Below are 53,340 nucleotides of genomic sequence, written 5' to 3' on the forward strand. Positions count from 1 at the left end.
GCGGGTGCTTTGGGAGCACTAGGTCGCAGGTTCGAATCCTGTCGCCCCGATTGACTTCTCACGATTCTTAAATAGTCCTTGGGCGATCCCTGGGCGATCATTTGCTATACCTTGCATAGCTTTGCATACTGCATCGCCCGCTAAAACAACTAAATAAGCAATATTAAACAGACCATTGCTCCAATACTAAAAATTAAGATCTACCCTTGCGAGTTAATAGTCTTTCAAAATAATCATTTTTTCATTTTAAATAGGTTTTTATTTATTAAATTTAAAACCCGAACCACAAGAACTTTTTGTCGCGCCTTTTGGAGTACTAATCAAGAATCCTCCTCCGGATAAATCCTGATAATGATCAAGTGATAGTTCATCTAGTAAACTTTTTTGAGATTCTGGAGCGTAGACAGTTAAGCCATCAGTTCTTGCAAACGGAATTCCTGATTTTTCCCAGATATTAACTCTCAGAAACATCCATCCATCATCAAGAATATCAGGTTGCAAATATAGGAATATTTCTCCAGGTGTACCACGATAAATTGATTGCCTGAGCAATTCATTTGAAGCAGCCTTGGTAATAGTTAAAGAACTCAATTTTCAAATACACTTAGTACATAGATTAATTATTTTTTAATTCAATAACAAGCATTCCATAATGTTCTCACTTTATTAGCTGCGTAATTTCTCTGAATTTTTTATTTCCTCTCATAAGAAATATCTAAAAACAAAAACAAAAATGATATTCATTTTCATTTTGGTGTAAATTTTATACATCAAGTAGTTTTTTATGAGTCAAACTTGGATAATATCAGGGCCTCCAGGATGCGGTAAGACAAGCTGGATACTAAATACTTTTAAGAATCACTCTGGAAATTGTGGTTATGTACGTCTTGGCGGATATTCAGAAATTAATTTAGAGCAAGCAATAAATTCAAAAATTGATTTTGCTTTTTTGAAAGATCAAATTCCTAATTTATTAGATTTGTCAAGTTCGAAATTGCCCTTAGAGGTAGAGAAAGAGAATATTTTGATTATTATTGAATTTCCTCAATTTTTCATACCTAAATTTCAGGGTATTAGTGGTATTGATTTGAGAGTTATAAAAGAGCTTGAAATATATAATCTTCAACCAAATAAATATTTGCATTTTGGCAGAGATCTAGAATTACCAATAAAGGATACTTTAGATTTTAAAGCAATTGAATCATGTAGTATTGACCTCAAAAAAAATATTTGGGATCCTGCAAGTTTAAATACTTTTTGGTTCGAATTAGTGAACGGTGCTTATGGAGACGTATATAGAGCAAAAGCATTAATGAACTTACCAGATGGTCGTTATATCTTGTTTAACTGGATATTGACTCAGAAAGGTTCTCAGTATCAAACCTTAAATCAAGTTGCTCCTCTTAATGGAAGACCAGAAAGACACTCTGAAATTGTCATACAAGGGAAAAACTTAAACTTCCAATTAATAAAATCAACTATCAATAATTGCCTTCTTAGTGATGCTGTTCTAGAGCATCATCAAGCCACACTTAGAAATTCACAATTACAAACTTCTCGAAATTAATTAAAAATGAATCAAGCTGTTATTTCATGTTTACATGCAAATCTACCTGCAGTAGAAGCCGTATTAAAAGATATTGAATTACAAGGGATTACGAATATTACCTGCCTTGGAGATTTAGTAGGTTATGGTCCTCAACCTAATGAGGTTATTGAGTTAATCAAAGAGAAAAAAATTGCCACTTGTCAGGGTTGTTGGGACGAAGATGTAGTTGATGGATTAGATGCCTGCGATTGTAGTTACCCTTCTCAGATCGCTGAAAGGAGAGGTCATTTCGCTCATCAATGGACTACGGAAAAATTAACAAAAGAAAATAAGGATTTTTTAGCTAATTTACCCTACTCAATTCGTAAAGATAAATGTCTTTTTGTTCATGGTAGTCCTAATAGTCAACATGAATATCTGCTGCCCGATATGGATGCATTCGCAGCTCTTGAGAGAGTTGAAAATGCCAAAGCTGAGATTCTATTTTGTGGACATACTCATCAACCTTATATACGTGAACTAGCAAATGGTTCAATTGCCGTAAAGGTCAAAAACAGTGGTTCGAAAGATATTCAAAAGAAAGAAATGAATTTGCCGATGCGAAAAATAGTAAATGCAGGTTCAGTGGGAGAGCCACGGCATGGAGGAACTAAAGCTACTTATGTGGTTTATAACGACATCACTAATGACGTAAAAATTAGAGAAGTTGAATATGATATCGAACTTACCTGCAAAGCAATAATAAATGCTGGTCTTCCTCCGATTTTTGCATGGCGTTTAAAAAACGGATTTGAATTTGCCGAACGAGCTGAAGATGCTTCTCATGTTTGTGAAAGATGATAGAACGCTGGGCACTTATAAGTGGGTTAAAAGGGGATCTAGATACTTATGAACTTATTCAAAAAGATTTAAAAAAAACTCCTGGGAACATAACCCTCTTTGTTTTGGGGGATATGATAGGTCCTGAAAAAAACTGTAATAAACTTCTACACAGATTAATTAATCCAAAAAGTAATGATTTACAACCATGGTGCATATATGGTTGGTGGGAAGAACAAATCCTCTTAGAAAGTGGTTACCGTGGCAATCAAAGAGCTGAAGCTTTGAGAATAAATAAAGGTGAAGAAGTGGTCAAATCTCTAATAAATGCTGTTGATAAATCATTTCTTGATTGGATAGCAGCACTTCAATTTGGATTTGTTGAACTTGATTGTGGTTTAATTCACGGGAGCTCAAAAGATGTTGGCGACGATTTAACATTAGATACCCCGCCATTAACACTCCTGGATAGACTTACACGTCTTCAAGTAAACAGATTATTTACTGCGAGAAGTACACAACAATTTCATTTGGAATTAACAGAGGGGATTCTTAATTCGGAAGTACACGATTTAACCGGAAATCATAAGAAGGAGCAGAAGGTTCCTCAAAAAGCTGTCATTGGTGTTGGAGCAGGCAAAAATTATACTCTCTATGATGTAGGGACTGATAATACTCAATTCGTAAGGGCTGGATATCAATCAGAAAAGAAAAAAAATGGATTTGGATTACATTTTTAAACACTAGGTCGCAAGCGGGCGATCCTCGGGCGATCAAATGCTTAACTTTGCAACACTTTGCTGCATATAAGACAATTCTTGAGACTCATTTTGATAACAAATATTTCAAACTAAAGTCATAGCCTCACTTCGTTCTCAAGGGTACTGTCGCAATTTGCTGATCGAGTGCTTTGGGAGCACTAGGTCGCAGGTTCGAATCCTGTCGCCCCGACCCTTTAAAAACCAAGTCATAATAGCGAGTTACCCAGACTCGCTTTTTTATTGCATTTACTTTTTGGCTCATAGTGGCCAACAAATGGCCAACAAATTTAAATAAGGATATCTTTTTGTAATTAAAAATAAATATTGATTTACTTATTAAATATTTGCAACTATAAGTAATTACATTAAATATTTTTATTGAGTGAAATTATTTAAAGCTTTATCTTTAATTCCAATTGCTTTTGGATCACTTCTTTCTGTCTCAGCTAATGAATACAAATTTGAAGATATCAAATTTGATCAAGTTAAAATCAAGCAAGATACATATGAGCCAAAAGACAAATTAGATGAATACATTATTAAGGGAGTAACTTATTCAACCAAATTTGTTCCATTAATGAATAATGGCGCAGAAGGCAGCGAATATAGCCGCATCATGACTAATGATTTTAAAAAATTATTAGCTGACGCAGGATTTGACTTGGCAAATTCAACAGCTAATAGTCAAATTCAAAAAATACCATTTTTCGCTCAAACCACTTTCAATATTTCTGGAGGAACAGAATCAGATACAAGTTTCTCGATAAATAGTTTGATGAAGCTTGGCGAACTTGCAAAAGATGAAGAAGGCGATTTAAAAACTCTGGCATTTTCTCAGGCAAGATTCGCTACTGCCACTAATGCAGATGGTTCCACTATTAACCTTGGCTTGGGAATCAGAAATCGTCCTAACGATGTATCTATGGTTGGAGCTAATGCGTTCTGGGATTACAGAATGACCAATTATAGTGATGCTCACAGCAGACTTGGATTAGGTGGAGAATATTTCTGGAAAGATTTTGAGTTTAGAAATAACTGGTATGTTTCTATAACTAATGAGAAAGATGTAACTGTAAAGGGCACATCATATAAAGAAAGAGTTGTTCCAGGATGGGATTTGGAAGTAGGTTACAGACTTCCAAATAATCCAGAACTTGCTTTCTTTGTAAGAGGATTTAATTGGGACTACAAAAATACCCAAGATAATTCTGGTTTAGAAGGAGCAATTAGTTGGCAAGCTACACCATACGTTGGTCTTGAGGCATGGGTTTCTAATGAAATTTCTGCAGCTTCTACTACAGTTAATACTTCACTGCCTGGAACGGATGAGACTTTCTTTGGTTTAAGGATGAATATCACTGGTAGCCCTGTCAAGTTTGAGAAATCTAATTACAAGAAGAACATGATTACTCAAATGACTCAACCAGTTAAACGTAAATATGATGTTCTTTTAGAGCGCTCTTCAGGAAGTTTTACTAACAGAGCTAAAGGTTCTTAATTTTATTTCTATCTTTTTTTTATTAACACTAAAAATGAAACTTTTTTCTAAATTCTCTTTGAAAGCAACAGCAGGTTTTAGCTTCTGTTTGGTAGCATCAATCATTTCATCCAATGAGAAGGCTTTTGCAAACGATTGTGAAACTCTTTTTGGAGATAATCCATCAAGTATAAATAATGCCTGTTATATAACTCCTAATACTTACAAAATAAGAGTCTACGAAATGGGTTTATGCACAGCTGATCCTCTTGCTGGAACAACCATAAATAGTAGTGATGAGGTTGTTACAGACAATACTATTACGGATTCTTCATGTACGCCTACTTTCCAATCATCAACAGGAAGTTTAGTTAATTTAGGTGGGAATGCCACTCAAACATTGACAGGGACCAATATAAGGCCTCCAGCAGGATCTTATCCTTATGCATATATAAAAATCAAAAATACTTTTGGCTTAAAAGGCACATATCAAATTAATGATCAAACATTTTATAGTTCTAATGATGGATCTCCAGTTGCAGAAGGATCTTATGATGAATTTGATGAAGATTTAATGGACTTCAGTAATGGAAAAACATGTTCAGGAAGTCCAGAGTTAGCTGGAGCAGAAGTTTTCACATCAGCGCCTACTGGAACCATGAAGGCGGTTTTAGCTCAAGTAAGTGGTGGTAACTTAGGAACTTATACTGCCGACTCTTCATGTGGAAGTTCAACTCATTTATATGGGTCTTTTGCGCCTACTAATCCAGTTGTTATTACAAATGCGACACAAGGCTTAGAAGTTACTTTCAGTATTACAAAAAGAGGAATGACTGTCTTCCCCGATGGAAGTGGAGGAATGAGTGGCTTTGGAGGTGGGCCCTTTAGTCCTAGTTTTTCAACCTATTAAATTTATTTATAGAGATACTTTCCTTGGTTTGAGTATGATTTATCTTAATTTTTTGCCAACAAATATATCCTAGTTTGTCATTTCAAATTAAGCATTAGCCAGCAACTATTTAGTCATAGTCTATAGACATAGTGTCCAACTGGGCTTGTTAAATGCTTTGGGAGCACTATGTCGCAGGTTCGAATCCTGTCGCCCCGACTCTATAAAACCAAGTCATACTAGAGAGTTTCCCAGACTCTCTTTTTATTGCTTGCTTTTAGAATAATGAGACTGAGCGAGATTTGAGCGAGATTCTGCTATACCTTGCATAACCTTGCCGAGTGATATCTTTCAAAATGATTATGACATCCACAAAATAATCCGAATAATTCTTATGATTTTTAAAAACAATAAAAATGAAATCGCTCATCTCAAGTAAAAGATCAAAAGCAATATTAGGTATTGGTTTATTAGCTATTGGTATAGGTACTATTTCAAAAAAGGTAATCAGCTACCCAACTGGAGGATGTATGAAAGGTACTCAGGAATTGACTCTAAATAAAGGGATAAACAATTTATTTATTTAATAAGTAAGCGTTTCAATTTTTATTGTTAACTAATCCATAAATACATAAAAGAGGATTCATTATTAAAATAATCCAAAAAGGAGGAGGAGGTCCTCCATCAACAATTATCCCAGCATTAAAAGTATTAAAAAGAGCTACTGCTAAAAAACAAAACATCAACGCTAATTCACCTGATAAAACTTTTCTTAAAGAGGCTTTATCTTTTATGGAACTACAAATAATCAATAAACAACCAATTCCCAAATTACTTGCTGCTACAACATCAGCAGTACCTCTAACAAGAAGCAATGTTTCACTTGAAGCATTCCCTGCAATAGTTTCCACTGAAAAAATGAGTAGGGTAATAATTAACAACCCCAATAGGATATGAAGAGCTCCAGTAGTTTTTAAAATATTTTTTAACTTCATAAAAAAAGTAGCTTATTGCCCATTATTTTAGATCGACTATCAAATTCTCACCAATATTTACTTGCTAATTCCATAATGACAAATCTGAATCTCCTGATGATCTTTGCATCCAATGGATTTTCCAAATCCCATCAATCTTTTTGAAGATGGAGGTGACAGTTGGCAAATCATCATTAGGAGTTCCTTTATAAGAAAATTTTGCCCCAAGTGTAAAAACACACATTGCTACATCGGAAGAGAGAAATTCAAACTTATGAATTTTTGTAATTTCTGCTTTTTCCTGAACCACATCGCCTGAACTCATCATTTCCTCGAATCCCTTTGCACTTATTGGATTCCCACTAGGCCTAATGAGTAGAAAATCTGAAGTGGCATTATTCACAAAAAATGAGCCCATTTTCTGAGGTGTTGCTAGCTCATACAACATTGATTCAATTGTTTCTCGATCTGTCATAAAAAAAAGGGTTTTATCCCTCTATGTTAGATCGACTGTCAATCAATATTTACCAGAATTGAACGATCTAGCGCTCATAGGGCACTAGGTCGCAAATGAGTGTGATTTGAGCAAGATTTTGATTATGCACCACATTGCTATATCTTTGTACTTTTTGGGACTCATAAATTTTCCTGTAATACCAACTTATAAGCTATAGCAATACTTCTTTCTATTAGGGACTGTCGCATTTTTCGTAGCGAGTGCTTGGGGAACACTAGATCGCAGGTTCGAATCCGTTGAGCCAGAATAGCTTTTCAGCAATTGTCTAATTTTACTTATGGAAAATCAGGGAAAATGCTCTCCTTTTTAAGCGGTTTTCTTATGGTTTTCCTTGATACATGTAGAATATTTTTTAATTTTTTAAGATATAAGCTTACAACATATAAATAATAGAGTTGGTTTCTATCCTCATTGAGCAATGGCTATTAAGTATTGAAGGAATTTTTACTGGAACTTTGGCATAACCATCACGACCCATATCATGCAATTTATGGCATTGGTGGAGTAATAGTATTATTGATAATTTATAACTTATTACTTAATAAATATCATTAACAAGAAACCCTTCCAGAAATTCCAACTAATGAAAGGGTTATTAAATCAACTCGCAACTATATAGGATCAATTTATGTCTTGCAGCAAACGTAGAGTTTGCTGACGAGGTTTGGCCTCAATTAATCTATAGCAAAAATATTTAAACTCCCGCTATTTTTCTTTCAGCTTGTCGTTTTTTTAGAATTGAATAAGCTTGTGAAGCCCATTTTCGAGAAATATCAAATTCAGCATCTAACTTCTCTCTAAGTAATTTGCCAATTTTAAATACTTCTATGAAGCCTAGATAAATTATTACCAGCACCTTAGTTATGTTTACTGCAACAGCTGCTATCTTTTCAATTCTTTGATCTTTCATTTGAACTTATCCAAGTCCACTAAAATTACCATTTGTAAGAAATTATGCAAATGTTTTTCAAATTAAAAATAACTTCTAAAAATACTGGTTTTCTTCCTAGCTGCGACACCCATCATTTAGACCAACTATTAAAACCTTGTGGTACACTAGGTCAACTTTGGGGGAAATTCCATTAAGTTTCAAAAATCTTATAAAGTTTTAGAAGATAAAAGGGATTATAACTCCAGTTACAGCTTCAAATCGTAGATATATGGTCTTCTGACTTATTGACTTAGAGTACTAGGTGAATTTGTTCCTATCCAATTAAATGAAAAAGATAAAAAATATTTGATTGATACAATACCTTTTTAACCTATTTAGCCTTTTTATTTTTTAAGATATGTAAGAGTTAAATTCCTAATAAAATGAGTAAATTTAAAGATAACTTTTCGAGCGAAAGCTTTTACCCAGATAGTAATTATTATCTTGACCAGGAGAATACTCCTGAAGAGGACCTAATTAAAAAAGATCAAAAATCCAATATGGGGGTAAATTTTGAATGGCCAAATACATATTGGTTTATTGCTGAAAGAACAAATGGAAGGCTAGCAATGATTGGTTTCATGGCTGTCATTATTAACTACACCTTATTTGGATGGATAGCTTATCCAATCCTATAAATGAGTAATTCTAATTTTGACAAAAATGGTATAGATAAGTCTGGGACACATTGGCTTCAATATGCTGCGTTTGTTATAACTGCATTTGTTATTTATTTTGGGTGGGCATTTTTCAATGATGCGAATTTTAACCATTTCGCTGTAAAAATATTCAAGTTCTGGAATTGTAATGGATATAATCCATTAAGTTATTGTGTGATGCGCTGGAGAGTAGATTTTTATCCTTAAAAAATTAATTGCTAGGTCTTACTGCTTGGTTAATTCAAATAGAACAAGGTTAAAAAAGTTTATCGGAAATGCAAATAAAGAAGATCAATTTTTTAAATATATGTTTATTGATTCTATGGAGGGTAAATCCTATATGGGCAAAAACCCTCCTATCATGACAACTAGAAAAGAATAAAAAAGATGCAACTAGAGAAGAATGAGAAAAATTAATTACTCAGAATTGGAGAAGAACCGAGTAAGATTAAACAAAGAAAGAGAGCTTAGGCTGCTAATCCTTAAAAAGTGATCAAATAATCCTCGATTACTAACTAGTAGCGCTTAGCGTAGTAAGTGTTTCATACTATTCAAGTTATTTCTACCAAAGTCGAAAAGTATAAATCTTACATTTTTGCTAACCAATTTACTACAACTTCCAAATTACTCTTATTGGTTTTTGATTAGTCATATGTTTTTGAGGAGTTTTCAAGTAATCCATTTAATTCTAAGAGTTCTTCTTTACTAAGTTCTCTATATTCTCCTATTGGCACGTCTAACTTAATATTCATAATTCTCACACGCTTTAATGATCGTACTCTATATCCTAAAGCCTCACACATTCTTCTAATCTGGCGGTTAAGTCCCTGTGTGAGAATTATTTTAAAAATTCTTGGACCCAATTGTTTTACGTAACAATTTTTAGTTATTGTGTCTAGTATTTCAACTCCATTACTCATGCTTTGAATAAAGTCGCTATTAATCGGGCGATTAACTTTTACAATATATTCCTTTTCATGATTATTTCTTGCTCTAAGTATTTTATTTACGATATCTCCATCATTAGTTAAAAAAATCAATCCCTCGCTGAGCTTATCTAATCTTCCGATAGGGAAAATTCTTTTAGGATATTTGATGAAATCTATTACGTTATTGGGTTCTACTTTTCTATCTGTTGTGCATACAATTCCTACAGGTTTATTAAAGGCTAAATATATGTTTTTTTGTCTCTTTGATTTTTCTATTCTTTGACCTTTAACTTCTACTTGATCACTTTCTTCAACTTTGTCGCCAATATTTGGAATTCTGCCATTAATTGTAACCTTTCCTTCTAAGATTAATCTATCTGCTTCTCTTCTAGAACAATAACCGACTTCACTTAAATATTTATTTATTCTGGTAGCCATTTTGGATATTTCATTTTTATCTGCACTAAATTAAATAATTTACTAATCTCCTCATATTCTAAATCAGCTGTCAATTTTAGTTAATATTCTCATTATTAAATTTCAAATTATTTTCATCAATAATTTCTACCACACAGATCTAGATCTCTTTTTAATTCCAATTTTTTTCAATTTTTCTCCATCCCTTAGAAAGTAATCTTTCATAAATTTCTCTAGCTAAATCTATTTCAACAGAAACTGTATTTGTCATTACTGGTGGTTTATTTCCTGATCCCCCCACTATTTTTCCAGTATCTATGAACATATACTCAAAAACTCCATCAATACTCTTATCATTTTTCATAAATCTTTTAACTTCTGAACTATTTGAATTAATCAACCAATAAGATTTAGCCATTAATCTAACCTTGGGATTAGTAAACGTTCCATTTAAAACAAACTCATTTGATCAGCTTCTTTTTTCTTTAAATCCTCTACTAACCAACCATCAGGGGACCAACCCATCATAATTGCAAATAATCCTTTTAATTCATCTGCATCTTTAACTTGCTCTGTCCATTGTTCCTCATATCCATTAGGAACGATCACAGGCATGCGGTGATGTAAAGGTTTAACTAAATTATTTGGATGAGTAGTTAAAACGCAGCAACTTTCAAGTTCTGCTCCATCTGGTGAGGTCCACTTACTCCAAATTCCTCCCAACCAAAAAGTCTCATAATTCGCTTTTCGAACACGATATTTTTTTTCAAAAAAACCGCTCGCAGGTATTAGGCACCTCTTATGTTTCCAACTTCCATAAAATAATTTTTTTTCTTCTACGGTTTCTGATCTTGCATTAAATGGTCTTGGTCGGTCCTTATCAAATGGGTCTCTCGCCCAAGGGGAAATAAAGCCCCAAGTCATAAAAGTAGTTTTAATTCTTCCTTCGTTTTTAATTACAAGAACAGGATCATTAGGTCTTATTAGTCTTTGAGTTTCATATTTAGAATCAAGTCCACTTGGATAGTCTTGTTTCAAAACCTTTGGCAACTTCTCAAATTTAGTTTTCAACTCAAATCTTCCGCACATTGATTTTTAAAATATTTTTAAAACTCACTTTAAAAAAAACAGTAAATTTACCTTATTTTAGATCTACTTTCAGTTTTCTCAAATAAAAAACAATTTTTTGATCGTAGAAATTTTTTTATCCAAATAATTAAAAGAAAATATAGATATTGAAAAGCTTCCTCAAATTTAATTTGAATGATTCAAACTTGAGTTATGACAGACCCTATTCTTTATTTATCTATGTTATTGGGACTTGGAGGAGTTTATGTATTAATCTCTTCTTTCCATGATGATGACGATGGTGATGATGATGGAGAAAAATATATTTATAATCTCGAACAAACTAACTTAGCGAGATAGTTGATTTGTTTATAGAAACATTACTTAAAACAGTTTCTTTCAAAAACAGGCTACCACTGAAAATAGTTTAAAGAAGTAATGGAAATATTGTCTTTTTTTTACCAAAACCACCTGCTCATTATATTAATTTTTAAATTAGGTTGTTGGTCCTCTATCCGTATATGTTTGTGCCTTAAACCGTACATTTTTATTAGTCGATTGATAAGCATGCCTAGTTAGAACTTAATGGTAACGGAGATAAAATCAAATGCCTTCAACGCCAATAAAATCTTGTAATAAATATGTGTTGAGTTACAAAGATTCAACAAATAAGACACATGAAGTTGGCTTCTACGCTCGCGATGCATACGATTGCCTAATGCTTGCGAGAGAATTCAACTCTTACGTACATGACAATCCCGGATCTGTAATCAGAATCCAACAAAAATTTTGAGTAATTTAATTATGAATTTAAAAAGATCACCATTCGCAATTCAAGATAAAAATGCAAGAGATCTTGATAATGCAAAAGATTATCCAACAATTGCAGATTTAATTAGAGAACAGACAGAACCACAAGATTACGCTAATACAGTTCACCATCGGAGAGATTTAGACTCTCTCGGTTAGTTTACGAGAATGGCTATTTACTAATTTTTAAAAATTAACGATTATGATTAATGTGATTTGTGATTCATTCATAAGATAATATTTTCTTCTTCAAGTTTTTTTTTAAGCTCTATAGGCATATATGCAATATCTTTTTTTATTGCATTAATGGCATCTCTATACTTTTCGGGTTCAGCTAAAAGCATTTTTATTAAATTGTATTGACTTTCAATTTCTTCAGAAGAGAATTTTCCCATAAAAAATATGCACTACACTTTCATATTAAATCAACAGTCAAACACTAAAAAGATTATTTATTAGTTAGAGGCTGCTGCAATTTCTTTATGGACGTAGAGAAATTCTTTATCTGTTAGAACTGGTGTAACTTCAATTTCTACGCCAAAATTATCGACCCAGATACTACTCCATTTCCAAATATTCTGATGGTTTGAAGATTCAACTATTGCCCAACCATTAGCTCCCTCAGGATTTACTACTCGATTAAGAACTTTAAACCCATCAAATTCATCACCTTCGCATCCTCCTTCCACAAAACCCGCAAAAGCTTCGGCCCCTTGCATATGACTTTCTTGATCTGGAAATTGCCAGTGTACGATGTAAGTTTGCATGAATAAAATAATTTATTTAATTATTAATTATCGAATCTTAAAATTAAATAAAAAGTCTTTAAACACTAATTAAAAACTCATAAGCCTAAAAGGCAAACAAATAAAAAAAAAGACTCTTACGAGCCTAGGTGATGGGGACTCCTATAATGACAAATTAAACAGAAACAAACAACCCCATCAATAGGTAATTTTAAATACTTACAAACACTATATGTAGTGCTAAGATTTTGAAAAGGCTGGGTGATGGGGATTATCCCGCTTTTTGATTGGGGCGAAGCAAACGCCCTTTTTTTATGGAAAAATTTACTTTAATCAATAAAGCCAGATCGAGAATTAAAGTATTTGAACCATTTGATGATAGTTCTAAGAACCCTTCTCTGATTAATGCAATTTTAATCTCTTATGTTTTGTGCTTAAGCGATCAAGTAAGGCAGTTATGAAAGGCTCTAGGGTTGAATCTATCGAAGAGGCGAGAAAAGAATATAAAAAACTTTTAGAGGAAGGGAGGAAAAAAACTTTTCGATTCAACAGTTTTTTTTAAAAAATGGTGAATAGGTACTTTACCTAACATTTGACATTATTAAAAATTAATTGCTAGATAAGCTTCAGGATGGAAGATTAAAAATGAAAAATGAAATTTATTCAAATATTAAAGATTCAGATGCTTTGGAAAGTTTTTTTGAATGTATAACTTCTTGTAGCATCAATAGTGAGGGAGTAGATTGCACAACAGCATGTTATGTGAAACATTTAGAACCAAACAATATTGATTATCCTTTAAAATTTTCATAAGCAAAGCTTATTAACAATTTTAAATTTCATTGATGTTATTACCTCCTCCTCAAGTTATTTTTGGTCTATTGCTTTTATCTATAGCAGTAGTTCTTATCTGGGATATTAGATACAATCCTTTTGGAGAAGACGAAGACGGAATTTAATCTTCAACTAGGAAGCTGATTTGTAGGTGGTGCGTGGAATTGCCGTTTCTTTCTTTTGAGTCTTTTATAAGCGACTAAAGAGCCTAATAATAATAATGTAAAAGCTATTGAGTTAATCATATCAAGTAGTTTTATATATATAAAAACAAATATGTTCTAAATATCAATGACTAAAGTTATTTTTTCAAAAAGTGATTAATTAAGGACTAATTTTTAATATTTAGCTTTTTATATTAGGTATCTAAAACAACTAAAAGAAAATGCTTATCTGACCAAAAGTAATTGCTATGTAATAAGAATCACTTTTTCTTATTTCTCATTTGATATTGCAGAACGGCTTTAAGATGTTGTACTTCTTTTTCTAAAGTTTCGATTCTTTTTTCTAGTTCTTCATTAGTTGCCATATTTTTTTGAGATTAATTCCCTAATATTTATAATATTAAAAAAGCGATTTATTACGCATGGTAAATGTCTAATAAGTAATAGAACCTATTGATGTGCATAATCTCTATAGATAAATTATGCAGAGTATAAATTTAGGGGTGATTTATGAGTGGAGATTATGAGACACTAGAAATCAATCAACCTAAAATTACATATTTTCATAAAAGATCCGAAAGTAATACAGAATGGTTAGATGAATTAATCAACCAAATTGAAGATATGAAAAACAATATCTCCAAATCTGCTTAATGACAGAAAAAGAGTTGAAGGAATTAGAGAAATTTGCAAAAGAAAATGGATACAATGACGAGCTAAAAGATATATATTTAAGAGAAGTTATTGACAGAAATAAAGAATACGAATGAGATCAAATTTTCGACCAAATATTCGACTAGCTACAAACATTCTTTTAGTTATTGGTACTTTTGCTATTGCTTTAAAGATCGCTCCAATAGCACTGGTATATCAAGAAAAAAATTTATGTATTAAATATTTAAAACATCAAATAGATCGAGACGAACTTATCAAAAGACTAAAAATAGTTAAACAAGCAAATCCATCTAGTATTTGTGACTCTATCCTCAAAAGTTAAAAATGCGTATTATTCTTAGAAATTTTAAATTTTTTATTTTTTTATTGCTCTTATCTCTAAATTTCAATAATTATTCTCTTTCACATATGAGGGGTACATTTCTTTCTGAGGAGGAAGCTGAAAAAAGAGCTTTAGAACTTGGTTGCGAAGGAATACATAAGAACCAGGATAAATGGATGCCATGCAAAAACGAGAAAGAATTACATATTTATTTGAGGAAATAGATGGAAAGATTAAAAACCAATAAAAGAAAAATTCACAGAAAAATAACCGCAATTTCAGCAATTCCCTTACTAATTACTATAGTATCTGGGACTATTTATAGTATTCTTCAACCATTAGGAGTAGATGCTTTTTGGTTAATAAAATGGCATACGGGTAATTTTGGCATTATTAATTTACAACCTTTTTACTCTATATTTCTTGGTATAGCTTCAATAATCTCAATAATATCTGGCGTTAAACTATTACAAAAAGAATCTTAGATATATTCTAAGCCAAGCCAAAATTTAACTAATTAATACTATTTGCGCCACCACTTACTAAGAAAATTATCGCTCCTAATGCCATTGTTGCTACACCCATATAAGGATATTTCTTAATTCTTGATTTAGTAATTGGAAGCCATGAAAGGTATCTATCAGATTTATTTAATTCATTTTTTTGTCTAGGTGGCAATCCTAATTCTTCTCTTCTTTTAGCTTCGCCCATAATCTTAAATTTGTTTATGTATCAATATTAAAAATTATGTTCCAAGCCTGCGAGTTAACTTTATTAAAAACAGAGGTCATTTATAAATAAACAAATTATTTAAAATTTATTTAGCCTTCTTTAAATATAGATTCTTTGTATTTGCCTGATCTGATGTAAATAACAAAATTAAGATAGTTCCAACTAGAAATGAAAAAATCATTGTCAAACCAACAACTTCAACCATTTCGCTAGGCAGATAATTTAGAAACATTAATGAATAGATCTCTTATCTTAAACTTAGCAATTGTATTTTTTATGTAAAGTAAGTATTCCTCATTAAATTTCAAAAAGAACTTTCTGAGACTTTTTAATCTTTATTTATTTTTATTTGCGGGATAAATCTACTTCTCGCCGATCACAATTTTCTTACTTAGCTATTCCTATTTTCTTAAGCAATTTCAGGTAAGGCAAGGCCCAATTACCAAAGGTAAAAGAGATTGTCGTATTTTTTGTTGTTGGTAATAATGTTTTAGAACGTGTAGAAGCTAATTTAGAAAATATCTTAATAGTCTCTGCTTCTAGATTATCCATATCCAATTTTTTTTGAACACCTTGATCTTTCTTTTGGGGCAAATAATTTTCTATAAACCATAAAACTTGATCTAAATTTGATTTATTGGGTGAGATTTTAATTTGTTTATTTTTCTTTTTAAACATATTTATTTACCTCTTAATTACTGAATTAAATTTGCCATTTATATAATTTTAATCAATAGTAAAAGCATCAAAATTATGTTCTTTTTAACAATAGATAATCGAAAAAATAAATTAATAATTACATAATTTTTATAAAAATAAAAAAGAGGGATAAAATCCCCCTTTATAGATCAGTTTCAAAAAAGAATTTAATTTTTTGAGTCTTTCAATTTCATTTCTTTTTGTGTTTTCCTGATTCTTTCTTCAAAGACGGATCTTCTGTATGGAGTAACTTCTCCACTTTTAGTTGCCAAAAGTTGGGCTTCATATAGCCTATTGGCTCTTTTGATTTTTTCTCTTATTTGTAAGAGGTTATTCATGGTCTTTTGCAGTTAATGAGAATCCCGTTCCCTACTCCCATATCATGCGTCCAGAGATATAAACTTGGATGAACGTTAATGAACGATAACATCTCCAAAAAAATTACGCGAGAGTAATTTTTACTAATTTTTCTCAAAAAAATAAAAATTGCATAAATAGCATAAATAAGCTTTTAAGAATAAGTAAATTAAGATAAAAAAATTGTTTGCGACCCATCATTATTATCATGAATCATTATTTTTTTATTTGGGAAAATATCTGATAATATTCTTTTCAAATTTGAATTATCTGAAGAAATTATATTACTCATATTTTTTGAATTAATTTTACAATTTTCATCTACAAAAAGTTCATTATTATCACCTTTTTTATTCTCCAGTGATGTCTTATTTAGAATCTTAAGTAATAGTTCTGAATCATAATCTTTAAATTCTTCAGGGTTCTCTTTTAAATTTTCAATCATTATTTAGATATCTAATGTTTCTAAATCTTGCATGAGAAATTTGAAGAATACAAGGTATTAATTACCTAAAAATTTCTCTCAAGATAAAAAATCCGGATTTTTTATAGTAATTTTCTTTAGAAAATTTAATTCCAAATTAACCAAAGAATGATATTTAAAAAGATTAATTAATCATTTACACCATTTATTTACTTGTTAAGTTGCAATTAAGGGATTCAGAAAAGATGCCAAGAGTAATTAACAAAAAAATTAGACTTTTAAGATGGTTAAACTCAGGCATGATACTACCATTTATTATTATGGCTGCATCCTCATCAATCATTCTTTATGGTGTTTTATTTATACTAATAAAATAGTTTTCTAACTTAAGCAGCTAAGTTTTCCTCAGATTTAGACATTATCATTGCAGCTTTTTTTAATAAACTAACTACTTCTTTTCTTCCAACTGCATTATCAGCTTGACGCATTATTTCAGCATATTTTTTATTTATTTTTTTCATAAATAGTTTTAATTTAATCTAAAATTACAGCACCTAAAGATGGTGTCAATCGTAAATAATTATCATCTATTATTTTTTCATCATTCATTACACATTTATTTTTAATAATTTAAAATCTTTAAAAGTTTTTTAGGCAATGGTTACAAAGATTCATCAATATCAAAATTCACAATCCTCATAATTAAGCAATATTAAAGGATTTGAAAACATAAAATAAACCTCCGATTAGGATAACTATGGCAGCTCCATAAAAAAGAAAAGGGATAATTGGATATTTATATAGTGTGGACCTAACTTTTTGCTGTATGGCTTTTTTATCGAGTTGAGGCAACTTTATGTCTTCATTTTTTTCTCTAGGCGGAATACCTAAATTTTTTCTTCTCTTTGCCTCGCCCATGATTAATACTGAGGTATGCCCATACATTTTAAATAATTGTTATCAGCTAAATCTAAAATTTGATTCCATTCTTCATGAGATGTTTCCAAATGATTTTTGAAATCTTTTTCAAATTTAAGAATACATCTTTTTTCTATATTTTCTTGAGAATTATAATTTCTTAAAAAAGTAATGCTCAAATAAGATAATGATGAAAAAACTATAATTACTTTAGCAATTCTAAAACGATTCATATCCAAGATGATTCTTCCATACTTGAGAAATCAACTTTGTGACTTTTTATCCATTCACTATTTGCTTGAACAAACTTTTGAATATTTCCCTCTGGAGCCTGATGAATACAAATTACTTTTTTAGGATCATCTTTACTGAATCCTCTAAATAGTGGTTTAATATCAAATTCAGAATGTCTTAGATCTGCTTCTTTACTATCAAAAATTTTTACCCATTCTTCAAATGTACTTTCAATTTTAAAAGAAATTACAGTTGTTATTTTCCTAGACATTAAAGAATAAGATTTTTTTTATATTAAAAGGTATTTCAAACATTTTTCAATTATTTAAACTATCTAATTTTGAAAACAAAATAAATCTAATATAAGAAATCTTATCTTAATCTTCTAAGTAATTTTCAATAGAACTTTAAAAGAAAAATAATATAATTTTAGTTATCCTAAAAATTAAAGATTTAATCTTAGAAATACTTAATTAAAAGGTGTAGTGTTATTAGTAGGGGCTATTAATAGGATTTCAAAAACTATACCAGTTATGGCAATTGGTAAAACCCAAATACCAATAAATCTATGATCAAAAAATCTCAAATGGTCTTCACCCTTAAAAACATTCCTCAAAGCAGTAAACAGTGTTTCTGGTTGTTTATATGATGGACCATTTTCAGAGGGAGAATATGGTTTAACAAAAGCGGATGAAGAAGAAAACTTTGCAAACTTTCTAATGAAATAAATTGGCAAAACCCATATAGCAACAAATCTTCCTCCTAACCATTGCCTAGCATTAGGAAGGGCATACTCTTTTATAGATTTATTCTCTGGCATCCCAGATTCTAAATCACTATAAATATTTTCTAAAGTATCTTTTTTATTTAATTCATTAATCATTAAATTCACCTATAGATGAGATAAATTCTCTAAAATTTTAATATTTAATAAAAATATTCCTAACTACTAAAATAACTAAAACGTAGTTAAGAATATTTTTGTTGGCTAGGTTCATAAAGACGGATTGTAAACCGTTGCAGATGCGCCAAATATCTACATACTCTTTATAAATAAAAAACTATTTTTTTAAAAGTAAATAATATACAAAGGCATAGATATTTTTTAATTGAAAGAGTTTATTTTTGATACTGAACTTTAACCTTATATTATTTTCTTTTCTAAAAATATTTAAACCTCATTTTCTAAGATTGCGAAAAAGAAAATGAGGTTAAAGGGAGGTTCTCATTACAAACCGTACTTATCAAAGCTAGCGGCTAGTAGATTGCCCTAATATCTACTTCTATATTTATATAATGATTTACTAAATTTAGAAAGATTAATTTTATACAAATAAGTGTTTAATATTTTATATAATTATCAATTAGGAAAAGCTTATTAATGCAGTTACTAATGTTATTGAAAGATGGAAAAAAGCGTAAAGAGAAACTGCAAAAAATAAATACTGTTCTATTGGAATCATGATGATTTAATAAATAAAAATAGATAAATTTAAATTAATTTTTTGTTAAAAAAATATTTTCTAAAATATAATTTTGCTCTATTGATTCATTTTTTTGAGTCATTTTTTTTGACATATTATTTGTTGAACTAAAAGCTCCCCATTTTCTCAACCAATATAAGGCATAGAAAAAAGCAATAATGAAAGGTGCACCTACAACTAAGTATCTTAAATCCATCAAAATACCTAATTAATAAGATTTAAATTGCATTGCCAAAATAGCACCTAAAAAGAAAACAGTAGGAATGCCTAAAGCATTTACAGCTGCAGTTCTAACAGTAAAAACAGGATAGCCTTCTGGAGGTCTGCCAGTAGCAGGAACTAGTGCAGTATCATCCCATACTTGATAGTTTTTGAAAGGTGCAACTCCCTTCTTCGGTAGTCCAAGTGGTGTCAATCTAAATACATCCCATCTACCCAACCAAAAAACTGTAAATATCCATGAAAATACTATTGGTGTAATAACAAGTAAAACTCTAAAATCCATTTCTATAAAGTAATAATTAATTTGGTATTTATTTTGACCTTTTAAAATTATTAATTGATTAAATCATTAACTTATATTTATACAAAAACACTTAATAACATTATTTTTAATCATTAATCACAACTAATTATGATTAATTGATTTTCGTTAAGTATATTTTTTAAATAAAAATATTTGAATATTTAGTTTGGTGTAGATTTAATTTAATAAAAATTAAAAAATATGGAAAATTTTAGATTTTTACTTTTTGGAATCGCAGGTGTAAGCGTTATTTTTTGGGTTGCAGTAATAGCATTGTGGCATACTTATATGTTCCCAAAATTCTTTAATGAAGATAAAGGTCTAAATTCAGTTATCAATCAAGAAGTAAATATCTCTACTGAACCCATTTTAGGAAGCTTAGTTAATAGTGAAAATTTTAAAAGTAGAGATAAATATTCAATGAAAAATTTAGTTGTGGCCGATTTTTCAACAAGTAATAATTTCACTCTAAATAAACTTTATACAACAGTAATGATTGGGGTAACTTTTGCAAGTTTTATATTTATCACATATGGGTTAAGTAGCTCTATTACAACAAATAGTTAAATGGAATCTATATATGCAATTGTTTTCTTAATTTGCTTCTTCTATTTAATTTTCGACTCTTTTAAAAATACACGTATCAAATAAATTGCTAATGCTTTTCGCCTTTCAATAAAATTTTTCTCCTTATATAAAAGAAAACTAATGTAGTTATTATCATCACCGGGGGATGAAATGAGATTGAATTAAGATATTCATAATAACTAAAGTTTTCCAATTACTTAAAAACAAACTCTAAAAACTATATCCTTTTTTCAAATCTCAAATTGATATATATAAACCATTCTCATGTATAAAATGTTTATATAATTTCTATATTTATTTGAAGTTATTAGTAATTAATGATTTTCAAATAGGATGATCATATAATTCTTCACTAAAAATTAATCAAAGTAAGTAAAAACCAATTAGTAAATAACTCTCTATCGAGGTTTATAATTTTCAAATCTATTGTTTACAACAAAGAATGATTAGTTCTGTTAATTTAAAAGATTTGCCTATTCAGGATTTGGTTATCTCAGGGTTAATAATATTTATTATGTCGACAATTATTGCCAATATTTATGACCCATTATTAGGAATAACTTATGCATTTGGTAATATACTCACTCTTACTTTTTTGAGTTGGCTATACAAAGAGACCTGGAGTGATCCAAGGAAATAAATCTAATTAAGACAAAAAATAAATAAAAAACTACTTCTGTATTTTTAATTTTGCAGAATACTTTAAATTAACAATGTAAGTTGCAAGAAGAGAAAGTATCAAAAAAAATAATAAGCTTTCCAAGGTAGATTGGGGCATAACCATGAGTAGTACCAAAAATGATATATCTTTAAAGAAACGAATTCTGAAAAAAAATCAACCCTTTCATTATTTTTTATTCTCAAAATTATAAATTTAATTTGTCTTATAGGATATCAGTGAATTAGTTTTAATTTAAATTAAAAAATATTTTTCTGCCCTCCTAAAGGCTTTTATTGCGCCTTTATAATCAAGATTTTTTAATTTTTCCTTACTTTTTTGTTCCAGCATTTTTACTATTTCATTTCTCTTTATTTCATCAATTTTCAGCTTATGATCAAATATAAGATCAAATTTTGAGGAATACAATCTAGACAATTCTTCTCTATATTTTTCAATAATTTTTTCATCACAAGATTTGGATTTCAATATTGCATTAGCCTTCATTTTGTCATCAATTGCCCCTTTAAAGTTTCCAAGTTTAAATTTCTTTTCACTTGATCTAGTTAGCTTAATAATATTTCCTAATATCAATTCATTAGAATCTTTCATTTATTAATCTTACCCTAGGTTAATGCTATCAGAATAAAGAAAAAACAACTTATTTTTTTAATACTCAAATAATTAAATAATTAACCATTAACAAGTCCTTTTTCAAGAAGTAAATCGAAAATCTCCACACTTTTCGTTTTCCCAAATTTGGGGGGCTTATGTAAATCTAATATTTCAGCAAGGCACAAAATCCAATAAGTATCTTTTTTTAAATTTAGACCTTCGCAAATATGAGTGGGAGCCGATTTAAAACAGCCAAAATCTATTGATATATTAATGTTCATGATTTGAGTTTCAAGTTCCAGACTTAAAAGTTCTATTTCTTGCTCAGAAAGGGATGTCCCAAAAGAATATGATTCAATTAAAAGTTGATAATTCATAAAAGATTTATTTTTCAAGAAATCCATCGAGTTATTTTTGTACCCGCATAAATATGCCCTGAAGCTTCAACAATAGGTTTTGTTTCAGGATTCATAAAAATATCGTATAGAACATTTTCTGGTCCTTGAAAAATTACAGTTGCCCTTTGAGGATCTTCTAATGATTTACCAATATAAAATGTTTTAACTCCCATTTCTTTAAACATCGACTGCTGTTCCTCAGCATTCATATAAGATTCATATTGCTCGAACGTATTACTTAGTTGAAAATCTAAAATAGTCGTTTCAATGGTCATAGCAGTAATAAGATGTTTTTTAGATTTTAAATCTTTTTGCAAAAAAAATAATTCAATAAAGATTAGTTTTTATTAAGCAATGTATTAACTAATTTTTATTTATGGGTTATAAATCAACTATAAAAAACAGATTTTAATTTTGGACTCAAAAATTTCTCCAAGAGAACAATGGACTAGTAAGTTGGGATTCATTCTTGCAGCTGCTGGTAGCGCAGTAGGTCTTGGTAACCTTTGGGGTTTCGCCTACAGAGCCTCTCAAGGTGGAGGTGCTGCTTTTGTACTTTTATACATACTAATCGTTTTAATTGTATGCCTTCCAGTATTTGTTGCTGAAATGGCTTTAGGAAGAAACGCTACTGCCAGCACATTACTTGCACCAGTAAAGTTAGCTGGGAAAAATTGGTATCCATTAGGAATTCTTTTCTTTATAGCTCCCTTGGGAATAGCATCATATTATTCAGTCATAATGGGGTGGACCGCAGATACCTTGTTCCATTCATTATTTTTTGGATTACCAAAAAATTTAAGTGAAGCAGAAGCTTTCTTTGGCTCAATTAGTAGTGGAAGCAGTGTTTTATTGGGGCACCTATTAAGTCTTGTTCTTACAGCCATAATAGTTTCATCAGGGATAAAAAAAGGAATCGAGAAGGTGACACGATTCTTTATGCCTATACTTTTTATAATTCTTCTATCGCTAGCAATATGGGCCATTTCACTTTCAGGAGCATGGGAAGGATACAAAACATTTTTGTTTAAGTTTGACTTTGATGAATTGAGGAACCCTCAAACAATAAGAAATGCTTTTACACAAGCTTTCTTTTCTTTAAGTTTAGGAATTGGAGTTATGGTGACTTATGCTTCCTATTTGAATAAAAAGAGTAATCTTCCAAAACTAAGTGTTGGAGTTGCATCATTGGATACTTTGGTAGGTCTTATGGCAGGACTTATTACCTTTCCTATTGTTTTAACATTTGGTTTAAGTGATGCTATTTCTGAATCAACAGTTGGTGCATTATTTATATCAATACCTACGGGCCTTGGTTCATATGGAGCGGTTGGAAGAATTGTAGCTGTTGCATTTTTTGCACTAGCTTATATTGCAGCAATAACTTCCTCTGTTTCATTATTGGAAGTTCCAGTTTCCTCATTAATGGATAAATTTGGTTTTAAAAGAGAAAAATCTGTTTGGCTTATAACTCTTTTCCTATTCTTAGCAGGTATTCCTTCTGCATTGAATTTAAACATTCTAGGAACCATTGACTCGATTTTTGGAGGGGTATTACTTATCTTTGGTGGATTCTTGGTTACTTTCTTTATGGGATGGGTAGTACCTGGAAAGTTTAATGAAGAACTTAGTGATTCAAAAGTAGGAATCAAAACGACACGTTATTTGAAATTCATGACAAGATGGGTTGCGCCCCCAATTATTGGTTTTGGACTATTTATTAGTGTGTTTGATTTGCTCAAAGGCTGGGTAAGTTAGAAAAATTTCACAAGTAATATAGTGCGGAAATGAGGGGGGTGGGATAAGTCGATCAACAAATTAAATCGTGAAACTTTTTGCGCATTATTTGAAAGCAAGCCTAAAAAACTTGTCAATATATTAGTATTTGCAGTCGTTCTTGTTTAAAAAGTTGATGTGTTGGAGAAGTTCTTTTTTATTTTTTAAAATCCAAAAAAATTTTTCCAAAAAAATGTCTTACCGCGGATCCTTTTTTTAATTAAGTATTAACTTTTAACTTAAATTTAATTTTAAACGTATCGCCAAAAACCATCCCTAATAGAATCTATATAAGATACATTTAGGTGTTTAATTTAAAGAAATTAGAGCGCCTAAAAGAATAGATAACAAATTTGATGTCAACAAAATCTGATTCATTAAAAGGAAAGCTTACAGAAAATTTTTCTGAATTTTCTCAACTATCTGACTATTCTTTTATGAATTCTCTTAAAGCAGATCCTCAATCAACAAAAGATGGAAATGATCACAAGCCGCGTTCAATATATTCAGGTCATTATGTACCAGTTGTGCCAACTGCTATTCCAGAACCAGAATATATTTCCCATAGCAACAAACTTTTTAAAGAACTAAGGCTAAGCTCAGATCTTACTAAAGACGAGAATTTTTGTCGTTTTTTCTCAGGTGATATTTCTGTTGCTAATTATCCAATGAGTCCTGTTGGTTGGGCAACAGGTTATGCATTATCAATTTACGGAACTGAATATACCCAACAATGTCCCTTTGGCACCGGCAATGGTTATGGCGATGGCAGAGCAATTTCTGTTTTTGAAGGTTTATTCAATGGGAAAAGAATGGAAATGCAACTTAAAGGAGGAGGTCCAACTCCCTACTGTCGTGGAGCAGATGGCAGAGCTGTCTTAAGGTCTAGCGTACGAGAATTTCTCGCACAGGAATTAATGGATGCATTGGGAATCCCTACCTCAAGATCTTTAACACTTTATGTCTCACGTTCAGAAATAGTCAGAAGACCGTGGTATTCCAAAGGGTCCAGATATTTTGAACCTGATATCATGATTGATAATCAAGCGGCAATTACTACGAGAGTCGCTCCATCTTTTTTACGTGTAGGCCAGATTGAACTTTTTGCAAGACGAGTTCGTAATAATGCGCATGATGAGGCGCTCAATGAACTAAAGATGATAGTTCAACATCTAATTGATAGAAATTATAAAGATGAAATTGAATATGAGATTTCAATTGAAAGTAAAGTAATAAAACTGGCTTCTTTATACAGATCAAGACTCATATCACTTATAGCCAACTGGATGAGAGTTGGTTATTGCCAGGGTAATTTCAATAGTGATAATTGTGCTGCTGGTGGATATACCTTGGATTATGGCCCCTTTGGATTCTGTGAATTATTTGATCCAAGATTTCAACCATGGACAGGTGGAGGTGAACATTTCTCATTTTTTAACCAGCCTTCTGCAGCGGCAATCAACTTTAAAACATTCTGTTCATCTCTTAGTCCGTTACTTTCACGAAGCAAACAAGATCAAGAAAAGTTAGATCAAATCGAAAAGGATTTTTCTGAATTAATGAATAAGGAATTGATGAAAATGTGGGCAAACAAGCTTGGTTTAGAACATTACAACGAAGCTCTAATAAATGATTTTTTTAATCTCATGGTCATTTCAAAAGCAGACTATACAATTTTGTTCCGCAAACTCTCTAAAATCCCTGATAACTTAGATTCTTTAAAAGACTGTTTCTATCTACCAATTAATGACGAGCTCAATAATAGGTGGGAAGTATGGCTTCAAAACTGGCAATCAATCTTGAAGAAAGAGGGGAATATTAAAGCGAAATCAGCATCAATGAAATCCCTTAATCCAGTCTATACTTGGCGCGAATGGATGGTCGTTCCCGCATATGAAGAAGCTGAAAAAGGAAATTACAAAAAAATAAAAGAGTTACAGGATGTCTTTAGCAATCCATATATAGAACAATCCTCAGAAATAGATCAAAAATATAATCGACTAAAGCCAAGCCAGTATTTTAACTATGGAGGAGTATCTCACTACAGCTGTTCTTCATAAAAGTTTAATCCTCATACTGATAGAACAACTTTGAGAAAAATCTTATTTATTTATGGCCGTAGGCATTCCAACAACTGATACAACTCCCACGTGAAGTATGGCCGGCTTCTTCCCAACACTTTTCACATAGTGGGGGCCCCCATTATTACTCTCTATAAATGCATCACCTGCTTTAAAGAAATTAATTTCTTCACCCCTCACATGCTTTAATCTTCCTCTGGTGACATGAATCAACATTGGGGAAGGATGAGTATGAATTGGAGTTTTCAAGCCAACTGGAATTTTTACTTTTAAGAGTCTTAATTCAGGCTTACCCTCGAGATAATTAAAATTTTTACCACTTAGTCCTTTTGAACTTTGAATAATAGGTATAACTTCAATCTTTTCTTCTGCAAGAGAAGGTTTTGGTAAAGCTAAAGTCCCAATAAAAAGGAAGCAAACTGGAATAAATTTTTTTAATTTCATTAGATATTTGAGTTTCACTAATAATAGGTAGTTTGCAAAAATAATAAACTAATTTATTTTTTATATAACTTTTCTAATTGCTTAATTTCCTCTCTTAAATCCTTACCTCTATTATTTAATTTATTATTCTTAATAACTATTGGGATAATCCACCAGGCTTGAAGACCTAAAAAGATAAATACTAGGATCAATAATTCAAAAGTACCAGGCTGCATTTGATAAATAACCCTTCTTTGTTAATAACATTATTCTAAAAGTTATTAAACATTCATGAGATATTAAATATTTCTAGGCTGCCTCTAATTCAATGTTAAGTTCAATTCCCTTTGAAATGATTGCTTCTTTAAATTCAATAAGTTTGGAAATTATTCTTTGCTTCTCAGGTTCAGTTTTATGGATATCATCTACAACTTCCTGCATTGCAAGTGTTACTTTTTGTAGTTTGATTTCTAGATCTTCCCTGTAATTCATAAACTTAAAGAAATTATCTTATTTATTAAAAAACAAAATAATTATTAGTAAATAAGTACTTAACCTTAAAAGGATTGACAGCAAAACAAGAAGGATATAATTTATAGTACAAACGTATCAATAATTAGCCAGCCGATTAAAGGTAAAGTATGGATCCTAAGTACTCATTTGGTTGTAGCACTAGCAAACCTAAAGGATGCCTACTAAATCCCGAAGGCAGCAGAATTATCTTTTTCGAAGAATGCAAAAATTCTCCTAAACCTAATTTAAAAATTCATACTCATCTTTTCTACACAAATCACCTTGGAGAACCTGGAGGGTACAAATCCTCTGAAAAACTCAACATAGATTCAGCCTGGGAAAAGTGGCACGAACTGCACCAAAAAGGGTGGACAGAAGTATCTCATAATTACGGATAAATGATCCGGCCAAGAAAAAGCCTTTATGTTTTTATGAGCTTAAGAGTTTCCTAAAATATGGAATTCGATGTTAAAAATAAATAATCAATATTTATTGACATTTGTATATGAAGAAACATTAAATTGTCTAAAATCTCATAAGAATAAAAGAATAAAAATTAATATGCAATATTATTTAAATGATAAAAAATTAAATAAGATTGAAAAGCAAAAGGCGGAGAAAGATGGTCTGAAAATTTTTGAAGAGTTAGATGATTACGCTCTTAAAGGGTGGGAAGAGATGGATGAAGTAGATTTGCAAATGCGCTTAAAGTGGTATGGCCTTTTTTGGAGACCAAAAACTCCTGGAAGATTTATGATGAGGCTTAGAGTTCCCAATGGAATTCTGAACTCTAATCAGTTGAAAGTAATCGCGTCAATAGTCGCTAGATATGGAGAAGACGGTTCTGCAGATATAACAACTAGGCAAAATATTCAATTAAGGGGGGTTTTGATAAATGATCTACCAGATATTATTAAAAGACTTAAAGAGGTTGATATTACATCCGTTCAGTCTGGAATGGATAATCCAAGGAATGTTACTGGAAATCCACTAGCGGGAATTGATCCTGAAGAAATTATAGATACAAGAAAATATACTTCTGAATTAGAAAATTACTTAACAAATTCTGGTAATGGCAACCCCGAATTCTCGAATTTACCAAGGAAGTGGAATACTGCAGTAGCAGGAGCAAAAGATAATTTTCTTCTACATAATGATCTTATCTTTCATCCTGTTTTTAAAAATGGAATTTTAGGCTTTGGTGTCTGGGTAGGAGGAATTTTATCAGCAACTTTGAATGCTTATGCTATACCTCTAGATGTCTGGGTAGAAGAAAAAGATATATGCAAAATAACTGGAATTATTTGTTCCCTTTGGCGAGATAATGGAGATAGATTTCTAAGAAATAAAGGAAGATTTAGATATTATTTGAACTCTATAGGTATCGAAAAATTTAGAGAACTTGTAGAAGAAAAATTTGGAACTTTACCCAACGATCCAGGCTCAATTTTCAACGAAAAACAAAGAAGTTTATTTGGGATTAATAAACAAAAACAGAATAATCTTTACTTTGCTGGATTACACATTCCGGTAGGAAGATTATGTGTAGAAGACATACAAGAAATTGCAAGATTAAGTGAAAAATATGGACAGAGTGAAGTAAGACTAACCGAAGATCAAAATCTAATTATTGTTGGCCTGAAAGATAATATTTTAGAAGAATTTGGTAATGAAGAAATTATGAATAAATTCAAATTAAATCCCTCCCATTTTTCAGCAAGTACTGTTTCATGTACAGGGAGTAGTTATTGTAGCTTTGCTCTTGCAAATACCAAAGATGTCGCAAGGAATATTTCTGAAAAATTAGATCGAGAACTTGAATTATCAGAGGAAGTTAAAATCCATTGGACAGGATGTCCAAATAATTGTGGACAAGCTCATATGGGTGGTATAGGCATGACTGGTACAAAGGTAAAAAAAGAGGGCGGTGGAACTGAGGATGGATATAATGTAAGTATTGGAGGAAGACAAGATCACCTGCAAACTTTAGGTGAAACCGAATTTAAAAAAGTTAGTAAACATGAAATTTATAATTTAATCAAAGAAATTTTAATCAACAAGTTTAATGCAAAGTTAAAAACCTAAAATATATTAATGAGCAAAAATGAATCTGAAATATTAGAAGTTTTAAATGGATTAGGTTCAAAAAAATTAGATCTTGATATTCTTTTTTCCTACTATTCATTGAAATTATCTTTTGAGATTCGTAAAGTTATTGCGGAAAAGATAGGTATGCAAGAAAGGAAAGGCTATTTTTTACTTGAAAAGATGATAAAAAAATTTGGCCTTAAAGTTGAATTTATTGAGGCCCTTAAATTAACAAATGAAAAAGATGCAAAAGATCTTTTACTAAAAAATCTTTATCAAAATAATAAGTTAAATATTCATATAATTAATGCTTTAGAGCCATGGGGAGGAGAAATTGAACTTAAATTAATCAGAGAAATATTCGATATTTGCGAAATAGATTTTTGGATTGCAGGTCTTAATATTCTTCATTTCAAAGCTCATCAATTAACTGATGAAATATTATTATCTTTTATTGATCAAATAAAAATTTACGATGATTTCAAAATCAACTACAAGATAATCTCTATTTTAAAAAGAAGAGAAAGCGAAATAGTTTGTAAATTGCTCTATAAATATTCTTTAAATAAAGAATTAGAAATCGCTAAATACGCAATTTTTTCTTTAGGGAGCATTTGGAATGATAATAGTTTTGAAAAATTATCAAAATTAGAACATGAGATAAAAGATCCTTCTCTACTTAAATGCATAAAAAATCAAAAATTGATCTCAAATCAATTTCTAATCAATAAATAAACTAGAGAATTATTTTTTTAACTTATCAATGAGATTTATTAAATTACAAGGTTTTGTATTTTGATTAAGTTGATAAGAAATTATATCGTGCCAACCTGTCATCACAGCATCCTTAGATCCCGGCAAAACGAATAAAAACTTACCATTTGCAGACCCCGCAATACACCTACTTTGTAAAGTACTAGTTCCTATCTTTTTAAATGATAAAAATCTAAAAGTCTCCCCAAAACCATCAATCTCTTTATCTAATAAAGGTCTAATAGCCTCAGGAGTAACGTCCCTAGCTGTAATTCCTGTACCACCTGTAGTAATAATCACATCAATATTTGGATCTGAGATCCAATCGCTTGTATATTTTCTAATTAGATAAATATCATCTTTGCAAATTATCTTATCAACGACATTATGTCCTGATCTCTCAGCCTCTTGAAGGAGATAATTTCCACTCTCATCATTTTTTGTGTTACGAGTATCAGAAACAGTAAGCAAAGCTATAGAAACCACTTAAAATTAAACCATTAGTTACTAGATCACTATAGATGGAAAGTGAAAAATCTAACAAAATTAAGGTGGTTTTATTATCTAGTATCGCTGAAGATCTAGGATGGAATGAAAAATTTCTTATAATTGAAGGGTCTCAAATGAAGGTTTTTTCTGTATGGAATTTAATTAATTCTAATTTACCGCAAGATAATATTATCGTTTCTATTAATCAAGAAATTACAGATATGGATGCGATGATTAATCCCGATGATGAGGTGGCATTTATGCCAATGTTTACCGGTGGATAATTTAAGAATAAAATTTAAAATCCTAGAAGAGACTTTTAATCCTTATAAAGAATTCGAACTTTGGGAAAAGGTAAATAAAAATTCAGCAAACTCATTTTTTATTGGGAGAGTAAGGCCCTTTGATCAATTTGGAAATGATTTAAAGAAACTAGAAATCGTTCATTATAAAGGAATGACCGAAAATTATATTAAAAGATATTTAATGAAGATTTCTGAAAAACAGGATGATTTATGTATTTTTCTCTTGCACAGGATAGGTTTCATTTACCCTAACGAGCCTATTATTTTAATAGCAGTAAGTGCTAATCATAGAGGCATTGCAAATAAATATCTCCAAGAAATACTTGAATTTACAAAATACAAAGTTCCTTTTTGGAAAAAAGAATGGACTTTCAAAGGATCCTCATGGGTAAAAAAGAATACTGACTTAGGCTTTGAATTATAAAAAATTATTTTTTAAAAGTTGTGCCCATAATAAATTTCCTTTTTGACAAAACTCAATTTCAGAAGGTATTTCTATTAATAAATCTGAATTAGATATTGAACTAATCTTTGATGAGGATTGTTCTTCAGAAATATCTGCAATTAATTCACCTTCTTCATTAACGATAAGTTTTCCTCTAAGCAATTCGGGTCTCCCTTTTCTTCTTTTCAAATCAGAATTCAGCTTAACCTTAATCCTAAGAGGGAATTCAATATTAGTAATTCCTTCAAGTTTCTGAAGTGCGGGCCAAACAAGTTGGATAAAAGTAATAGCTGCTGAAACGGGATTCCCAGGTAATCCAAAATAGGGAATTTTTTTGTTTATCAATCCAAAAGCAAAGGGTTTTCCTGGCTTTAAAAATAGTTTCCAAAATTTAATCTCTCCTATCTCGTTAATAATATCTTTTAAAAAATCTTTTTTACCCACTGATATCCCACCAACTGAAATAACCACATCATTAAATTCAGAAATATTACTAAGAGAATTTTTAATATTTTGATAATTATCTTTTTCTAAATGCATTTCATTAATTTCAAATCCAAGATTTTTTGCGATTGATTTTATCAAGATACTATTACTTTCCCATATTTCACCAGTCTTTCTTGCAGTTCCTGATTTGATAAGTTCATCTCCAGTAATTAGTAAACCTAATTTAGAAACTTTACTAACTTTTATAGTTTTTATCCCACAACTTGCTAATTTACTTAAAATCCCAGGTGTAATCTTTACCCCCTTCTTGATTAATATTTCACCTTTAAATACTTGATCATTTTTTTCTCTAATCCAAGAGTTATTAGATGATGTTTCTTTTTTAAAAATATACTCATTTCCGTTTAAAAATTCTAAAGAAACTTGTTCTTGAGCTATCACAGAAAAACAATTATCTGGAACAAATGAACCTGTGCTAATAGTTACAGCTTCACCTTTTTTAAGAAGATCATTAAATGGCTTTCCGGGAAAAGACTCTCCTACAATTTTCCATTTATTCCCTTTAGTTGATTCTCCTAACGCATATCCATCCATAACTGATGATCTATAACCTGGCATGTCTTCCTCAGATAAGATTTCCTCCATAGAAACTTTTCCAAGTGCTTCGTCTAAATTGATCTCTTCCTTATGTAAAATTTCATTATTCGCTATTAAAGTATCTATCTCATCCAAGATTTTTTTAATAGCATCGTTTAAATAAAGACCCTGATTATTGATATCAATTCCCATTATTGTGAGTACTTAACTTCTTTTTAATATTCCATTTTTACCACCTTTTTTTTCTAAAAGGCGAATATTATCAATAGTCATAAAAGGATCTAAAGCTTTGAGCATGTCATATAGAGTGAGAAGTCCAATTGAAACTGATGTAAGAGCCTCCATCTCAACGCCTGTTTTAGAATGAGATTTGCAAAAAGCAATAATTTTAATTGCTTTCATTGATTCACAAATTTCAAAATCAATTGTGATTTTATTCAATGATAAATTATGACAGAGAGGAATAAGTTCTGAGGTTTTTTTTGCACCATTTATTGCAGAAAATCTAGCCGCTGCAAAAATATCACCTTTTTTAATTTTTTCATTTTTTATTTTTTCTAATATTTCTTTGTTTAAATTAATATATCCTTCTGCTAAAGCCTCTCTTTTAGTTTCTACTTTATCTGAAATATCAACTATGTTCATTTCTCCCCTTTCATTAATATGAGTTAAAGATTTATCCATTTCCATTTAGCAATTTATTCAATAATACAAAAAATAAAATTTTTAATAAAGCTAATATCAATTTTTTATACTTAGCATTAATTTATTAATAAAATATCAATTTAGTTTTGGTTAACAAACAATCAAATCATTATTTTAATTTCGAGGATGATTTTATTAAAGACTTAAGATGCATTCCTTTATGTGTAAGAAGGAAACTTGATTTGATTGGAATAAAATTAAAACTTACTCATTGGCAAGATTTTAATTTAATTGAAAAAAATAAGATAGTAGATTGGCCAGATTCAAAAAACGATCTCATTGATTTAAAAACTTTTTTAAAAGAAATTACATCTAATTCAAAATATGGAGAAGCAAAAGAAATAGAAATTTCAATTAATCAACCTTGGCAAAATAAAAATAAAGTTCCTGACCAAGTTTTAAAATCTGCACTAGCAAGGGGAATTAATATTTCAGTTGAAAAATGGAGAAATTTAAGCGAATTAGATAGATTTGCTTTTTGCAAATTAGTTAGACCAAGTCATGAACACAACAATTTGGATAGAGCATTTGATGAGATTCTGAAATAAGATTATTGCCTAGTTTGGAACAATTATTACTGAGCATGCTTTTAATTCTGGTTGTTTTGATATCGGGCATGACTTTTCATGCATCAAGGAGTTTACTTCACACATATTTTTTTGACTAAAACCCCAATGCATTGGTAAAAAAACTGTACCTACTTTAATTTTGTCAGTAATCTGAACTTTTGCTTGAACTTCCCCTCTTTTGGATTTAATTTTTACTATTTCATCATTTTTGATTTTTAAAGATAAAGCATCTTTAGAATTAATTTCCAATAACGGTTCTGGATTATTTTTTGTAAGTTTTTGAACTTTAGAAGTTCTTGTCATTGTATGCCATTGACTTAGATATCTTCCAATTGTCAAAATTAGTGGGTACTCATCTGAAGGGGGTTCAGCCAACCCAATAGGATCATCAATACAAAAATTTGCTTTTCCAGTCACAGTTGGGAAATAACCATCTTCATATAATCTTTTTGAAGATGTACTAGGTACGCTGCCTTTAGGATAAGGCCATTGTTGAGGACCATGATTTTTTAATAATTGATATGATAATCCGCTCATATCGCATAATCTTTTTGTAGTAGTTTTTAAAAATTCATCATAAACTTCCGATGAAGATTCATATTCAAATTGTTTGAAATAGCCTATCTTCTGTCCTAATTCAGCAAATATTTGCCAATCTGGTTTTGAATTTTTATTCGATTCTCTGAAAGATGGGCAAAGGGTTACTCTTCTTTCTGAATTTGTCATAACACCATCTTTTTCGCTCCATTGAGCTGCAGGCAATACTAGATGAGCATATTTAATTGATTCACTTTGTTCATAAGATTCGTTGAGGATAATTAAAGGACATTTTAAAAGTGCTTTTTTTACAAAGTTTAAATTAGGCATGCTAACCAAAGGGTTCGTAGCTGCAATCCACCAAATTTTCACAGATCCTTTTTTTATAGCTTCTATTTGTTCAAATGCAGATAGACCCTGTTTTGCAGATATCTTTCCCTCAGGGAACCCCCATATTTTTTCAATTTCATTCCTATCTATTTTATTTTTTACGAACCTATATCCTGGAAGAAGGTGCGATAGTCCTCCTGCTTCTCTTCCACCCATAGCGTTTGGTTGGCCAGTTAAGGAAAAAGGGCCAGAACCTTCTTTGCCTATTTGGCCGGTCATTAAATGAATATTTATTAGCCCATTTACTGCTGCTGTACCCTCTTGCCTTTGATTCAAACCCATCGACCAAAGACTTAGAACATTTTTGCTTTCTCCCCATAATTTTGCAATATCAATAATTGTTTTCTCGGATATATTGCAAATTTCACTTATTTTTTTTAAATCCCATTTTTGTATATGTTTTACAAAATCAAAATAGCTTTCGGTCGACTTATCAATGAAATTTTGATCAGTTAATTGATTCTTATAAAGATAATTCGCAATCCCAATAAATAAAAATAGATCTGTTCCAGAAGAAATTTGTAAGTAAAAATCTGCTATGGATGAAGTTTCAGTTTCTCTTGGATCAATTACTATTACTTTTAAATTATCATTTACATTTCTTTTACGTTTTTTAATTCGATCAAAAAGAACGGGATGACATTCTGCAGTATTTGTCCCTATTAATAAAATTAAAGAGCAATGATCAATATCTTCATAACAACAAGGTGGGCCATCAGAGCCGAAACTTCTGTTATATCCAGCTACTGCTGAGCTCATACATAGTCTTGAATTAGCATCAAAATTATTTGTGCCTATTGCTCCCTTGAGAAGCTTTTGGGCTACGTAATAATCTTCAGTATGAAATTGACCTGAGCCATACATAGCTATTGAATCAGGTCCATAATTTTTTATAGAACTCAAAATATTCTCTTTCAGAATTTCGTATGATTCGTCCCAGGAAATTTCTTTAAATTCTTCATTTAAATTTTCCCTATAAAGTGGTTCTTTTAATCTCCCGTCTTTTAAAGTCTCACATACTGTTGCTCCTTTTACGCACAATTTACCTTGAGTTGAAGGACTATCCCTATCTCCACTTACTAACCATTTATCATCAGAAACCGAACTTTTAGGCTTCATTTTTAAACCACAGCCAACACCGCAATATGGGCATTGACTTTTAGTAAAATTCATAAAATTTCTTTTATAAATATCTAAATAGTTATTGGTTAAACATAATTTTCAGCTTTTTCGCCTTCATAAGCATCCGCGAATGATCCTTGAGGTTCCTTTAAAAAGAAATAACAGAAGAATCCAACTATTAATCCTGCTATACCTAAAACTTGGAAGAAGGCACTATTTGAAGCAGCAATTATTTCTGGAGAAGGATCTTTACCTCCACCCATCCATAAAGGTAAAAGGCTATAAATATTTAAATAAGTTACCGCACCAACATTTCCATAAGCCCCAACCAATCCAGCTATTTGTCCTGTAACTCTTTTTTTAACTAAGGGTACTAAAGCAAAAGTTGAACCTTCTCCAGATTGTACAAAAAATGAACAAAGCATCGTTAAAAATACAGCCATAAGAATTCCTGCTGATCCTGTAAAAGTTCCAGGTTTTATTAAAGACATCAATAGATATCCAAACCCTAATCCCATAGTTAGGAATCCCATTGTATTTTTTCTATTGCCTGTTCTGTCAGATATCAATCCTCCGGCAGGTCTAGCTATTAAATTCACAAATGCATAACATGATGCAAGAATTCCGGCTACAGCTTTAGGTAAATCAAATGTAAATTCAAAGAAACTAGGAAGCATTGAAACTACTGCCAATTCTGATCCAAAATTTACGATGTAAGTTAATTCCAAGATCGCTACTTGTTTGAATTCATATCTATCTTCTTTAGGGTAAATTTTAGTTCCATTTAATAATTCAATATTCGTTCTTATAATTCCCCAAGTTTGGAAAATAAACCAAGCTAAAACTGCGATTAAGGCTATTGGATAAGTAGATGAAGTAAGGAAACCTACTTTTTGAAGTCTCCAACATAGGACTGAAAGAATTGCTGCGAATGGGACATTCATTCCAATTAAACCCCAGAAATCTCTTATACTCGTCACTTCTAAACCAGCTGTTTTTGCAGGCCTTTGATAAGGTTTTCCTGGAGGTGTATCAGTCACACTAAAGAAATAAATAATTCCATAAACGAAAGAAATAATTCCTGTAAGAGCTATAGCCCCCCTCCAATTAAGTACAGCTCCAGTAGGTAACTCAAACCCTCCTGAAAAAGACAAGAATCCAGCTACGGCAACAAGAGAAAGAGCGGAAAAAGCAGATCCAAAATTTCCCCATCCTCCATATATTCCCTCAGCCAAACCAATTTCTTTCGGAGGGAACCACTCAGAGACCATTCTTATTCCGATAACAAAACCTGCTCCTACTATTGATAAAAGCAATCTCGCAATAACAAGTTGATTGAAGTCTTGAGCACTAGCAAATAATAAACATGGCACGACAGAAAATATCAAAATTGTTGAGTAAGTTTTTCTTGGGCCAAATTTATCCAATAACATTCCAATCAAAACTCTTGCAGGGATAGTCAAAGCGACATTACATATTGCTACTGTTCTAATTTGAGCAACAGATAAACCTAAATCGGCTTTAACAGTAGTTGCAAGAGGTGCGAGGTTAAACCAAACAACAAAAGTAAGGAAAAAGGCAAACCAGGTGAGGTGAAGAGTTCTATATCTGCCATTTAAAGACCAAACGTCACTTAACATGAAAATTTTTCGAGATTAATTTTTAAGCAATTTATATTTCGATCAATGCATTCATTTGTATTATTTAATACGAAATTTAGTTTTTAAGAAATGCAACTTTTTTAAAAGGCTAGAATTAATAGTCAGCACTAATAAAATCAAAATTGGGGAAAATTAGTAATCTGATTATTGGTATTATCCGATACATAAAGTACTCGTGGAAAAATATTGCCTAAGTTATGGAAATAAAACTTAAAAAATTTAAAGCATTCATTTTGGCTGGTGGCAAGAGTTCAAGGATGGGATCTGATAAAGCACTAATTAAACATCATGAAGGAGGAAATTGGCTGACTCACAAAATAAAAATATTAAATAACCTTAATTTAGAGACTTTTGTAATAACAAATTATACTTCTCATCTAAAGGAAGTTGATAAAAGCAATAATGTTGAGTTTATTTCAGATGCCCAACCCTTTGATGGACCATTAACTTGTTTAGAACAAATTTTTTCATCTTTTAAAAAAACTACTAAAAATATCCTAATTGTCCCAGTCGATATGCCTAATTTGAATACAAAATTAATTTATTCACTTTTTAAATCATGGGAAGAAAATCAAAATTTTGCGTTAATATCCCATGATGGAATTTTTGCACAACCATTATTCGGAATTTATCCCATCAATGAAGAAAATCATTTTAAATTAAAAAAAAAGTTATCCTCTGGGAAGAAAAATTTTCTCGGATGGGTTGATCAAATTCCCCATAGATATTTCTATGCAAAAAATGGAGATTTAATTAATATAAATTCCAAGAGAGAATTCTTAAATATGAATAATGGGATTTAAGCAATTGGAGGATAATAGAAAAAGAAAGTTAAAAGTTTTAAGGTTATCTCTTAAACAAAATTGCAATTTTTCGTGTATTTACTGTAAGCCTGAGAACTATAGTTTGGATGTTTTAAATATTGAACAATTTAAAAAGTTAATTTTAGTCAGTTGTCGATTAGGGGTAAATTCTTTAAGAATCACTGGAGGAGAACCTTTATTGAGTTCTCAATTAGATGAACTTCTTTATGAAATTAAATCGCAAAGATTAGAAGAATCAAATCCAGTAGCTAATTTACAGGATATTTCTCTAACCACAAATGGATATTTGCTCTCTAAGAAAAAAGCTAATGAGCTTTTTAAAAATGGTTTAGACCGCATAACAGTAAGTTTAGATGCGATTGATCCTGATATTTTTTCAAACATGATTGGAGAGGAAAATAAAATTATTGGCAAAGAAAAATTATTTACTGTCCTTGAAGGAATAGATCACGCAATTAATGCTGGATTTAATCCAAAGGCGGGGAAATTAAAAATAAATGCAGTTATAAAAAAAGAGATTAATGATAATCAAATTTTTGAATTAGTTGATTTTGCAAAAAAAAGGTCTATAGAAATTCGTTTCATTGAGTATATGGACGTAGGGATATCTAATAATTGGCAGCCATCAGATGTTTTTTTCTCTGAAAGAATTATTAGGTTATTAAAGAAGAAACATCGATTAAAAGACTACGGAAGAAAGGAGGGACAAACTGCCAATAGATGGTACATGAGTGATTCAAATAGTTTTGTTAGTACAATTTCTTCAATCAGTAATCCTTTTTGTTCAGACTGTAATAGATTGAGGATAACTAGCGATGGTTATGCTTATACATGTCTTTTTTCTAATGAAGGTATAAATCTAAACCCATGGTTGTCTCTACCAATTAATCTCCATGAATTGGAAAATAAAATCAAGAGCATTTGGGAAGCTAGAGAAGATAACTATAGTGAAGATCGATTTAAAGTATTAGAGAAAACAACTGACAAAAATCAAAAAATTCATCCATCAATGTCATATCTTGGGGGATAAAAAATTATTTAGTATAAATAACAACATCATATATTCTTAATTCGAGGGAAATTATCTTCAAATTTATATTCTTGGATGCGTTTAGCGATCTTACTTGGTTTTATTTTTGGGGTAACTCACGGAACTGTTGTTTCCGAAAGTTATTCTGCAAACAATTATGAAAATAATCAATTATTTTTTACTCAAAAAAATTCAAATATATTTTCATCACTTTAAAATTTAATTTCTTATTTTTTAATAAGTTTTTGTATTGCCATTAACATCTTGTAAATTAAATTATACTTATAGTTAAAATGTAGCGTAGACTACATAAACGTTCATCTCGTTTAACGAGCCGCATTAAGATTGAAGCCAAGGAACGGGGACTTCAGTCAAAAATGAAATTTAGTCACATAACTATTATGTCTAATAACGTATCTACCTCAGTAAGTAGTAACAATATTACTGCTGTATTTGCAGGTTTTCTTGGAGCATTTATTGTTGGTTCTCTTGGAGTCCAACTTGTAAGAACCCAAAAGCCTTCTTTTCAATCTCAACCATTAAAAGTTCAACCAGTTATCGCTCATCAATCAACTTTATGGGCAGCTTTAGGAGAACAAGATACTCTTATTGTTAAAAATAAAGTTTCTAATGCAAAAACTACAGGAGTTATCCCTGTTATAGGTTCTGAAGCAACTCTTTGGGCTCCTCTAGGTTTAGGTAATTAGTAAATTAGGTTTTTTAATAAACCGGAGGGGGTTTTTAACCCCCTTTTTTTTATTAATTGCATTAAAAAGATGATTGAAAATTTTCAATCCAATTCATGGATAACTATAAATTAAATCAGGGTTTGAAAACAATGTAATCGTAGATACCAACAGCTTTTTTATTAATTGATTATAAATTAAAAACACGAGTTAACCCGTTCCAATTTGTTGACTCTGAGGTTTAACCGTTGACTCCTTATCTACTTCTAGTTGTGACTCGCTAGTTTCAAGATTCAAAAACGGTATTCATATATCTTAAATTATGGAAAAAAAAATCGCAAAGAAATACGCCGATCTTATAGTTCAGGCTAATAATTCAACTGGCAGAAAAGAAGCTTTGTCATTGATTAAACAAGCAACAAAATTAAAAACCAAACTTGATCAATACGAAATGATGTAGTCTCTTAAAATCTAGAGGATATTCAAGATGAGGTAGACACTAGTTCCTTTTTTTTTTATCCTACTATAAAAAATACTAAGAGATTATTTAACTTCTCTGCTTTAATAAAATATCGTGGAATTAACTGAGCTAATTAGGGATTACGTTGCTACAGAATTATTATCAAGTATTGAAATTGATTTTCTTGAAGGAGAATTATGGGAAACAACTCAACATATTGCAGAAATAAATACAGTTATCAAAGCCCCAAAAAATATATGCAAGAAATTGGGACTAGATGAAAAATCTTGCTGGCAACTATGTTGTGCAGCCGTTCTTGACTCCTCAAGACCATTAAAAAATGGACAAAATAGAGTAGATGATTTTAAAAAATTAATTAATCGATATGAAATTAGCTATATATAAACTAAAGACTCAATGATACGTTTACTTATTGCATCAATTCTTTTTTTTACTCCACTAGGAGGTTTTGCTGATGAAAAGCAAAGAGAAATTGAGAATGAAGCTATAAATCTTGTTATTAAGAAATATGGAAAAGGCTTAGAAAATAGATTAAAAGGAACGGGAGTAACTCCCAGTTATCGAAGTTGGTATGAAAATGATTGTTTTGTAAGTATTGCAGCAGGTACATACCATGAAGATACTTGGTCGGCAATGAAGTGGTTTAGCGTTAATGTCTGTTCTGAATCAGCTGAAATAATGGAAAGTGAATGAAGGAAATAAAACGCCTATTAGTTTTGCAGCATTTAGAAATAGAGGGGCCTGGTCTTTTTGAACAATTTGCTAAAGAAAGAGATTTAAAAATAGAAATTATTCGTTTAGATAATAAAAATGCTCTGCCGCAAACAAAAAAAGGTGACTTAATTTTAATTATGGGTGGACCAATGGGAGTTAAAGATATTGGGAGCGAAAAATATCCATGGCTTAAGTTAGAAAGAGATTTTATAAAAAAAGAATTAGAAAATGAGAGACCTATAGTCGGTGTTTGCTTAGGTGCTCAGTTGCTTGCGAGTGCTGCTGGGGGAGATGTAGAAATTCTCAAATATGGATCACCTCCAAAAGCATTCCCAGAAATTGGATGGTCTCAAATTTTTATAGACAAATCGAATAAAGACTTTAAAGCACTGTTTGAAGACCCTTTTCATGTACTACATTGGCATGGAGATAGGATTTTATTACCTAATAAAGCAGTACTCATTGCTAGTAGTGCACGTTGTAAGGAACAGTTTTTTAGGATTGGTAATTTTGCTTACGGATTACAATTCCATATAGAGACGACGGGGGGAATGATAAATAACTGGATTAAAGAAGATAAAGAGTTTGTCCTTAAAGGATTAGGCTTAAATGGTCAGGAAATTTTAAAAGAAGAGAATAAAAAATATATTGATAAAACTTTTTCAAAAAGAAAGCTTCTAATAAGTAAATTATTTGAATTATTAGATAATTAAAAAGGGCATAATCCAGTAAAAAAGGGCTTGATAAAGCCCTGAAAAAATTTAAAAAGGATTTTTATTAGAAAATACCTGGAAGAATTTGACCAGTAAAATAGTAGGCTCCAACAAGAGCAAACATTCCAAGCATTGCTGCTTTACCATTAAGCTTTTCAGCTTTTTCGGTCATGATTTTTTTTGCGAATTCCATAATAAAGTGAAATAAATTATATCTAAAAACTAATTATTCAAATTTCAGAATGATGTAGTTTTTTCTACCAAATTGATATCTTTCTAAGAATTTAAAAATAAATACTTAAACAACAAATTGAACTCCTAATAGTTTTCGAGGCAATCTGTAAAGCGTAGCAAGCCTAAAAAACAACTATTTAAAAGCTTATATCGCATATATGTTACATTTATGTAGCAAATATCTTGAAAATAACTTAATTTAGGCTTAATGCTTTACATTTGTTAATAGTAGTGTTACATTAGTTAACAATTACACAACTTCAATGGCTAATTCAAACGTAACTACTGAATCAGGCGGCAGGCAGAACATGTTTCCAACTGAAACACGTCCTTACATAGATGAGTCTGTTTCATACGACAGCTACCCACAAAATGCAGAAAAAGTTAATGGTCGTTGGGCGATGATTGGCCTTGTTGCATTAGTTGGTGCTTACGTTTCAACTGGACAGATCATTCCTGGCATTTTTTAATGAGTCCACTTTCAGGTTTTTTAGCCGTAATTGTATTCTTTACGGCCACCCTTGTTGCTTACCTAACCAAGCAATTTCAAAACGAAAATTTAAACTATTCATCATCTAAACAAATGAAAAACACAAACACAAAAGTCAAAACAATCGAAAAAGAGAAAGTTGTTGCTGAAACTCTCAACGGAAGATTCGCAATGCTTGGACTAATTGCTGCTGTTGGAGCATATCTAACAACAGGTCAAATAATTCCTGGTTTCGTTTAAAAACCTACAATTTAACAATTCTACAAATCAGAAAAATGGAAAATTCAAAACCAACTTATTGGCAAAACGCCGAGAGAACTAATGGAAGAATGGCAATGATGGGCTTATTTGCATTAGTTGTAAATTATGGCTTATTCGGCTGGATAATCCCAGGAATTTTTTAAAATGAATTTAGGCTTACTTTTTCTTAAAGTAAATACTTTGGGAGTAATAACTCTTTCTGAACTTGATTGGATAACTAACCATCAATCTGAATTTTCAAGGCTAGATATGGCTTTAGTTATTAAAATCGGCCGTCTTATGGATTCTGGAGTGGTGGAAATTGATAATAGATTACCTATTTAATTTTTAAAAATTGATCGTCATGAGTGTTTGTCAATAGGGATACTGACAAGCACTTTTTTTATGAGAAAAAATATTTGTAAAAAAAGAGATTGTTTCTTAGCTAAAAACAATCTCTCAATTACCTAATTCTTACATGAGAATTTCAAGTAAGCTTTCAGATCTTAACTGATTTGTTTTTATAGTAAATCCGTAAAAATGCTTTTGTAATTTATCTTTTTAAACCACCTTTTTTTATCCAAAGGAACCATGTAACCCAAATAGGAGGAAGGAATCTGAATAAAAAAGAAATTTTGTATATATAAAATGGGGCATTTTCACTTTGAAATAAATTCATCAAAAAGGAAGATATAGTTACCCAAAGTAAAATTATTAACATATTTGCTCCCAACAAAGCGAACTTATTTTGTTTGAATATTTTTGGCATAGGGTAATTTTTTTATATTCTTAATTTTAAATAATCTCGGGAAATAAATTATACATTTTCAAAAAAACTTCAAATTTAAAATCCATATCCAAATAAAAAAAGTACTAAATTTCAATCCCTCTCCAAATAACAATCCAAAAGCGATAGGAGGAGAAAATATTAAAAAAAGAATAGAGAATAAACTAAATAAAGCAAATGATCCTCTTAGAAAAAAATTCTTTCTTTTTGTTCTTCTTAGATTTTTTAAAGTATTCCACTCCCATTCGATAAACCTATAGAACTTTTCCGATAATAAAAAAAAATACTTCATTGATATTATTAATTTCTATCGGCTTTTCTTATTTATAAAATTAATTTCATTTGTTAGCAATAAACCTTGTCCCCTTCTTCAGAAAGATAGTAAATTTTATTTTCTGTACTTACGAAGAAAGTTAATCCCTTATATTGTGATCTTTTAAATTTATCTAATCTAAGTTTGTGTAAATCCCAATTATCAGTACTTATGTCAGGATTAAATTCTTGTTCTTTAAAGAGAGGGATATAAGTTGGAATAATTTTTGTTTTTTGGGCTAACCCTCTATTTCTTTTTGAATAAAAAAATAATAATAATAAAAGTATAAAAAAAAGAATTAATAATATATTTATCATTGTCAATTTTTCTAATTTGAAAAAACTTTAATTTGGAGAATCAAGAACTTTTCACAATAAATTTCTTAGTAAGTAAAAAATCCTATTTTTATATTCTTGTATTTTTGAATACTTATCAAGGGTTTACCTAAATAAGATTATAAAATGAGTCGCATTTTCAACATGACTCAAAATTCCATGAATACTCCTTATGCAAAAAGAGTAGCCGAAAAATTTAGAGAGGCTCAAAACTATTTAAAAACTAATGGTTTTAGTAGATCAACTAAACATTTACTGGAAGATATTGAAAATTCTGTTGAAAAATAATGCCAATACCCCCTCACTTACCACAACTACAATATGGCTACGATGATGGCTTTACAACCATTGTTTTTGGGTTAATAGGAAGTTGCTTAGGATGTATTTTAATTTTATTAATTTCATTTTTTGAATTTAAATTCAAAAAGCAAAATAGTAAGCCTTAAGAGACTTTCTAAACATTAAATAAGAACTCCATTACATCACCTTCGTTAACAATATATTCCTTACCTTCACTTCTTAAAAGACCTTTAGTTTTTGCATTGGCAATTGAACCCGAATCAATTAAATTTTGATACGAAATAGTCTGAGCTCTTATAAATCCTTTTTCAAAATCAGTATGAATTACTCCTGCTGCCTGCGGCGCAGTCATCCCATCTTTTATAGTCCATGCTTTTGTCTCCTTTTCTCCAGTGGTGAAATAAGTTTTTAATCCCAATAATTTATATGTTGATCTAATTAAAGAACTTAATCCCCCTTCTTCTACTCCTAAACCAATAAGGTAGTCTTTTTTATCTTCTGGTTCTAACTCTATTAATTCAGATTCTACTTGCGCTGATATTTTTATACATTCTGCATTTTCATTGATTGCAAAACTCTGAACTTTTGATGAGAAATCATTACCTTCAGCTAAATCATTTTCATTCAAATTTGTCGCGTAAATAATTGGTTTAGAAGTAAGGAAGCCTAGTTGCTTAATTATTAAATTTTCTTCTTCACTCAAAGATATTGATCTAACTGAAAGTCCTTTCTGTAGCTCTTCTTCAATTTTTTCTAGTAAATCATCTTCTTTTGCTGCCTCTTTACTAGTTCTAACCTGTTTTTTAATTCTTTCTCTTCTTTTTTGGAGTTGGGATAAATCAGCTAAATTCAATTCCAGATTAATTATCTCAATGTCGTCCAAGGGATCTACTTTACCGGATACATGAATTACATCACTATCTTCAAAGCACCTCACAACATGAACTATTGCATCAACCTCCCTAATATTAGATAAAAATTTATTTCCCAAACCCTCACCTTTACTGGCTCCTTTTACTAGTCCTGCGATATCTACAAATTCAATTTTTGTTGGGATAATATTTTGGCTAGAACTTAAATCACCTAACTCCTGTAACCTTTGATCTGGGACTGAAACTATACCTTTATTAGGTTCTATCGTACAAAAGGGGAAATTAGCTGCTTGAGCTTTAGCATTTTCTACAAGTGCATTAAATAAAGTTGATTTTCCAACATTTGGTAATCCAATAATACCGGCTTTTAACATTTGAAAAAATTTATGGAAAAATTATTCAGAAAACATCTTCTAGTAATATAGTATTTACTTAACCAATCTTGGATAAGTTAATTATAATCGACTTGATTATTTATTTAGTTCCCAAATATTCTCAATTACTGTTTTTCAAAAGAAATGCTTGATTTAATAAAAAAAAATATAAATCTAAGAAGTGGAATTATATTACTTTCTTTAACTATATTTTTTGTTTTCATAACCAATTCCTTCAAGAAAAATAAATCAAAAGACATTTCTGATTTTGTAGTTCAAGTTAAAAAAGGAATCCTCTCAGATTCAATTAATACAAGTGGTGAAGTAAAAGCAATCAGGACAAGCAATATTGGACCTCGGAAGCAAGGTGTAATAAAAGAAATCAAAGTAGATGAGGGCGATCTTGTAAAAAAAGATCAGGTTTTAGCTTCACTTGATGATGAAGACTTTATCTATAAAATTGAAGAACTTGAATTAAATGTAGAAAAACAAAAATCTGAATTTTTAAGAAGAGAATATTTATATCAAGAAGGTGCGGTAAGCAAAGAAGATTACGAAAGTTATAAAAATAACTACAACATTAGTAGCGCCAAACTTAATGATGCAAAAGCTGAAAAAAGTTTCTATCTAATTAAAGCTCCTTATGGAGGAAAGATTACTGCAAAATATGCGGAGATAGGATCTTATGTCACACCAAGTACAAACTTAAGTTCAGACCCTAAAACCAAAAACTTTATTTTTGAACTATCAGAGGGTCTTGAAATTGTTGCCAAAGTTCCTGAGAGTGACATTGGCAGAATAAAAATAGGTCAAGAAGCCTCAGTAAGAATTGAAGCTTATCCCTCAAAAAAATATAGTGCCATAGTTAAAAAAATAGCTACAAGAGCTGTTAAAGATAATAATGTAACCTCATTCGAAGTAACTTTAAATTTTAAAGATATTTTTGAAGAAATTAAAATTGGAATGACTGCAGATCTTGAATTTAGAGTCGAAGGTATTGAAGAAAAAATCCTAGTGCCAACAGTTTCTATTGTCACAGAAAAAGGTGAAAAAGGAATTTTGAAAGTTGATAAAAACAATTCTCCCAAATTTGAAAAAATCGAAATTGGTATTAGTAGTGGGAATAAAACTTCAGTCATTGATGGATTAGAACCTGGAGAGCAAATCTTTATTGATATTCCACCTTGGGCTAAGAAGAGAAAATGAGTTTAAAATCTGAAAACTCTAAAAAACCAATTTTACTTTTAGTCGATGGTCACTCACTTGCTTTTAGAAGCTTCTATGCATTTAGCAAAGGGATTGATGGAGGTTTAACCACTAAAGAGGGATTCCCAACAAGTGTTACTTATGGATTTCTAAAAAGTCTTCTGGATAATTGCAAAAATATTAGTCCTGAGGGTGTTTGTATTACTTTTGATACCGAAAAACCAACTTTCCGACATGAATTAGATCCAAATTACAAGGCCAATAGAGATGTAGCACCAGATGTTTTTTTTCAGGATATTGAACAACTAGAAATCATTTTAGAAGAAAGCCTTAATTTACCAATTTTTAAATCTCCAGGATACGAAGCAGATGATCTCTTAGGCACAATTGCAAATGATGCTTCTTCTAAAGGATGGTGCGTGAATATTCTTTCTGGGGATAGGGACTTATTTCAATTAGTAGATGATCAAAAAGATATTTATGTTCTTTATATGGGTGGTGGTCCATATGCAAAAAGTGGTAATCCAATTCTTATAAATGAAAATGGAGTAAAAGAAAAATTAGGTGTAGCGCCAGAAAGAGTAGTTGATCTTAAAGCTCTAACTGGTGATAGTTCTGATAATATTCCTGGTATTAAAGGGGTAGGTCCAAAAACTGCAATTAATCTACTAAAAGAAAACGATACCCTTGATGGGATTTATCAGGCTTTGGGCAAGATTCAGCAGAATAATGATAAAAAATATAAGGGATTCATAAAAGGTTCGGTTATTGAAAAGCTCAGAAACGATAAGCATAATGCTTTTCTTTCAAGGGATTTAGCAAAAATAAATACTGAAGTGCCTTTGATATTAAGTGATGGTTATGAATTAAAAAATATAAATCAAGAACTACTTTCAAAGTCACTGCAAAAACTTGAATTATCAACACTACTCCGGCAAATTGATATTTTCAATTCAACTTTCAGCAAAGGTGGTTTTGACAAGAATAATATGGCTAAAAATGAGGAGAAAGATCCAAAGGTCTCTAGTAAAAGTGAATTAGAAAATAGTGAAAATAAAATCCCTAAAATCAAAGTAACTGTTGTAAATGATTTTAAGTTACTTGATAAATTAATTCAAAGATTAGAAAAGACCAATGAGATAGTTTCTTTAGATACAGAGACTAATAGTTTAAATCCAATCGATGCGGAACTGGTTGGGATAGGGCTATGTCTTGGAGAAGAAACTGATGATTTATTTTATATCCCCCTTGGTCATCAAACAAAAAAAGAGACCCCAAATCAATTATCGATTGAAGATGTTTTCTCAAAACTAAGAACTTGGATAGAAGATCCAAAAAAAGAAAAGGCACTTCAAAATTCTAAATTTGACAGGCAAATATTTTTTAATCATGGACTTGATCTTAAAGGGGTAACCTTTGACACCTTGTTAGCAGACTATCTTCTAAATAATCAGGAGAAGCATGGTTTAAGTGAAATTAGTTTTAGATTATTTGAATTTAAACCTCCTTCATTTAAGGAAACAGTTGGAAAAAATAAAGACTTTTCATTTGTTGATATTGATGAAGCTAGTATTTACTGCGGTTACGATGTATTTCTAACTTTTAAGATTGTCAAAATTTTTAAAGAAAGATTTTCAAAGGAAAAAGATGAATTAATCAAATTATTCGAAGAAATCGAGCTGCCCTTAGAGCCGGTATTGTCTCAAATGGAAATGAATGGAATAACCATTGACATACCTTATTTAGATAAACTCTCAAAAGAACTAAAAAGTACTTTAGAAGATATTGAAAGTAAAGTTTATGAATTAGCAGAGGAGACTTTTAATCTATCTTCACCAAAACAACTAGGTGAGATCTTGTTTGAAAAATTAAATTTGGATAAGAAAAAATCACGGAAAACAAAAACAGGATGGAGTACAGATGCAGTAGTTCTTGAAAGATTAGTCGACGAACATGAAATAATTCAACATTTAATAAAACACAGAACTTTTAGCAAATTACTTAGCACCTATATTGATGCTCTTCCAAATCTTATAAACGAAAAGACAGGAAGAGTTCATACAAACTTTAATCAAGCTGCTACAGCAACTGGGAGACTAAGTAGTAGCAATCCTAATCTTCAAAATATCCCGGTTAGGACTGAATTCAGCAGGAGAATCAGAAAAGCATTCTTGCCTGAAAAAAATTGGAAACTTTTATCAGCTGATTATTCTCAGATCGAATTAAGAATACTTGCTCACTTAGCGGATGAAGAAATACTAATTAATGCGTTTCATAAAAATGATGACATTCATTCTTTGACTGCAAGATTAATTTTCGAGAAAGAAGAAATATCATCCGAAGAAAGGAGAGTTGGGAAAACAATAAATTTCGGAGTTATCTATGGTATGGGTATAAAAAAGTTTGCCCGTTCAACAGGAGTGAGTACTCCAGAGGCAAAAGAATTCCTAATAAAATACAAAGAAAGATATTCAAAAATTTTCAAATTTCTTGAACTCCAAGAAAGGCTAGCCTTATCAAAAGGTTATGTAAAAACAATTTTTGGTCGAAAAAGAGAATTTAAGTTTGATAAAAATGGACTTGGAAGATTAATAGGGAAAGATCCTTACGAAATTGACCTGCAATCTGCAAGAAGGGCTGGCATGGAAGCACAGTCATTAAGAGCCGCAGCTAATGCACCAATTCAGGGTTCAAGTGCAGACATTATTAAAATTGCAATGGTTCAACTAAATAAGAAATTCATAGAAATGAATGTTCCCGCAAAAATGCTTTTGCAAGTACATGATGAATTATTGTTTGAAGTTGAACCAGATTCTTTGGAAATTACGACGAAATTAGTAAAGAAGACTATGGAAGATTGTGTAAAATTAAATGTGCCTCTTTTAGTTGATATTGGTATTGGAGACAATTGGATGGAGACAAAATAAACCTTATGAAATACTAAATTTAAAATGATCAAACTTTTTAATACTTTAAGCAAAAGAGTTGAGGTTTTTGAGCCTATTGATGATGTAGTAAAAATTTATTGTTGTGGTGTAACTGTTTATGATTTATGCCATCTTGGTCATGCCAGAAGTTATATAGCTTGGGATGTATTGAGAAGATTTTTAATTTACAGTGATTTCAAAGTGAAGTATGTTCAAAATTTTACAGATATTGACGACAAGATCTTAAAAAGAGCTAAAGAAGAAAGCAGTTCAATGAAGGAAGTATCTGAAAAAAATATTATTGAATTTCATAAAGATATGGATTCTTTAGGAATAATGCGTCCGGATAGTATGCCAAGAGCAACGAATCATATATGCAATATCTGCTCCTTTATAACCATCCTTGAGGACAAAGGTTATGCATACTCTAGGGATGGAGATGTTTATTATTCTGTTTTTAAAAATAAAAATTATGGAAAGCTAAGTAATCAAAATATACAAGAACAAAATATCAATCAGCAAGGAAGAATGGCTAATGATGAAAATAGTAAAAAACTTAATCCGCAAGATTTTGCACTATGGAAAAAAGCCAAAGATGATGAGCCATTTTTTGATTCGCCATGGGGTAAAGGTAGGCCAGGATGGCATATTGAATGTTCGGCGATGGTTAAAGATGAATTAGGAGATACTATTGATATCCATTTAGGTGGTTCTGATTTGATTTTTCCACACCATGAGAATGAAATCGCCCAATCAGAAGCAGCCAATGGTAAAAAGCTAGCGAACTATTGGTTACACAATGGGATGGTCAATGTAAATGGACAAAAGATGAGTAAATCCCTTAAAAATTTTAAAACTATCAGAGAGCTAATTAAGTCAGGTATAAGCCCTATGACCTTGCGATATTTTGTTATGACTGTGAATTATAGAAAACCACTTGATTTTACTGAAGAAGCTTTAAGGAGTGCATCAGAAGCTTGGAAAAACATTAATGTAGCCCTTTCTTTTATGGACCTTACAAAAGACGCTTTTAGATCTATTGATAAAAATGAATATATCGAAGAAGAATATAAAGAGAAAATAAGCTTTGAATTATCTCAAAAAAAGCTTAAATTTACTGAGGCTCTAGGAAATGACCTTAATACAGCAGGTGCTATTGCAATTATTTACGATTTAGCAAAACCATTAAAAAACTTTTTAAACCAATTTCAAAGGGTCGAAGGGTTTAAAATAGACCAAAATGAGAAATTCTTTCTATTTGAGAATTTTAAAACTCTTGAAAAGTTGACTGAGGTACTTGGTCTTAAAAAAGAGGTTTTAGTAAAAGAAAGTAAAATAACAGAAGAAGAGATCTCAACCCTTATCAATGAAAGATTGAAAGCAAAAAAAGAAAAGAATTATACAAAGGCTGATGAAATAAGGAATTTGTTAAACGAAAAAGGTATTGAACTTATTGATCAATCAAAGGAAATAACAACATGGATAAGGATCTAAATTTTAAGAAAAAAACCAATTTGAAATTTTTGTTTTTTAAATACACCTTTAAATGGGAAGATATTAGAAATATCAGATAAAATTGAAATACATTACCGTGCTCGGTTCTACTGGTTCAATTGGGACTCAAACTCTCGAAATAGCTAGTGAGCAGCCTGATAAGTTTAAAGCCGTAGCTCTTTCCGCAGGAAGAAATATTAATTTATTAACAGAACAAGTTAAAACACATAAACCAGAAGTAGTTGCGATTGAGGATGAAAATCTTATAGAAGATTTAAAAGATAATATTAATAACTTAGATTTGGATAGTGCTCCCTTGGTTTTGAGTGGAAAGGAGGGGATTAACGCAGTTGCAGCATGGGATAAGGCAGATACTGTGGTTACAGGGATAGTAGGATGTGCAGGCTTAATTCCAACAATGTCAGCAATTAATGCGGGGAAAAATATCGCACTTGCTAACAAAGAAACTTTAATTGCGGCAGGGCCAATTGTTATTCCTGCATTAAAGAAAAATAATAGTAGGCTTTTACCTGCTGATTCAGAACACTCTGCCATCTTTCAATGTTTACAAGGATTACCCAATTATGAAAATGCAGATTTTTCAACAGGAGAGATACCTAAAGGTTTAAAAGCCATACATTTAACAGCTTCTGGTGGTGCTTTCAGAGATTGGGCTGTTGAGGATTTAAAGCATGTCACAGTGGAAGATGCAACTTCACATCCTAATTGGGATATGGGAAAAAAAATAACTGTAGATTCTGCAACTCTTATGAATAAAGGATTAGAAGTTATAGAAGCTCATTATTTATTTGGAACCTCTTACGAAAATATCGAAATAGTTATCCACCCTCAAAGCATTATTCATTCAATGATTGAGATGGAAGATTCTTCAGTATTAGCTCAATTAGGTTGGCCAGATATGAAACTACCCATTTTATATGCGATGAGTTGGCCTGAACGATTTAAAACAAATTGGAAAAGATTAAACCTAAGTGAAATTGGAAAATTAACTTTTAAAGAGCCAGACGAGTTTAAATATCCATGCATGGGACTTGCCTATGCAGCAGGAAAATCTTCTGGGACTATGCCTGCAGTCTTAAATGCTGCTAATGAAATGTCTGTTGAACAATTCCTTAAAGAAAAAATTTCTTTTCAAGAAATTCCAACATTTATAAGTAAAGCTTGTGAATCACATATGGAGAATTTGAATTTGAGTCCCGAATTGGAGGATATTCTTGAAGTAGACAATTGGGCCAGACTTTTTGTTGAGCAAGAAATTAAAAAAGGGAAAAAATACGTAAGTATTGGATAAAAGTGAATATTAAAAAGCATCTGTTTAAATGAACAGATATTTAACCGAGTAGCTACTCCCTGAGAGAACAAAATTTTAATGTTATACCCAAGTTGAATTGACTAAACTTTGCAATTTTATTAAAGGCTAAAAACAAGGTATTCAATATAATTTTTAATTGTATTAACCTCCACATTAGTTTTTATAGATTCATATCTAAAAGTTTTTGACTTAAATCTTCTACCATCTCCTAACTGTTTAGTATCTATAAGTTTTGGTTTTCCAAAACATTTTTTCCATACTTTTTTATTGTAAGGAACTGGGTCTTTTGGAAATGAAGGCCATTGATCAGATTCAGATTTCTCCATCGCATAATCTGAAAATTCATTAATAAAAAATAGTTGCCTATTTATATCATTCTTTAAATCAGGACATTTTCCTGTTTTTACAAAATTCAAAGCTTCTTCAAGAAGTTCTTTCTTTAATGCTTTCTCTTCAGCTACGGCTAATTCATCTGTTATTCTTGCAGTTTTTTCTACTTCAGTCTCTGTTGGTATTAAAAATATAGGAGCAATACTTAATGGAGCTCCAACAATTCCAATTAATGCCCATCTCAAAAACTTATTTGGTAATTTGCCATCTTTCTCTTTAAGTTTTTTGTTTAAAACATATAAAACTAACGGAGATGTAATCCATCCAAGAGGAAGACCTAGCGTCCCAAATAAAAATGCTATTAAATAACCTCTCTTTTTTTCTGATAAAGGCTTCTTTTTATTTTCTTCCATAAATAAAGAACTAATTACACCTTATTTTAAATTAACCCAAGATCTTAGGAATTTGCTTTATTCTTTGAAATAGAAATTTTTACGGGTATTTATCTTATGCCTTAGAATTGACTTAAAGGCAGTAATACAAAGGGATTTAAAAATGACAAAATGGGTAAATAAACACCTT

78 protein-coding genes and 1 pseudogene (1 of these 79 only partly in view) are annotated in these 53,340 nt (G+C 30.8%); 44 read left to right on the forward strand and 35 right to left on the reverse strand.

Going from position 1 to position 53,340, the window contains the following annotated elements; translation table 11 throughout:
- Positions 1 to 258 precede the first annotated feature (258 nt).
- Positions 259 to 591: an AIR synthase gene (locus tag HA152_RS06355; protein ID WP_209134722.1), complete on the reverse strand. Its 333-nt coding sequence runs from the start codon at positions 589 to 591 to the stop codon at positions 259 to 261.
- Positions 592 to 784: 193 nt separating this feature from the next.
- Here HA152_RS06355 and HA152_RS06360 point away from each other — a divergent pair, with 193 nt between their 5' ends.
- The 6 genes from HA152_RS06360 (at position 785) to HA152_RS06385 (ending at position 6,082) form a co-directional block, all read left to right on the forward strand.
- Positions 785 to 1,567, forward strand: a complete 783-nt coding sequence (locus tag HA152_RS06360; RefSeq protein WP_079293445.1) for a GTP-binding protein — start codon at positions 785 to 787, stop codon at positions 1,565 to 1,567.
- Between the two features lie 6 nt (positions 1,568 to 1,573).
- Positions 1,574 to 2,389, forward strand: a complete 816-nt coding sequence (locus HA152_RS06365; protein ID WP_209134724.1) for a metallophosphoesterase family protein — start codon at positions 1,574 to 1,576, stop codon at positions 2,387 to 2,389.
- The gene (locus HA152_RS06370; protein ID WP_146629306.1) at positions 2,386 to 3,108 is read left to right on the forward strand and encodes a phosphoesterase; all 723 of its coding nucleotides are present in this window, start codon (positions 2,386 to 2,388) and stop codon (positions 3,106 to 3,108) included. Before HA152_RS06365 ends, HA152_RS06370 begins: the two co-directional genes overlap by 4 nt.
- Positions 3,109 to 3,511: 403 nt before the next feature.
- Positions 3,512 to 4,627 (forward strand): inverse autotransporter beta domain-containing protein, encoded by a 1,116-nt coding sequence (locus HA152_RS06375; protein ID WP_209134726.1) that lies wholly within the window; start codon positions 3,512 to 3,514, stop codon positions 4,625 to 4,627.
- 34 nt (positions 4,628 to 4,661) lie between these two features.
- Positions 4,662 to 5,516 (forward strand): hypothetical protein, encoded by an 855-nt coding sequence (locus tag HA152_RS06380; RefSeq protein WP_209134728.1) that lies wholly within the window; start codon positions 4,662 to 4,664, stop codon positions 5,514 to 5,516.
- 395 nt (positions 5,517 to 5,911) lie between these two features.
- Positions 5,912 to 6,082: a hypothetical protein gene (locus HA152_RS06385; protein ID WP_209134730.1), complete on the forward strand. Its 171-nt coding sequence runs from the start codon at positions 5,912 to 5,914 to the stop codon at positions 6,080 to 6,082.
- A gap of 12 nt (positions 6,083 to 6,094) precedes the next feature.
- Here HA152_RS06385 and HA152_RS06390 read toward each other — a convergent pair whose 3' ends face one another.
- The 3 genes from HA152_RS06390 to HA152_RS06400 all read right to left on the reverse strand — a co-directional run bounded on the left by HA152_RS06390 (position 6,095) and on the right by HA152_RS06400 (position 7,896).
- Positions 6,095 to 6,490, reverse strand: coding sequence for a hypothetical protein (locus HA152_RS06390; protein WP_209134732.1), 396 nt, complete (start codon positions 6,488 to 6,490; stop codon positions 6,095 to 6,097).
- Between the two features lie 64 nt (positions 6,491 to 6,554).
- Positions 6,555 to 6,944: a DUF3804 family protein gene (locus HA152_RS06395; RefSeq protein ID WP_209134734.1), complete on the reverse strand. Its 390-nt coding sequence runs from the start codon at positions 6,942 to 6,944 to the stop codon at positions 6,555 to 6,557.
- 736 nt (positions 6,945 to 7,680) lie between these two features.
- On the reverse strand, positions 7,681 to 7,896 hold the full coding sequence (locus tag HA152_RS06400; protein ID WP_209134737.1) for a hypothetical protein: 216 nt from the start codon (positions 7,894 to 7,896) through the stop codon (positions 7,681 to 7,683).
- Between the two features lie 404 nt (positions 7,897 to 8,300).
- Here HA152_RS06400 and HA152_RS06405 point away from each other — a divergent pair, with 404 nt between their 5' ends.
- Positions 8,301 to 8,555, forward strand: coding sequence for a high light inducible protein (locus tag HA152_RS06405; protein ID WP_209134739.1), 255 nt, complete (start codon positions 8,301 to 8,303; stop codon positions 8,553 to 8,555).
- Complete coding sequence (locus HA152_RS06410) at positions 8,556 to 8,783, forward strand: hypothetical protein (protein ID WP_209134741.1); 228 nt, start codon at positions 8,556 to 8,558, stop codon at positions 8,781 to 8,783.
- 437 nt (positions 8,784 to 9,220) lie between these two features.
- Here HA152_RS06410 and rluF read toward each other — a convergent pair whose 3' ends face one another.
- The 3 genes from rluF to HA152_RS06430 all read right to left on the reverse strand — a co-directional run bounded on the left by rluF (position 9,221) and on the right by HA152_RS06430 (position 11,011).
- Positions 9,221 to 9,943, reverse strand: coding sequence for a 23S rRNA pseudouridine(2604) synthase RluF (gene rluF, locus HA152_RS06420; RefSeq protein WP_209134743.1), 723 nt, complete (start codon positions 9,941 to 9,943; stop codon positions 9,221 to 9,223).
- A 151-nt stretch (positions 9,944 to 10,094) separates the two neighbouring features.
- Entirely contained in the window at positions 10,095 to 10,340 is a 246-nt protein-coding gene (locus HA152_RS06425) for a DUF1651 domain-containing protein (protein ID WP_209134745.1), read from the reverse strand.
- Positions 10,341 to 10,372: 32 nt separating this feature from the next.
- Positions 10,373 to 11,011 (reverse strand): SOS response-associated peptidase, encoded by a 639-nt coding sequence (locus HA152_RS06430; RefSeq protein WP_209134747.1) that lies wholly within the window; start codon positions 11,009 to 11,011, stop codon positions 10,373 to 10,375.
- Between the two features lie 192 nt (positions 11,012 to 11,203).
- Between HA152_RS06430 and HA152_RS06435 the strand changes: the two genes are divergently transcribed.
- From HA152_RS06435 to HA152_RS06445, 3 genes are all read left to right on the forward strand, one after another.
- Positions 11,204 to 11,350 carry a hypothetical protein gene (locus HA152_RS06435; protein ID WP_209134749.1) on the forward strand — a complete coding sequence of 49 codons (147 nt, stop codon included), beginning with the start codon at positions 11,204 to 11,206 and terminating at the stop codon, positions 11,348 to 11,350.
- Positions 11,351 to 11,597: 247 nt separating this feature from the next.
- Positions 11,598 to 11,783: a hypothetical protein gene (locus HA152_RS06440; RefSeq protein WP_072013480.1), complete on the forward strand. Its 186-nt coding sequence runs from the start codon at positions 11,598 to 11,600 to the stop codon at positions 11,781 to 11,783.
- Positions 11,784 to 11,794: 11 nt separating this feature from the next.
- On the forward strand, positions 11,795 to 11,959 hold the full coding sequence (locus HA152_RS06445; RefSeq protein WP_209134751.1) for a hypothetical protein: 165 nt from the start codon (positions 11,795 to 11,797) through the stop codon (positions 11,957 to 11,959).
- 68 nt (positions 11,960 to 12,027) lie between these two features.
- Here the strand turns inward: HA152_RS06445 and HA152_RS06450 are convergent, their stop codons facing one another.
- Positions 12,028 to 12,195 (reverse strand): hypothetical protein, encoded by a 168-nt coding sequence (locus tag HA152_RS06450; RefSeq protein ID WP_025938525.1) that lies wholly within the window; start codon positions 12,193 to 12,195, stop codon positions 12,028 to 12,030.
- A 60-nt stretch (positions 12,196 to 12,255) separates the two neighbouring features.
- The gene (locus HA152_RS06455; protein ID WP_209134753.1) at positions 12,256 to 12,567 is read right to left on the reverse strand and encodes a DUF3303 domain-containing protein; all 312 of its coding nucleotides are present in this window, start codon (positions 12,565 to 12,567) and stop codon (positions 12,256 to 12,258) included.
- Positions 12,568 to 13,158: 591 nt separating this feature from the next.
- Here HA152_RS06455 and HA152_RS06460 point away from each other — a divergent pair.
- The 5 genes from HA152_RS06460 (at position 13,159) to HA152_RS06480 (ending at position 15,026) form a co-directional block, all read left to right on the forward strand.
- Positions 13,159 to 13,359, forward strand: coding sequence for a hypothetical protein (locus tag HA152_RS06460; RefSeq protein ID WP_209135855.1), 201 nt, complete (start codon positions 13,159 to 13,161; stop codon positions 13,357 to 13,359).
- A 695-nt stretch (positions 13,360 to 14,054) separates the two neighbouring features.
- Positions 14,055 to 14,198 (forward strand): hypothetical protein, encoded by a 144-nt coding sequence (locus tag HA152_RS06465; RefSeq protein ID WP_209134755.1) that lies wholly within the window; start codon positions 14,055 to 14,057, stop codon positions 14,196 to 14,198.
- A 112-nt stretch (positions 14,199 to 14,310) separates the two neighbouring features.
- Positions 14,311 to 14,541: a hypothetical protein gene (locus HA152_RS06470; protein WP_209134757.1), complete on the forward strand. Its 231-nt coding sequence runs from the start codon at positions 14,311 to 14,313 to the stop codon at positions 14,539 to 14,541.
- An 86-nt stretch (positions 14,542 to 14,627) separates the two neighbouring features.
- A complete protein-coding gene (locus HA152_RS06475; RefSeq protein ID WP_025900698.1) occupies positions 14,628 to 14,765 on the forward strand; it encodes a DUF3721 domain-containing protein in 138 nt (45 codons plus the stop codon).
- Entirely contained in the window at positions 14,766 to 15,026 is a 261-nt protein-coding gene (locus tag HA152_RS06480; protein ID WP_025939510.1) for a hypothetical protein, read from the forward strand.
- Positions 15,027 to 15,054: 28 nt separating this feature from the next.
- Here HA152_RS06480 and HA152_RS06485 read toward each other — a convergent pair whose 3' ends face one another.
- The 11 genes from HA152_RS06485 to psbF form a co-directional block, all read right to left on the reverse strand.
- Complete coding sequence (locus tag HA152_RS06485; protein WP_011863232.1) at positions 15,055 to 15,252, reverse strand: DUF2839 family protein; 198 nt, start codon at positions 15,250 to 15,252, stop codon at positions 15,055 to 15,057.
- Between the two features lie 106 nt (positions 15,253 to 15,358).
- Complete coding sequence (locus tag HA152_RS06490) at positions 15,359 to 15,505, reverse strand: hypothetical protein (protein WP_187146050.1); 147 nt, start codon at positions 15,503 to 15,505, stop codon at positions 15,359 to 15,361.
- A gap of 155 nt (positions 15,506 to 15,660) precedes the next feature.
- The gene (locus HA152_RS06495) at positions 15,661 to 15,951 is read right to left on the reverse strand and encodes a hypothetical protein (protein ID WP_209134759.1); all 291 of its coding nucleotides are present in this window, start codon (positions 15,949 to 15,951) and stop codon (positions 15,661 to 15,663) included.
- 188 nt (positions 15,952 to 16,139) lie between these two features.
- The gene (locus tag HA152_RS06500) at positions 16,140 to 16,310 is read right to left on the reverse strand and encodes a hypothetical protein (RefSeq protein WP_198513551.1); all 171 of its coding nucleotides are present in this window, start codon (positions 16,308 to 16,310) and stop codon (positions 16,140 to 16,142) included.
- 188 nt (positions 16,311 to 16,498) lie between these two features.
- Positions 16,499 to 16,774, reverse strand: coding sequence for a hypothetical protein (locus HA152_RS06505; RefSeq protein ID WP_209134761.1), 276 nt, complete (start codon positions 16,772 to 16,774; stop codon positions 16,499 to 16,501).
- Positions 16,775 to 17,455: 681 nt separating this feature from the next.
- The gene (locus HA152_RS06510; RefSeq protein ID WP_079298366.1) at positions 17,456 to 17,698 is read right to left on the reverse strand and encodes a DUF2839 domain-containing protein; all 243 of its coding nucleotides are present in this window, start codon (positions 17,696 to 17,698) and stop codon (positions 17,456 to 17,458) included.
- A complete protein-coding gene (locus HA152_RS06515; protein WP_209134763.1) occupies positions 17,674 to 17,904 on the reverse strand; it encodes a hypothetical protein in 231 nt (76 codons plus the stop codon). The genes HA152_RS06510 and HA152_RS06515 overlap by 25 nt, the downstream gene beginning before the upstream one ends.
- A complete protein-coding gene (locus HA152_RS06520; protein WP_209134765.1) occupies positions 17,901 to 18,176 on the reverse strand; it encodes a DUF3764 family protein in 276 nt (91 codons plus the stop codon). The genes HA152_RS06515 and HA152_RS06520 overlap by 4 nt, the downstream gene beginning before the upstream one ends.
- Before the next feature lie 198 nt (positions 18,177 to 18,374).
- Complete coding sequence (locus HA152_RS06525; protein WP_209134767.1) at positions 18,375 to 18,788, reverse strand: hypothetical protein; 414 nt, start codon at positions 18,786 to 18,788, stop codon at positions 18,375 to 18,377.
- A gap of 614 nt (positions 18,789 to 19,402) precedes the next feature.
- Entirely contained in the window at positions 19,403 to 19,585 is a 183-nt protein-coding gene (locus HA152_RS06530) for a hypothetical protein (RefSeq protein ID WP_209134769.1), read from the reverse strand.
- Between the two features lie 12 nt (positions 19,586 to 19,597).
- The gene (psbF, locus tag HA152_RS06535; RefSeq protein ID WP_079298357.1) at positions 19,598 to 19,894 is read right to left on the reverse strand and encodes a cytochrome b559 subunit beta, long form; all 297 of its coding nucleotides are present in this window, start codon (positions 19,892 to 19,894) and stop codon (positions 19,598 to 19,600) included.
- 222 nt (positions 19,895 to 20,116) lie between these two features.
- Between psbF and HA152_RS06540 the strand changes: the two genes are divergently transcribed.
- Together HA152_RS06540 and HA152_RS06545 are read left to right on the forward strand one after the other, a co-directional pair.
- Positions 20,117 to 20,482 carry a hypothetical protein gene (locus tag HA152_RS06540; RefSeq protein WP_209134771.1) on the forward strand — a complete coding sequence of 122 codons (366 nt, stop codon included), beginning with the start codon at positions 20,117 to 20,119 and terminating at the stop codon, positions 20,480 to 20,482.
- Between the two features lie 463 nt (positions 20,483 to 20,945).
- Positions 20,946 to 21,143: a hypothetical protein gene (locus HA152_RS06545; protein ID WP_079334455.1), complete on the forward strand. Its 198-nt coding sequence runs from the start codon at positions 20,946 to 20,948 to the stop codon at positions 21,141 to 21,143.
- Between the two features lie 273 nt (positions 21,144 to 21,416).
- Here HA152_RS06545 and HA152_RS06550 read toward each other — a convergent pair whose 3' ends face one another.
- The 3 genes from HA152_RS06550 to HA152_RS06560 all read right to left on the reverse strand — a co-directional run bounded on the left by HA152_RS06550 (position 21,417) and on the right by HA152_RS06560 (position 22,449).
- Entirely contained in the window at positions 21,417 to 21,773 is a 357-nt protein-coding gene (locus HA152_RS06550) for a hypothetical protein (protein WP_025941858.1), read from the reverse strand.
- 80 nt (positions 21,774 to 21,853) lie between these two features.
- Positions 21,854 to 22,153 carry a hypothetical protein gene (locus tag HA152_RS06555; protein ID WP_209134773.1) on the reverse strand — a complete coding sequence of 100 codons (300 nt, stop codon included), beginning with the start codon at positions 22,151 to 22,153 and terminating at the stop codon, positions 21,854 to 21,856.
- A gap of 14 nt (positions 22,154 to 22,167) precedes the next feature.
- A complete protein-coding gene (locus HA152_RS06560) occupies positions 22,168 to 22,449 on the reverse strand; it encodes a DUF3764 family protein (RefSeq protein ID WP_209134775.1) in 282 nt (93 codons plus the stop codon).
- A 139-nt stretch (positions 22,450 to 22,588) separates the two neighbouring features.
- Here HA152_RS06560 and HA152_RS06565 point away from each other — a divergent pair, with 139 nt between their 5' ends.
- Positions 22,589 to 23,932: a sodium-dependent transporter gene (locus tag HA152_RS06565; RefSeq protein WP_209134777.1), complete on the forward strand. Its 1,344-nt coding sequence runs from the start codon at positions 22,589 to 22,591 to the stop codon at positions 23,930 to 23,932.
- Between the two features lie 374 nt (positions 23,933 to 24,306).
- The gene (locus tag HA152_RS06570; RefSeq protein ID WP_209134779.1) at positions 24,307 to 26,010 is read left to right on the forward strand and encodes a protein adenylyltransferase SelO family protein; all 1,704 of its coding nucleotides are present in this window, start codon (positions 24,307 to 24,309) and stop codon (positions 26,008 to 26,010) included.
- 42 nt (positions 26,011 to 26,052) lie between these two features.
- On the opposite strand, the gene HA152_RS06575 is transcribed toward HA152_RS06570, so the two are convergent.
- The 3 genes from HA152_RS06575 to HA152_RS06585 all read right to left on the reverse strand — a co-directional run bounded on the left by HA152_RS06575 (position 26,053) and on the right by HA152_RS06585 (position 26,946).
- The gene (locus HA152_RS06575; protein WP_025900704.1) at positions 26,053 to 26,475 is read right to left on the reverse strand and encodes a cupin domain-containing protein; all 423 of its coding nucleotides are present in this window, start codon (positions 26,473 to 26,475) and stop codon (positions 26,053 to 26,055) included.
- A 53-nt stretch (positions 26,476 to 26,528) separates the two neighbouring features.
- Positions 26,529 to 26,690 (reverse strand): hypothetical protein, encoded by a 162-nt coding sequence (locus HA152_RS06580; RefSeq protein WP_187151046.1) that lies wholly within the window; start codon positions 26,688 to 26,690, stop codon positions 26,529 to 26,531.
- 73 nt (positions 26,691 to 26,763) lie between these two features.
- Positions 26,764 to 26,946, reverse strand: coding sequence for a hypothetical protein (locus HA152_RS06585; RefSeq protein WP_025928577.1), 183 nt, complete (start codon positions 26,944 to 26,946; stop codon positions 26,764 to 26,766).
- A gap of 149 nt (positions 26,947 to 27,095) precedes the next feature.
- Here HA152_RS06585 and HA152_RS06590 point away from each other — a divergent pair, with 149 nt between their 5' ends.
- From HA152_RS06590 to HA152_RS06600, 3 genes are all read left to right on the forward strand, one after another.
- On the forward strand, positions 27,096 to 27,365 hold the full coding sequence (locus HA152_RS06590) for a DUF1651 domain-containing protein (RefSeq protein ID WP_209134787.1): 270 nt from the start codon (positions 27,096 to 27,098) through the stop codon (positions 27,363 to 27,365).
- A 163-nt stretch (positions 27,366 to 27,528) separates the two neighbouring features.
- Positions 27,529 to 29,052, forward strand: coding sequence for a ferredoxin--nitrite reductase (locus HA152_RS06595; RefSeq protein ID WP_209134789.1), 1,524 nt, complete (start codon positions 27,529 to 27,531; stop codon positions 29,050 to 29,052).
- Positions 29,053 to 29,061: 9 nt separating this feature from the next.
- A complete protein-coding gene (locus HA152_RS06600) occupies positions 29,062 to 29,790 on the forward strand; it encodes a hypothetical protein (RefSeq protein WP_209134791.1) in 729 nt (242 codons plus the stop codon).
- A 9-nt stretch (positions 29,791 to 29,799) separates the two neighbouring features.
- Here HA152_RS06600 and moaB read toward each other — a convergent pair whose 3' ends face one another.
- Complete coding sequence (gene moaB, locus HA152_RS06605) at positions 29,800 to 30,294, reverse strand: molybdenum cofactor biosynthesis protein B (RefSeq protein ID WP_308789025.1); 495 nt, start codon at positions 30,292 to 30,294, stop codon at positions 29,800 to 29,802.
- A 35-nt stretch (positions 30,295 to 30,329) separates the two neighbouring features.
- Between moaB and HA152_RS06610 the strand changes: the two genes are divergently transcribed.
- Both HA152_RS06610 and HA152_RS06615 read left to right on the forward strand, forming a co-directional pair.
- The gene (locus tag HA152_RS06610) at positions 30,330 to 30,581 is read left to right on the forward strand and encodes a MoaD/ThiS family protein (RefSeq protein ID WP_209134793.1); all 252 of its coding nucleotides are present in this window, start codon (positions 30,330 to 30,332) and stop codon (positions 30,579 to 30,581) included.
- Positions 30,574 to 31,026, forward strand: a complete 453-nt coding sequence (locus HA152_RS06615; protein ID WP_025926743.1) for a molybdenum cofactor biosynthesis protein MoaE — start codon at positions 30,574 to 30,576, stop codon at positions 31,024 to 31,026. The genes HA152_RS06610 and HA152_RS06615 overlap by 8 nt, the downstream gene beginning before the upstream one ends.
- Here HA152_RS06615 and HA152_RS06620 read toward each other — a convergent pair.
- Both HA152_RS06620 and moaC read right to left on the reverse strand, forming a co-directional pair.
- On the reverse strand, positions 31,021 to 32,283 hold the full coding sequence (locus HA152_RS06620; RefSeq protein WP_209134795.1) for a molybdopterin molybdotransferase MoeA: 1,263 nt from the start codon (positions 32,281 to 32,283) through the stop codon (positions 31,021 to 31,023). The two genes, HA152_RS06615 and HA152_RS06620, sit on opposite strands and share 6 nt — an antisense overlap.
- A 12-nt stretch (positions 32,284 to 32,295) precedes the next feature.
- Positions 32,296 to 32,775 carry a cyclic pyranopterin monophosphate synthase MoaC gene (gene moaC / locus HA152_RS06625; protein WP_197049552.1) on the reverse strand — a complete coding sequence of 160 codons (480 nt, stop codon included), beginning with the start codon at positions 32,773 to 32,775 and terminating at the stop codon, positions 32,296 to 32,298.
- Positions 32,776 to 32,882: 107 nt separating this feature from the next.
- Between moaC and HA152_RS06630 the strand changes: the two genes are divergently transcribed.
- Entirely contained in the window at positions 32,883 to 33,344 is a 462-nt protein-coding gene (locus HA152_RS06630; RefSeq protein ID WP_209134797.1) for a nitrate reductase associated protein, read from the forward strand.
- A gap of 9 nt (positions 33,345 to 33,353) precedes the next feature.
- Here the strand turns inward: HA152_RS06630 and HA152_RS06635 are convergent, their stop codons facing one another.
- On the reverse strand, positions 33,354 to 35,465 hold the full coding sequence (locus HA152_RS06635) for a molybdopterin oxidoreductase family protein (RefSeq protein ID WP_209134799.1): 2,112 nt from the start codon (positions 35,463 to 35,465) through the stop codon (positions 33,354 to 33,356).
- Positions 35,466 to 35,500: 35 nt separating this feature from the next.
- Entirely contained in the window at positions 35,501 to 37,054 is a 1,554-nt protein-coding gene (locus HA152_RS06640; RefSeq protein ID WP_079294905.1) for a NarK family nitrate/nitrite MFS transporter, read from the reverse strand.
- Between the two features lie 218 nt (positions 37,055 to 37,272).
- Between HA152_RS06640 and HA152_RS06645 the strand changes: the two genes are divergently transcribed.
- The 8 genes from HA152_RS06645 to HA152_RS06680 all read left to right on the forward strand — a co-directional run bounded on the left by HA152_RS06645 (position 37,273) and on the right by HA152_RS06680 (position 41,523).
- On the forward strand, positions 37,273 to 37,878 hold the full coding sequence (locus HA152_RS06645; RefSeq protein ID WP_209134801.1) for a molybdenum cofactor guanylyltransferase: 606 nt from the start codon (positions 37,273 to 37,275) through the stop codon (positions 37,876 to 37,878).
- On the forward strand, positions 37,868 to 38,929 hold the full coding sequence (locus HA152_RS06650) for a GTP 3',8-cyclase MoaA (RefSeq protein WP_209134811.1): 1,062 nt from the start codon (positions 37,868 to 37,870) through the stop codon (positions 38,927 to 38,929). Before HA152_RS06645 ends, HA152_RS06650 begins: the two co-directional genes overlap by 11 nt.
- 75 nt (positions 38,930 to 39,004) lie before the next feature.
- Entirely contained in the window at positions 39,005 to 39,145 is a 141-nt protein-coding gene (locus HA152_RS06655; protein ID WP_158078499.1) for a hypothetical protein, read from the forward strand.
- 185 nt (positions 39,146 to 39,330) lie between these two features.
- Positions 39,331 to 39,636 carry a hypothetical protein gene (locus tag HA152_RS06660; RefSeq protein ID WP_209134813.1) on the forward strand — a complete coding sequence of 102 codons (306 nt, stop codon included), beginning with the start codon at positions 39,331 to 39,333 and terminating at the stop codon, positions 39,634 to 39,636.
- Positions 39,637 to 39,937: 301 nt separating this feature from the next.
- Complete coding sequence (locus HA152_RS06665) at positions 39,938 to 40,075, forward strand: hypothetical protein (protein ID WP_187149042.1); 138 nt, start codon at positions 39,938 to 39,940, stop codon at positions 40,073 to 40,075.
- A gap of 114 nt (positions 40,076 to 40,189) precedes the next feature.
- Positions 40,190 to 40,480 carry an inward rectifier potassium channel gene (locus HA152_RS06670; RefSeq protein ID WP_209134815.1) on the forward strand — a complete coding sequence of 97 codons (291 nt, stop codon included), beginning with the start codon at positions 40,190 to 40,192 and terminating at the stop codon, positions 40,478 to 40,480.
- 12 nt (positions 40,481 to 40,492) lie between these two features.
- Complete coding sequence (locus HA152_RS06675; protein WP_209134817.1) at positions 40,493 to 40,789, forward strand: heat-labile enterotoxin alpha chain; 297 nt, start codon at positions 40,493 to 40,495, stop codon at positions 40,787 to 40,789.
- Complete coding sequence (locus tag HA152_RS06680; RefSeq protein WP_209134819.1) at positions 40,786 to 41,523, forward strand: type 1 glutamine amidotransferase; 738 nt, start codon at positions 40,786 to 40,788, stop codon at positions 41,521 to 41,523. The genes HA152_RS06675 and HA152_RS06680 overlap by 4 nt, the downstream gene beginning before the upstream one ends.
- A gap of 64 nt (positions 41,524 to 41,587) precedes the next feature.
- Here HA152_RS06680 and HA152_RS06685 read toward each other — a convergent pair whose 3' ends face one another.
- Complete coding sequence (locus tag HA152_RS06685) at positions 41,588 to 41,716, reverse strand: high light inducible protein (protein WP_011863249.1); 129 nt, start codon at positions 41,714 to 41,716, stop codon at positions 41,588 to 41,590.
- Positions 41,717 to 42,020: 304 nt separating this feature from the next.
- On the opposite strand from HA152_RS06685, the gene HA152_RS06690 reads away from it, so the two are divergent.
- The 4 genes and pseudogenes from HA152_RS06690 (at position 42,021) to HA152_RS06705 (ending at position 42,832) form a co-directional block, all read left to right on the forward strand.
- Positions 42,021 to 42,227: a high light inducible protein gene (locus HA152_RS06690; protein WP_011376777.1), complete on the forward strand. Its 207-nt coding sequence runs from the start codon at positions 42,021 to 42,023 to the stop codon at positions 42,225 to 42,227.
- Entirely contained in the window at positions 42,227 to 42,487 is a 261-nt protein-coding gene (locus tag HA152_RS06695; protein ID WP_209134821.1) for a chlorophyll a/b-binding protein, read from the forward strand. Before HA152_RS06690 ends, HA152_RS06695 begins: the two co-directional genes overlap by 1 nt.
- A gap of 53 nt (positions 42,488 to 42,540) precedes the next feature.
- Positions 42,541 to 42,651, forward strand: a pseudogene (locus HA152_RS06700) (chlorophyll a/b-binding protein); the annotation flags it as partial.
- A gap of 1 nt (position 42,652) precedes the next feature.
- Positions 42,653 to 42,832 (forward strand): hypothetical protein, encoded by a 180-nt coding sequence (locus HA152_RS06705; protein WP_079334201.1) that lies wholly within the window; start codon positions 42,653 to 42,655, stop codon positions 42,830 to 42,832.
- 787 nt (positions 42,833 to 43,619) lie between these two features.
- Here the strand turns inward: HA152_RS06705 and HA152_RS06710 are convergent.
- Positions 43,620 to 43,904, reverse strand: a complete 285-nt coding sequence (locus tag HA152_RS06710) for a cytochrome B (RefSeq protein ID WP_209134823.1) — start codon at positions 43,902 to 43,904, stop codon at positions 43,620 to 43,622.
- A gap of 144 nt (positions 43,905 to 44,048) precedes the next feature.
- Between HA152_RS06710 and HA152_RS06715 the strand changes: the two genes are divergently transcribed.
- Positions 44,049 to 44,210 carry a hypothetical protein gene (locus HA152_RS06715; protein WP_011818736.1) on the forward strand — a complete coding sequence of 54 codons (162 nt, stop codon included), beginning with the start codon at positions 44,049 to 44,051 and terminating at the stop codon, positions 44,208 to 44,210.
- Positions 44,211 to 44,376: 166 nt separating this feature from the next.
- Here the strand turns inward: HA152_RS06715 and ychF are convergent, their stop codons facing one another.
- Positions 44,377 to 45,468, reverse strand: a complete 1,092-nt coding sequence (ychF, locus tag HA152_RS06720; RefSeq protein ID WP_209134832.1) for a redox-regulated ATPase YchF — start codon at positions 45,466 to 45,468, stop codon at positions 44,377 to 44,379.
- Between the two features lie 144 nt (positions 45,469 to 45,612).
- Here ychF and HA152_RS06725 point away from each other — a divergent pair, with 144 nt between their 5' ends.
- The 4 genes from HA152_RS06725 (at position 45,613) to HA152_RS06740 (ending at position 52,407) form a co-directional block, all read left to right on the forward strand.
- Entirely contained in the window at positions 45,613 to 46,674 is a 1,062-nt protein-coding gene (locus HA152_RS06725; RefSeq protein WP_209134834.1) for an efflux RND transporter periplasmic adaptor subunit, read from the forward strand.
- The gene (gene polA / locus HA152_RS06730; RefSeq protein ID WP_209134837.1) at positions 46,671 to 49,601 is read left to right on the forward strand and encodes a DNA polymerase I; all 2,931 of its coding nucleotides are present in this window, start codon (positions 46,671 to 46,673) and stop codon (positions 49,599 to 49,601) included. Before HA152_RS06725 ends, polA begins: the two co-directional genes overlap by 4 nt.
- Positions 49,602 to 49,625: 24 nt before the next feature.
- Positions 49,626 to 51,095 carry a cysteine--tRNA ligase gene (cysS, locus tag HA152_RS06735; protein WP_209134839.1) on the forward strand — a complete coding sequence of 490 codons (1,470 nt, stop codon included), beginning with the start codon at positions 49,626 to 49,628 and terminating at the stop codon, positions 51,093 to 51,095.
- 82 nt (positions 51,096 to 51,177) lie between these two features.
- Positions 51,178 to 52,407: a 1-deoxy-D-xylulose-5-phosphate reductoisomerase gene (locus HA152_RS06740; protein WP_209134842.1), complete on the forward strand. Its 1,230-nt coding sequence runs from the start codon at positions 51,178 to 51,180 to the stop codon at positions 52,405 to 52,407.
- A gap of 119 nt (positions 52,408 to 52,526) precedes the next feature.
- Here the strand turns inward: HA152_RS06740 and HA152_RS06745 are convergent, their stop codons facing one another.
- Entirely contained in the window at positions 52,527 to 53,171 is a 645-nt protein-coding gene (locus tag HA152_RS06745; protein ID WP_209134844.1) for a hypothetical protein, read from the reverse strand.
- Positions 53,172 to 53,313: 142 nt separating this feature from the next.
- On the opposite strand from HA152_RS06745, the gene HA152_RS06750 reads away from it, so the two are divergent.
- Positions 53,314 to 53,340 carry the beginning of a (2Fe-2S) ferredoxin domain-containing protein gene (locus tag HA152_RS06750; protein ID WP_209134847.1) on the forward strand. The gene runs 321 nt beyond the window's last position, so only the first 27 of its 348 coding nucleotides appear in the window; its start codon is at positions 53,314 to 53,316; its stop codon lies off the right edge, out of view.

It is taken from the genome of Prochlorococcus marinus XMU1412, assembly GCF_017696315.1.
GTDB lineage: Bacteria > Cyanobacteriota > Cyanobacteriia > PCC-6307 > Cyanobiaceae > Prochlorococcus_A > Prochlorococcus_A marinus_AF.

Coding starts and splice junctions, on each gene's coding strand:
- HA152_RS06405 (WP_209134739.1), top strand. CDS start 8,301: ATGAGTAAATTTAAAGATAACTTTTCGAGCGAAAGCTTTTACCCAGAT.
- HA152_RS06410 (WP_209134741.1), top strand. CDS start 8,556: ATGAGTAATTCTAATTTTGACAAAAATGGTATAGATAAGTCTGGGACA.
- HA152_RS06395 (WP_209134734.1), bottom strand. CDS start 6,944: ATGACAGATCGAGAAACAATTGAATCAATGTTGTATGAGCTAGCAACA.
- polA (WP_209134837.1), top strand. CDS start 46,671: ATGAGTTTAAAATCTGAAAACTCTAAAAAACCAATTTTACTTTTAGTC.
- HA152_RS06370 (WP_146629306.1), top strand. CDS start 2,386: ATGATAGAACGCTGGGCACTTATAAGTGGGTTAAAAGGGGATCTAGAT.
- HA152_RS06430 (WP_209134747.1), bottom strand. CDS start 11,011: ATGTGCGGAAGATTTGAGTTGAAAACTAAATTTGAGAAGTTGCCAAAG.
- HA152_RS06525 (WP_209134767.1), bottom strand. CDS start 18,788: ATGATTAATGAATTAAATAAAAAAGATACTTTAGAAAATATTTATAGT.
- HA152_RS06400 (WP_209134737.1), bottom strand. CDS start 7,896: ATGAAAGATCAAAGAATTGAAAAGATAGCAGCTGTTGCAGTAAACATA.
- HA152_RS06475 (WP_025900698.1), top strand. CDS start 14,628: ATGAGGGGTACATTTCTTTCTGAGGAGGAAGCTGAAAAAAGAGCTTTA.
- HA152_RS06640 (WP_079294905.1), bottom strand. CDS start 37,054: ATGTTAAGTGACGTTTGGTCTTTAAATGGCAGATATAGAACTCTTCAC.
- HA152_RS06570 (WP_209134779.1), top strand. CDS start 24,307: ATGTCAACAAAATCTGATTCATTAAAAGGAAAGCTTACAGAAAATTTT.
- HA152_RS06515 (WP_209134763.1), bottom strand. CDS start 17,904: ATGAATCGTTTTAGAATTGCTAAAGTAATTATAGTTTTTTCATCATTA.
- HA152_RS06745 (WP_209134844.1), bottom strand. CDS start 53,171: ATGGAAGAAAATAAAAAGAAGCCTTTATCAGAAAAAAAGAGAGGTTAT.
- HA152_RS06725 (WP_209134834.1), top strand. CDS start 45,613: ATGCTTGATTTAATAAAAAAAAATATAAATCTAAGAAGTGGAATTATA.
- HA152_RS06545 (WP_079334455.1), top strand. CDS start 20,946: ATGATTAGTTCTGTTAATTTAAAAGATTTGCCTATTCAGGATTTGGTT.
- HA152_RS06550 (WP_025941858.1), bottom strand. CDS start 21,773: ATGAAAGATTCTAATGAATTGATATTAGGAAATATTATTAAGCTAACT.
- cysS (WP_209134839.1), top strand. CDS start 49,626: ATGATCAAACTTTTTAATACTTTAAGCAAAAGAGTTGAGGTTTTTGAG.
- HA152_RS06385 (WP_209134730.1), top strand. CDS start 5,912: ATGAAATCGCTCATCTCAAGTAAAAGATCAAAAGCAATATTAGGTATT.
- HA152_RS06560 (WP_209134775.1), bottom strand. CDS start 22,449: ATGACCATTGAAACGACTATTTTAGATTTTCAACTAAGTAATACGTTC.
- HA152_RS06610 (WP_209134793.1), top strand. CDS start 30,330: ATGGAAAGTGAAAAATCTAACAAAATTAAGGTGGTTTTATTATCTAGT.
- HA152_RS06465 (WP_209134755.1), top strand. CDS start 14,055: ATGAGTGGAGATTATGAGACACTAGAAATCAATCAACCTAAAATTACA.
- HA152_RS06600 (WP_209134791.1), top strand. CDS start 29,062: ATGAGCAAAAATGAATCTGAAATATTAGAAGTTTTAAATGGATTAGGT.
- HA152_RS06690 (WP_011376777.1), top strand. CDS start 42,021: ATGGCTAATTCAAACGTAACTACTGAATCAGGCGGCAGGCAGAACATG.
- HA152_RS06365 (WP_209134724.1), top strand. CDS start 1,574: ATGAATCAAGCTGTTATTTCATGTTTACATGCAAATCTACCTGCAGTA.
- HA152_RS06695 (WP_209134821.1), top strand. CDS start 42,227: ATGAGTCCACTTTCAGGTTTTTTAGCCGTAATTGTATTCTTTACGGCC.
- HA152_RS06680 (WP_209134819.1), top strand. CDS start 40,786: ATGAAGGAAATAAAACGCCTATTAGTTTTGCAGCATTTAGAAATAGAG.
- HA152_RS06585 (WP_025928577.1), bottom strand. CDS start 26,946: ATGAATTACAGGGAAGATCTAGAAATCAAACTACAAAAAGTAACACTT.
- HA152_RS06580 (WP_187151046.1), bottom strand. CDS start 26,690: ATGCAGCCTGGTACTTTTGAATTATTGATCCTAGTATTTATCTTTTTA.
- psbF (WP_079298357.1), bottom strand. CDS start 19,894: ATGGATTTTAGAGTTTTACTTGTTATTACACCAATAGTATTTTCATGG.
- moaC (WP_197049552.1), bottom strand. CDS start 32,775: ATGGATAAATCTTTAACTCATATTAATGAAAGGGGAGAAATGAACATA.
- HA152_RS06500 (WP_198513551.1), bottom strand. CDS start 16,310: ATGAATAACCTCTTACAAATAAGAGAAAAAATCAAAAGAGCCAATAGG.
- HA152_RS06380 (WP_209134728.1), top strand. CDS start 4,662: ATGAAACTTTTTTCTAAATTCTCTTTGAAAGCAACAGCAGGTTTTAGC.
- HA152_RS06360 (WP_079293445.1), top strand. CDS start 785: ATGAGTCAAACTTGGATAATATCAGGGCCTCCAGGATGCGGTAAGACA.
- HA152_RS06635 (WP_209134799.1), bottom strand. CDS start 35,465: ATGAATTTTACTAAAAGTCAATGCCCATATTGCGGTGTTGGCTGTGGT.
- HA152_RS06490 (WP_187146050.1), bottom strand. CDS start 15,505: ATGTTTCTAAATTATCTGCCTAGCGAAATGGTTGAAGTTGTTGGTTTG.
- HA152_RS06705 (WP_079334201.1), top strand. CDS start 42,653: ATGAATTTAGGCTTACTTTTTCTTAAAGTAAATACTTTGGGAGTAATA.
- HA152_RS06505 (WP_209134761.1), bottom strand. CDS start 16,774: ATGATTGAAAATTTAAAAGAGAACCCTGAAGAATTTAAAGATTATGAT.
- HA152_RS06445 (WP_209134751.1), top strand. CDS start 11,795: ATGAATTTAAAAAGATCACCATTCGCAATTCAAGATAAAAATGCAAGA.
- HA152_RS06620 (WP_209134795.1), bottom strand. CDS start 32,283: ATGGGAATTGATATCAATAATCAGGGTCTTTATTTAAACGATGCTATT.
- HA152_RS06675 (WP_209134817.1), top strand. CDS start 40,493: ATGATACGTTTACTTATTGCATCAATTCTTTTTTTTACTCCACTAGGA.
- ychF (WP_209134832.1), bottom strand. CDS start 45,468: ATGTTAAAAGCCGGTATTATTGGATTACCAAATGTTGGAAAATCAACT.
- HA152_RS06495 (WP_209134759.1), bottom strand. CDS start 15,951: ATGTTTAAAAAGAAAAATAAACAAATTAAAATCTCACCCAATAAATCA.
- HA152_RS06715 (WP_011818736.1), top strand. CDS start 44,049: ATGAGTCGCATTTTCAACATGACTCAAAATTCCATGAATACTCCTTAT.
- HA152_RS06520 (WP_209134765.1), bottom strand. CDS start 18,176: ATGTCTAGGAAAATAACAACTGTAATTTCTTTTAAAATTGAAAGTACA.
- HA152_RS06645 (WP_209134801.1), top strand. CDS start 37,273: ATGGAAATAAAACTTAAAAAATTTAAAGCATTCATTTTGGCTGGTGGC.
- HA152_RS06665 (WP_187149042.1), top strand. CDS start 39,938: ATGGAAAAAAAAATCGCAAAGAAATACGCCGATCTTATAGTTCAGGCT.
- HA152_RS06485 (WP_011863232.1), bottom strand. CDS start 15,252: ATGGGCGAAGCTAAAAGAAGAGAAGAATTAGGATTGCCACCTAGACAA.
- HA152_RS06440 (WP_072013480.1), top strand. CDS start 11,598: ATGCCTTCAACGCCAATAAAATCTTGTAATAAATATGTGTTGAGTTAC.
- HA152_RS06425 (WP_209134745.1), bottom strand. CDS start 10,340: ATGGCTAAATCTTATTGGTTGATTAATTCAAATAGTTCAGAAGTTAAA.
- HA152_RS06660 (WP_209134813.1), top strand. CDS start 39,331: ATGTCTAATAACGTATCTACCTCAGTAAGTAGTAACAATATTACTGCT.
- HA152_RS06655 (WP_158078499.1), top strand. CDS start 39,005: ATGCGTTTAGCGATCTTACTTGGTTTTATTTTTGGGGTAACTCACGGA.
- HA152_RS06710 (WP_209134823.1), bottom strand. CDS start 43,904: ATGATAAATATATTATTAATTCTTTTTTTTATACTTTTATTATTATTA.
- HA152_RS06590 (WP_209134787.1), top strand. CDS start 27,096: ATGGATCCTAAGTACTCATTTGGTTGTAGCACTAGCAAACCTAAAGGA.
- HA152_RS06480 (WP_025939510.1), top strand. CDS start 14,766: ATGGAAAGATTAAAAACCAATAAAAGAAAAATTCACAGAAAAATAACC.
- HA152_RS06530 (WP_209134769.1), bottom strand. CDS start 19,585: ATGGATTTAAGATACTTAGTTGTAGGTGCACCTTTCATTATTGCTTTT.
- HA152_RS06455 (WP_209134753.1), bottom strand. CDS start 12,567: ATGCAAACTTACATCGTACACTGGCAATTTCCAGATCAAGAAAGTCAT.
- rluF (WP_209134743.1), bottom strand. CDS start 9,943: ATGGCTACCAGAATAAATAAATATTTAAGTGAAGTCGGTTATTGTTCT.
- HA152_RS06450 (WP_025938525.1), bottom strand. CDS start 12,195: ATGGGAAAATTCTCTTCTGAAGAAATTGAAAGTCAATACAATTTAATA.
- HA152_RS06650 (WP_209134811.1), top strand. CDS start 37,868: ATGGGATTTAAGCAATTGGAGGATAATAGAAAAAGAAAGTTAAAAGTT.
- HA152_RS06470 (WP_209134757.1), top strand. CDS start 14,311: ATGAGATCAAATTTTCGACCAAATATTCGACTAGCTACAAACATTCTT.
- HA152_RS06435 (WP_209134749.1), top strand. CDS start 11,204: ATGACAGACCCTATTCTTTATTTATCTATGTTATTGGGACTTGGAGGA.
- HA152_RS06555 (WP_209134773.1), bottom strand. CDS start 22,153: ATGAATTATCAACTTTTAATTGAATCATATTCTTTTGGGACATCCCTT.
- HA152_RS06540 (WP_209134771.1), top strand. CDS start 20,117: ATGGAAAATTTTAGATTTTTACTTTTTGGAATCGCAGGTGTAAGCGTT.
- HA152_RS06510 (WP_079298366.1), bottom strand. CDS start 17,698: ATGTATGGGCATACCTCAGTATTAATCATGGGCGAGGCAAAGAGAAGA.
- HA152_RS06685 (WP_011863249.1), bottom strand. CDS start 41,716: ATGGAATTCGCAAAAAAAATCATGACCGAAAAAGCTGAAAAGCTTAAT.
- HA152_RS06595 (WP_209134789.1), top strand. CDS start 27,529: ATGCAATATTATTTAAATGATAAAAAATTAAATAAGATTGAAAAGCAA.
- HA152_RS06575 (WP_025900704.1), bottom strand. CDS start 26,475: ATGAAATTAAAAAAATTTATTCCAGTTTGCTTCCTTTTTATTGGGACT.
- HA152_RS06390 (WP_209134732.1), bottom strand. CDS start 6,490: ATGAAGTTAAAAAATATTTTAAAAACTACTGGAGCTCTTCATATCCTA.